The sequence below is a fragment of the Campylobacter sp. P091 genome, assembly GCF_002138935.1.
Classification (GTDB): Bacteria; Campylobacterota; Campylobacteria; order Campylobacterales; family Campylobacteraceae; genus Campylobacter; species Campylobacter devanensis.
In genome coordinates this window covers 57,123-106,418 of sequence record NZ_MJKZ01000006.1, presented here as the reverse complement: position 1 = coordinate 106,418, position 49,296 = coordinate 57,123, and the positions used below count along the sequence as shown (strand labels likewise).

The following is a 49,296-nucleotide window of genomic DNA, read 5'->3' as shown; positions in this document are numbered from 1 at the left end:
GGCGCTCAAGCTATGGTTGATGTAGCTGAAGCAGCTAGAAAAACTCTAGACAGGCTAAGAGCCGACCTAGGTTCAGTACAAAACCAATTAGTAGCTACTATAAATAATATTACAGTTACTCAAGTAAATGTAAAATCAGCTGAATCTCAAATAAGAGATGTAGACTTTGCTAGTGAGAGTGCAAACTTCTCTAAATTTAACATACTAGCCCAAAGTGGAAGCTACGCTATGAGTCAGGCAAATGCTGTACAACAAAATATATTAAGACTACTACAGTAGCTTAAATTTAAATCTTTAATAGCTTAAATTTACTCGCAATGCTTAGTCATTGCGAGGGTTTATATACAATATATCAAGCTTTTTATATTATTAATTTCAAATATTATTTTAGGATTTTATCTAGATTTAAATAGTATAGTAATCAATCTAATTATTAGAAGTTATTTTGGATTTTAATTTATCAGTTTGGTAGGTGGACATCTATGAAATTCACCTACCTAATTAATATGCTTGTAGCGTTATTTTTTAGGCGTTACAAGCATATTTACATAACGACCCTCAAGAACTGGAGCTTTATCTCTATCTGCATATTCTTGAATCATCTCCCAAATCTTTTCAAGCATATTTACGCCAAGTTCTGGGGTAGACATCTCACGCCCCTTTAAAAATACTCTAAATTTAACATACTTGCCCTCAGATAAAAACTCTTGAGCATGTTTTATCTTATAGTTTATATCATTTTGTGCAATTTTGGCGGAAAGCTTAATCTCTTTTATCTCTATTACTTTTTGCTTTTTCTTAGCCTCTTTTTGCTTTTTCTCTTGTTGATAACGGAATTTGCCATAATCCATTATCTTACATACTGGTGGTTTAGCATCAGCTGCTATCAAAACTAGATCCAATCCCATTTTATTAGCGATATCTAACGCTTCATTTCTACTGATAACACCATACGTAGTGCCATCATCTCCTACACATCTAACCTCGCTTGCGCGAATTTCATCGTTTAGATAAACCTCTTTATCTTTGCTCAAATATTCACCTCGTTTAATTTGGTTTGGACTAAGCTATAAAAATCATCTAGACTTATATCCTTTTGTTCTCTAGCTCTACGATCACGTAGTGCTACACCTCTATTTGCCACCTCATTATCGCCAAGTACTATTATCATAGGTACTCTTTGTTTTTCTGCATTTCTAATCTTTTTATTTAGTGTCTCATTTTTGCTAAAGATTTCACTATCTATATTCATATCAAGTAATTTTGCATAGATCTCTTTAGCATACTCTTGATGAGCTTCACCAATTGGTATGATCACAACCTGAGTTGGCGCAATCCAAAATGGCAATTCACCAGCAGTATGTTCAAGTAAAATCCCAATAAATCTCTCAAAGCTTCCTAGAATTGCACGATGAAGCATAACTGGCTGTTTGCGTTCATTGTTTTCATCAATATATTCTAGATTAAATCTTGCTGGAAGGTTAAAATCTACTTGAATAGTGCCACACTGCCATTTTCTTTTAAGGGCATCTGTAATTTTAATATCTATTTTTGGCCCATAAAACGCACCGCCACCTTCATCAATACCATATTTTAATCCCTTTTCATCTAAAGCATCTTTTAAGGCTTTTGTAGCGATCTCCCATACCTCATCATCGCCAACAGCCTTAGCTGGTTTGGTAGAAATCTCCATCTCATAGCTAAATCCAAACGCATTCATAAGAGTATCAACAAAACTTAAAATCTCATAAACATTTTCTTTAATCTGGCTTGGCATACAAAATAGATGTGCATCATCTTGAGTAAATTCACGCACCCTAAATAACCCATGTAGTACTCCGCTCTTTTCGTGTCTATGCACTACGCCATACTCAAAAAATTTAAGCGGAAGATCTCTATAGCTTCTAATCTCGCTTTGATAAACTTTAATATGGCCTACGCAATTCATTGGTTTAATACCGTATTCTTGATCATCAATTACTGTAAAGTACATATTTTCTTTATAATTAGCATAGTGGCCACTTGTCTTCCAAGCATCGCTTTTTAAAATCTCTGGTCCACGCACTGGCTCATATCCACGAAGTCTATGAGTGCGATATAGTTTATGCTCTAAGCGGCTTCTAAGCCTTGATCCATTTGGTAGCCAAATAGGGAGTCCAACACCAACGCTCTCATCAAAGGTAAAGAATTTCATCTCTGTGCCAAGTTTACGATGGTCACGTTTTTTAGCCTCTTCGATAATTCTAATATGCTCATTTAGACTTTCTTTATCAGCGTAAGCTGTACCATAAATTCTAGTTAGCATCTCACGATTTTCATCACCGCCAAGATATGCCCCAGCTATTCTAGTAAGTTTAAAAAATCTAGCAAAAATGGTATTTGGAATATGTGGCCCACGACAAATATCTTCAAAACCACCTTGAGAATACAGGCTTACAGCACCATCTGGAATTCTTTTTAATACCTCTTGTTTTAGGTCATCATCGGCGTATTTTGCAGCTACTTCTGATTTAGTTGAGTTTATTTTTACAATTGGAGTTTTAGCTAAGGCTAACTCTTTCATTTTTTTCTCAATTATAGCTAAATCATCTTCGCCTAGTTTGCTACCATCGCTTTTGCTTACACGCATATCGTAGTAAAATCCATCCTCAATAGCAGGTCCAACAAAAAATTTAACATTAGGATAAAGCTCCTTAATCGCTGCAGCCATTAAGTGCGCACATGAGTGGCGTATAATCTCTAGCGCCTCTTTAGAGTTGTCAAATTTAATCTCGCTACCACCTCCGGTGTAGCTTTGAGTATCTACTATCTTTCCATCTACATTATATCCAATAATCTCGCTCATCGACTCTCTTTTTTCAAAAATAACAAAATGTTAGATTTTATCTAATTGTATTTTAACTTAAACTGAATTTTAATAAAATTTAAGCTAATACCGTTTAGCAATTTAAGCCAAAAATATATATAATTCCAAATTTAATCATAATAAAAGGTAGACAATGCTTCTTTTAAATCCTGTAGTTATTGGCGTGATTGTAATGTGTACGCTGTGTCTTTTAAGATTTAATATCTTATTAGCTATTCTTATCTCTGCATTGATAGCTGGAGTAAGCGCAAATATTGATATTATTACTACAATTAACATTTTAATCAAAGGTATGCAAGGCAATCTTGAGACTGCTCTTAGCTATATTCTTCTTGGTGCGTTAGCCGCTGCTATTGCTATGAGTAATCTAACTGCAATTTTAATTCACTATGTAAGCCAATTAATTAGCAAAAAAACATTTTGGTTTGTGCTTACAATTGCATTTGTAGCATGCTTTTCACAAAATTTAATTCCGGTGCATATTGCATTTATTCCTATTCTTATTCCGCCGCTTTTAGCACTTATGAATAAAATGCAAATTGATAGGCGAGCTGTAGCGTGTGCTTTGACTTTTGGGCTGAAGGCTCCATATGTAAGTGCTTCGGTTGGATTTGGGCTAATTTTTCATAATATCTTAGCCAAGGAGATAAGCCAAAATGGACTAGAGACTAATCTATCTGATATTAGCTCTGTTATGTGGCTTGGTGGAGTAGCGATGCTTATTGGGCTATTTTTGGCGATTATCTACTATCGCACGCCACGCAGTTATAAGCAAAGCTCTATGGAAGCTAAAGAGCTTTACGATAGTAATCTTGATATTAAAATGAGCAAGAAGGAGTGGGTTTTACTTATTGGTGTTGTGATTGCCTTTGGTGTTCAATTATGGAGCGATTCTTTGCCACTTGGTGGATTGATGGGGCTTATTTTTATGGTAGCTTTTGGTGGGATCGAATATAAAAAGATTGACAAAGTAATGGAAAATGGCCTAAGTATGATGGCATTTATTGCGTTTATTATGCTTGTTGCAGCTGGGTTTGCTTCGGTGATTAGAGAGACTGGTGGGATTGGTGAGCTGGTTGAATTTGCTACTGCAATTAGTGGCGGTAAGCTTGGCGGAACGATTATTATGCTAGCTATTGGTTTGCTTGTTACTATGGGAATTGGAACGAGCTTTGGGACGATTCCTATTATTGCGGCGTTTTATGTTCCACTTTGTATCTCGCTAGAATTTAGCCATGCTGCTACTATATTACTTATAGGTATTGCTGCGGCATTAGGAGATGCTGGGAGTCCTGCTAGTGATAGTACTCTTGGACCAACATCTGGACTAAATGCCGATGGTCAGCATAATCATATATATGATACTTGTGTGCCGACATTTGTATTTTTTAACATTCCGCTATTAATTTGCGGAGTAGTATTTGCGATGTTTTTGTAAGCTATTTAAGAAAAGTAAGTAGTATGCGACGCAACTATGCTAAGCAGAAAATAAAAGTATAGATATTTAACAGCAGCAAAATAATTTCTTGTATTAAGTGTTAGCTGTAAGAGATTATTGGCAACTGATAAATGTATAAAAATATGGTTAAAACTTAAGCAATAATAATAAAATGCTGATAAAATTTAAATTAAAAGATATAGCATAAGGTAATAAATAATTTAACTATGCTACCTTATGAAAGCTTGATTTTAATAACTACCTTGCAAGTCATACAAGAGAATTTCTTGCCCTCGACAATTTTCTCATGAATATAAGGTGGAACAAGATGGATTTTATTAGGACAACCGCAGGTATATTTATATTGTTTTGGTTCTTCTTCGATTAGCTCATTTTCTGCGTGTTCTAGGTTTGCTTGACGCCATTTTTCTATTTTGGCATCCTCTTTTAAAATATGCTCTACTAGCCACTTTTCAGCAATTAATAAAAGATTTTCTTTTAAATCATTTACATTTTTAGCAGTTTTGATTAGACCCGCCATACTAGCGATTATGTCTTTATGAATCATAGTGTGTTCGTGCAAGTGCGGGTAGCCAATTAGCTCCATATATTCCTGTTCGTCTTTGAAGTGTTCTTTCATATATTCAAAAAATTCAGCCACGATACCGCGAATCTCTTCACGAGATACATTTTTATTAGCGTAAATAAAGGATTTTTTGGCTAGATCAAATAGCTTTTGATGTTGTAAGTCTATATCTGAATTGCCAATGCTATATTTATCGTCCCAGCTAGGTACCATTTCAAAACTCTCTATGAAAAAATATAAATTTCTCTATTATATTAAATTTTATAATAATTTTAGCTGAAAATTGATTTTAAAAAAGCAAAACTTACCAATAAATTTTTATAAATTTAGTATAATATTACCAAATTTTATCTCATTATCACAAATGCTAACTTTAAATTCATCTTTAAAGTCGACAATCCTAGCAAGTGGGTGGCTGCTAAATTTATTAGCTATAAATCCATGTCTTAGAGTTAAAATCCTACTACTTAGCAACTCATCGTCAATTATTTTAGCGTCGATTATACCAAAATTTGCACTATCGACGCTATATATAAATCCATCACTATCGGCTATCTCATCACACTCTAACTTAAAATTTGCATAAGTAAACTCATCTAAAGACCCAAAGCCATACTTAAGGTTCGTCAAATTTGCATAATCTAAAATTTTAGCTAAATCACCAATATAGTATTTGCCAGCTTTAAATTTAGCATTTATCATACAGGGATTACTCTAATATTTGGACTTAGACTCTCTTGCAAGATATTTTCAATTGCATATAGTGTTCCAGTAGCACCACTAGCACACCCACTACAAGCACCTAGGTATCTAATATATATATCGATTCTGCTTTCTTCAGATTTGATATCTAATATTTCCATATTTCCACCATCCATCTCTAGCATTGGTCTTACATGCTCATCGATAATAGCCTCTACTGCTTTTAGTTGTTTTACTACTGTTAGCTCCTCAAAGCTTAGATCGCTATCTACGCCACTTCCGCTTATTTTAGCATCAGCTATAGCTTTCATTCTTTCAGCTTCCATTTCAGATCTTACTTCAGCTAAAATATCTACTAGGTAGTACTCTCTTTTTTCATGTCCGCCAGGCTTAATGCAAGATTTACAAAATGCTCCAGCTTTTGTGTATTGAGTAATTTCTTCTACTGTTGTAAGATCATTTAATCTTATCACCTCTTTTACTGTACCAAGGCTAACTCTAGCACACTCACATACTATAATCTCATCTTCAAAGTGATCTGGATCAACGCCTTTATAGCTAGCAGCCGCAGCTTTGATAACATCATATGCCATTACTGAGCAGTGCATCTTTTGTGGTGGAACTGCTGGAATATCTGGATCATCACGCATAGCTTTTTCTACATCTATATTTGTGATTTTAACTGCTTGATCTACGGTTTTGCCTTTGCATAGTTCTGCCATATAATCGCTACTTGCAATTGCTGTACCACAACCAAAGCTTTTAAATTTAGCATCTTTAATAATATCAGTAGCTTCATCAACAGCCCAATATAGTCTAACTGCATCACCACAGCTCTCAGCACCATGATCTGCAATTATTAGCTTACAGCCTAGAGCTTTAGCATCTTCTTCTGTAATTTCACCCATATTTTTTGGTGCGTTCATTGCATTTTGAACTTTTTGAGAGTACTCTTCCCATATATTTCCGCTTATTAAATTACCTTTTGCCATATTATTATTTCCTTTATAGTCCTGATTTATGCCATTTTGGGGCGTATGCGTAGCTACTTGATATGCTTCTTAGTCTATGTACGGCATGTTTAATTTTTTCTATTGTATAGTCTATCTCTTCTTCAGTATTAAAGCGAGAGAGCGATAGTCTAAGCGCTGTATGTGCTAGTTCGCTATCAGCACCGATGGCTTCCATTATAGGATTACTTTCTAAATCCTCACTTGCACAGGCTGAGCCAGTACTTGCTGCTATACCAGCTTGGTTTAGATCCCATAGCATTGCTTCACCCTCTACGCCTTTAATGCTTGCTAGGATTGTATTTGGCACACGATTGGCTCTATCACCTACTACTGTAACATCTGGTAGTGATAATAGTGCATCTTCTAGCTTATTTCTTAATCTTCCTACATGGCTTTGTTCAAAGGCTAGGAATTTATTTGCATTTTCTAATGCTTGACCCATTGCTACTATACCAGCAACATTTAATGTGCCACTTCTGCGTCCGCCCATATGTTCGCCACCATGAAGAAGGCTAGTAAGAGGCATTGAGTTTTTGATATATAGAGCGCCTACTCCTTTTGGTGCATGGAATTTATGTCCTGAAAAGCTTAAAAAATCAACATTTGCATCTTGTACATCTACGGGAATTTTACCTATTGCTTGAACTGCATCGGTGTGAAAAAGTGCGCCAAATTCATGTGCTACGCTAGATAGTTCTTTAATCGGAAAGATCATACCAGTTTCGTTGTTTGCCCACATTACACTTACAAGTGCAACATCATCACTCATCACATTGCGTAGATCGTCTGCAGTGATAACCCCTTGATTATTTACATCTACTTTAGTAATCTCTACACCAAGAGATTCTAAAAATGCACAGGTAGCACCGATAGCTGGATGTTCTACTGTAGTTGTAACTATACGCTTTTTATCACCTTTTAATATTTTATCAAAATATATACCTTTTAATACCCAGTTATTGCTCTCAGTGGCACATCCAGTTATTACTATATCATCATTATCAGCTGCATTTATACCAGTATAGAGCTGATCTAGTGCTTTGCGAAGTGCTGGATGTGTTTGGCTTCCGTAGCTGTGAAGTGAATTTGGATTGCCAAATTTCTCACCAAGGAATGGAAGCATCAACTCTAAAGCCTCAGGGTCAATCATTGTTGTTGCGTTGTTGTCTAAATAAACTTTCAAAACTATCCTTCCTCTTCCTAAAATAATTAGGATAAACTTTATCTTTTTAATGTGAAATAATATACTATTTTACATAAATTTTGCATAAAAATTAAGTAAATATTCTATAAATTTGAATTTAGATATAAATTTTTAAGTATTTTAGTATATTTTTGAAGTTTTTAAATTGGATTTTTAATTTAAATTTGGAGATTTTCGTCATTACAAATGCAATGACGAAATAGTATTTTAAAGTAAGTATATTGGTTAAACTGAAATGATAAATTTAGCCTACTTTGCATCCCAGGCTAAGACTGTATTGCCAAAAGCATCGGTTGCTACATCACCCATACCCATGATATTATATCCAGCATCGACATAATGGACTTCGCCAGTTACACCACTTGCAAGGTCGCTTAAAAGATACATTCCGCTTTTACCTACATCTTCTATGCTGACATTTCTTTTTAATGGAGCGTTACACTCATTCCAGTGTAAAATCATCTTAAAATCGCCAATTCCACTTGCTGCTAAGGTTTTAATCGGCCCTGCTGAGATAGCATTTACTCTAATATTTTTAGCTCCAAGGTCATGAGCAAGATATCTTACGCTACTTTCAAGAGCTGCTTTAGCTACGCCCATTACATTATAATGTGGGACAAATTTAGCCCCGCCAAGGTAGCTAAGAGTCAAGATAGAACCACCACTTTTTAGCACCGGAAGCACTGCACGAGTAAGAGAGATAAGAGAGTAGACGCTAGTACCCATAGCAATATCAAATGCCTCTTTTGTAGTGTTGATAAACTCACCTTCAAGAGCTTCTTTAGGAGCAAAAGCTACAGCATGAACTACAAAGTCAATCTCGCCAAAATCTTTAGCAATTTTATCTGCTAGAGTATCAAGATGTTCTTGATTATTTACATCTAGTTCATAAATTAGCGAACTATCAAGTTCAGCTGCGATTGGTTCTACTCTTTTTTTAATTGCATCATTTAAAAATGTAAAAGCAAGCTGGGCACCTTGAGCTTTACAAGCTTGAGCAATTCCATAGGCTATGCTCATTTTATTTGCTACACCGACTATTAAACCTTTTTTACCTTCTAGTATCATTATTAACCCTTTTTGATAATTTCTAAAAATTTATCAGCATCCCAACTAGCAGTACCGACAAGAACTCCATCGCATGATTTTATCGCTTTTATCTCATCTATATTTGTTATATTTACGCTACCGCCATATAGAAGTGGAGCTGAGCATTTGCTAGATATAAAATCCAAAATTTCAGTTATAAATTCAACTTTAGCACTATTTCCAGTGCCAATCGCCCAGATTGGCTCATAGGCGATTACTAGATTTTCATAGTTTAAATCAATATTTGCTAATTGATCGCTTAGAAATTCTTTGGTGCTTCCATTCATATGAGTTATATCATCTTCGCCAATACAGTAGATAATATCCCAGCCCTTGCTTACAGCATAATCAAATTTGGCTTTTAAAAATGGCTCATCTTCACCTAGAGCGCGTCTTTCGCTATGGCCGATCATTACAGTAGTAATTTCAAATTCTTCTAGCATTTGACTACCAATCTCACCAGTATATGAGCCATTTTGTGCTGGATAGAAGTTTTGCGCCCCTTGAGTGAAGTTAAATTTATCTTCACTCAAAGCAGTAAATGGAGGAAATACAATCACGCTATTGCTATTTTGACTAAGTCCATTACTAAGCTTTTTAGCATAATCTGCATAGCTTTTTTTGGTGTGATTGCATTTTAAATTCGCAGCGTAAATCATATATCATCTTCTCTTAAAAGCACTCTAACTCCAGGCAGCTCCTTGCCCTCTATAAGCTCCAAGCTAGCACCACCACCAGTAGAGATAAAGGTCATCTCATCAGTATCCCCAGCTCTCTCAACTACATCAGCAGTATCGCCACCACCAACCACAGTAGTAGCAAAGCTCTCGCCAATAGCGTGGCTCATTTTTATGCTACCTTTGCTGAATTTATCCATCTCAAAAACCCCCATAGGGCCATTCCACCAGATGGTTTGAGCATCGGCAATCGCCTCTTTAAATAGCTTCACACTAGCTGGGCCGATATCTAGCCCCATCCAACCATTTGGGATCTCTTGAACAGGAACATACTTGATCGCACTATCATTGCTAAAACTTTGAGCTGCTACGACATCAACAGGCAGATAAATTTTCACGCCTAGCTCACGGCCTTTTTTAAGAATGTTTGATGCTTCTTCTACTAACTCCTCTTCTAAAAGGGAATTTCCGATATTTTCACCAAGAGCTTTTAAAAATGTAAATGCCATACCGCCACCGATGATTAATTTATCAATGCGTGGCAAGAGATTGGTTAGGGCTTGAAGTTTGCCACTTACTTTTGATCCGCCTGTCACTGCGACGAATGGGCGACTAGGGTGGCGGATTAGATTTTGGCCAAATTCAATCTCTTTAATTAGCAAAAATCCAGCAGCCTTATGCTCACTATCGTAGCATTGAGTTATAGCATGGACGCTAGAGTGGGCTCTATGACATACGCCAAAAGCATCATTTACATAGTAATCAGCAAATTCACTAAGGGATTTAGCCAAGTTTATATCATCTTTTGTCTCGCCCTTTTCAAAGCGTAAATTTTCTAATAACAAAATCTCGCCAGATTGTAGTTTTTGAACCTTTTCTTTAGCATCGTGGCCGACTACATCGTGAGCAAATTTAATCTCTCTATCCATTAATCTACCAAGTCTTTTAGCTACTGGTAGAAGTGAGTATTTGTCTTCGTAGCCATTTTTTGGGCGACCTAAGTGGCTAGCTAAGATAACAGAGCAACCCTGATCTAAAATATATCTGATAGTTGGGATAACTGAGCGGATTCTTCTATCATCTGTGATGTTGTTAAATTCATCCATAGGTGTGTTAAAATCGCACCTTACAAGAACCTTGCTACCACTTTTAAATTCAATATCTTTTATAGAAATAATCTCACTCATATCACTTCTCGCTTATAAATTTAGCCATTTCAACTAAGCGATTGCTATAGCCCCACTCATTATCATACCACGCCATTACCTTAATCATATCACCGCAAATTACTTGAGTTAGATCAGCTGCTACTATGCTTGAGTAGTTTGAGGTGATAAAATCGCTACTCACTCTCTCATCAAAATCCACAGCCATAATGCCCTTTAAGCTACCTTTGCTAGCCTCTACAAATGCGCTATTTAATTCATCTTTTGTTACGCTTTTTTCAAGTACAGCAGTCAAATCTACAATTGATACATTTGGGACTGGAACTCTAATGCTTTGTCCGTGTAGTTTGCCATCTAGGCTAGGCATTACTAATTTCATAGCTTTGGCAGCACCTGTGCTAGTAGGGATCATATTAGCAGCAGCTGCTCTAGAACGCCTAAAATCACGGCATTTGACATCTACTAGGCTTTGGCCATTTGTGTAGGCGTGAATAGTAGTCATTAAACCCTTTTTTATACCATAAAGATCTTCTAATACTCTAGTTACAGGGCCTAAGCAGTTGGTAGTACAGCTTGCGTTGGAGATGATTGTTTGCCCTTCGTATTTATCAGTATTTACACCTAAAACAAATGTTGGAGTATCATCCTTAGCTGGTGCGCTCATTATAACCTTTTTAGCACCTTTGGCGATGTAGGTTTGGCATTGCTCTTTTGTAAGGAATTTGCCGGTACATTCTAATACTACATCGATTCCCCTTAGGTCTAAATCATTTATATCTCTTGTGCTATATACTCTGATTTTTTTGCCATTAACGGCGATATAATCATCATTTAAAACCTCTACATCTTGATTAAATTCGCCATGAACTGTATCGTATTTTAGTAGGTATCTAGTCATTTTGCGTTCAGCAGTATCATTTATAATGCTTAATTCATACTCTGCTGGGTTATTGAGTATAATCCTAGCAGCACATCTGCCGATTCTTCCAAAACCATTAATTGCTATTTTAAGTGCCATTTTCATCCTTTTTGGGTATAATTTGGCTATTTTACTAAAAAAAAGGTTAAAAAAAATTGAATATAGCTATTTTTGGTGGAAGTTTTGACCCGCCACATTTGGGTCATGATATGATCGTAAAAGAGGTTTTAAAGAGCTTAAATATTAATAAACTTATTATTATTCCAACATTTTTAAGCCCTTTTAAGAGCGAATTTGGTGCGCCACCAAATTTAAGATTGCAGTGGTGTAGGAGTTTGTGGGAAAATTTAAGCTCAAAAATTATAGTAAGTGATTATGAAACTAGCCAAAATAGAGCAGTAGCAAGTATTGATAGTGTGAGCTATTTTAAAAATAAATTTAATGCTAGTAGAATTTATTTAATTATCGGTGCTGATCAGCTGAATAGCTTGCATAAATGGCATAGATATGATGAGTTAAAAGCATTGGTAAGCTTTGTTGTAGCGTGTAGAGATGGTATTAAAATAGATGAAAATTTGCAAAAACTTGATATAAATGTTAAAATCTCATCTTCAAAAATTAAATCTGAGCTAAATTTTAAGCAGGTTCCATCTGTTATTTTGAGTAGTGTTCAGAGTTTTTATAAGGATAAAAATGCAAAATAGAATAGATAAAATTGTTAAAATTTTAGATGAAAAAAAGGCTGAAAATATCGAAGTTATAGATATGCAAGGTAGGGATTATTTAAGTAAATTTGTAATTGTAGCTACTACTTTGGCTGCTCGTCATGGCTTTGCTTTGCTTGATGATTTAAAAACAGAGTTAAAACCAGTTGGTGAGAATTTTTTAGGTGTAGAAAGTAGCGATGATTGGACTGTGATAGATCTTGGCGATATAATGATACATTTAATGAGTGAAACTTATAGAGCTAAGTATAATATAGAAGAGTTCTTAAAAGAGTTAAGCGTTAAAGGAAATTAGGTTTTAACCAAGTATATTTGGGATATTATTAAAGAGATTATTTTATTAAAATCTAATCGCTTTAATTATTGTAGCTACTAGCAGATCAAAAGCTAGTAGCAATTTTGAGTCTTAATAAATTTAATATCGCACATAGATAAGCTAGTTAGTATTATAGATATTTAGTTATCAATTTTTTCTTAATTTTCTAAACTTATTTTATATTTTAAACCATTGTAAGCCAAATTTCATTAAAATCAAAATCATTTATATAGTTGGAGTTGTTTATGTATGAATTGTCTATAAATGTAGATATGGGTGCTGCAAATAATGGCGTGTTTATCGCTATTACAAATGAAAATTCTATAATTTATAAAAATGCGTTTAATATATATTTTGATAAAAATTTAACATTTTCTAAAAGCGATAGAACAGCACGTCGCCATGCTAGGCGTAGCTATGATAGAGATAGATTTATTTTAAGATTACTTAATGAGATTTTGCCTATAAATAGCTTGAGTCAAAGTCAAATAGAGACAATTTATGGGCTTTTTAAAAATCGTGGCTTTAACTATCATAATATCGAATTTAATGAAAGCCTAGATGATGATATAGTTAATTTTTTAAATAGTTTAGATGGATATATATTTGGACTTAGTAAAAATAAAGATGAGTTTGAGCAAGTTCTAAATGAGATAGTTGTAGATCACTCAAATGATGAAATTAAAGAGATACTAGAAACTCAAAGTCAAATTCTAAGCAATATAGATAAAAAGAATAAAGAAGCTATAAAAGCTAGTAAAAATATACAAAGTCTAATTCAAAGTATATGCAATGAAATTGATAAAAATAATAAGCATAGAATTAGCTACTTAAAAGATATAAAAGAGTTAATTTATAAAGATTGTGAATTTATAATCCAAAAATCTGATAAATTTGATAATTTAGATGAATTTTATAATTTTGTTGGAAATATTTCAAATTTTCAAACTCGAATTTTAAGAAGGTATTTTAATAATAAATATCTAGATAATATAAATTTTGATGATGCAAAGCTAAAGAAAAATATAATAAGAAATATCAATTATATGGAGTATATAACTGATATACAAAATAACAATAAACTAAATATGCTAAATTCTTTAAAGACAAAATCGGCTTTAGAGTATTTAAAAAGTATCGATCCAGTAATTACTATCCCGCCATACGAAAATCGTAAAAATAAAAATCCACAAAAATGCAATACTTTGATGTTAAATATTGATAAAATTACTCCTAGTCTAGCAAATTTAACTTATAAAATTTTAAATAGCGATGATTTTACGCATATAAGAAGAGATGAAAATGGCCAGTTAATCAGCCTTAATGATATAAATGAAAATAATATCGCTAAATATTTACAAAGAGTATTAGATATCTCAAAAGAGAGTCTAATAGATGTAGCCTTATATCCAAGAGCTCTTGATAATAATAGCAAAATATTTGCTGATACTTTTAGGTTAAATAGTGATGAAATTAGGGAATTTAAGGAGTTTGCTGGGAGATACTATAACGAAGTAGATAACGCAAAAAAAGGAATAATAACTAATGATTTATTAATTCCATGTGGCAAAAATACGCCACATAAAAATAGAAATAAAAATGAACTTATTTCAGCTCTTTTTGGAAAAAATATCACTAAAGATGACGTAATTAACCTAGAAGAGTTTATGCTAAAAAATAAGATAAAAGGCAATAGGAGCTATAAAGGGTTTTTTAGAGATTTAAATGAATTAAAAAAGAGTTACCAAAATAGCTTCTATCATAATCTAAATAATGATGAAATTAACGATAAAGATATTCAAACAATCCTAGAGTTATATCCAAAAGTAGCTCAAAATATCAATAACCACAATAGCGTATTTGAGTTTAAGCATCCATTTGATAAAAATAATTTAAATACAAATATCAACTATCTTGGCCAGTTAGGAGATATAATCTATGATGAAAAAAATCGTGGATTTTTAAAAACTTGCAAATGCCATACTTTAGAAAATTTAATTCGTTCTGGCTCACAAAATGCCATTTGTACTAGATTGCCATCTAATTCGGCTAGGCTTATCAATGGCAAAATAGAGATGTATCTAAATCGTTTAGCATATGAAATTAGCACCGCTATTAAGCCAGAAATTTTAAAAGATATTTCATATATAACTATAAATGTAGAGATGAATAAATTTAGTTTTGAAAATAGTGCTAGCGACTTAAATTTAATAAGCAAACGCCAAAAATCAAAAGATATGATCTGTCCATACTCAGGCCAAAAGATAGATGAGATTAACTGCGAATATGATCATATCTTGCCTCGTTCTAAAGGCTTATATAATTCTAGGGCAAATTTAATCCCAGCTAGCTCTACTGCTAATTTACAAAAAGGCAATCAAAGCTATACTTTAGAAAATTTACACCAAAATTATTTAAATTCAATTTATAAAATTATAAAAGTACAAAATCTTGATGAATTTAAGAATTTTATAGATACACAGATGGCAAAGATAAATATTAATAAATTTACAAATTTTGATAATCTTAATAGCATAGAACAGATCGCACTTAGACATGCTCTATTTTATAAAAATTCAGATAGTTTTACTAAAGCGCTTGAAATTTTAAAACTAGATAGAATCAAAACTCACTCTAATGGCACTCAAAAGCGTTTTGTAAATCTTTTAATACAAAAGGTAAAAGATAAGCTAAATAAATCAAATCAAGATATTGAATTTAGTGTTAATTTCATCAATGCAGAACTCGTAAGCGCAATTAGAAGCGAACTAAGCATAGAAGATAAAGAGCTACAAAAAGCTAAAATTCAAGATAGTCATAGTCACTGCATTGATGCTAGTATAGTATTTTATTATGCTAATAGTAAATTAATAAAAAACTCAAAAGGTCAGCGTGAGTTTAAGTATAACTATAATCATATTAAGCCAGAGTATAGCAATAAAATGACTATGCAAAGCAAAAAATATCTAGAGTTAAACTCTAATAAAATATCTCGTAAAAAGCTATTTGATGATGGTGTATATTCTTTAGTTTATGAAAATGCTAATATATTAAAAGATAAAGAAGCTAATATCTTGCTTGATCTTGGGCTTTTGCATACTAAAGAAAATGGCAAAAAGGTTGCTATAACTAGCGATTTTAAATCAGATAAATTTTATATAAGCACACATAAAGTTTTTGATCTATTATTTAAAGCCTTCAATGAAGGCGATATTAAATTATTAAATAAACTTAAATTTCTAGACAATCATCTATGTTCTTATATACGAAAAGATATATTTGCTATTATAAAAGATGAAGATAAAAGTAGTATGTTTTTTGATAATAAAAATAAATTAAAAGTACCAGATGCAAAAATAAAAACAAAAAATATCGATAAATTCTATCATATCTTAAAAGCAAATGAAAGCAAGATTATAGAGATAAAAGATGGCAAAAATATATTACAACACCAAGAGATAAAAGAGCTGTTTAAAGAGTGTTTTTATATCAAACAAGCCAAAAGAAGTAGAAATAAATCTCGTATAATCTACTCTTTGCCTATAAAAGCAATTAAAAGTCCTAACTATATCATAAGGCAAAATGGCGGATATGCTGGACTTGTGAATTCCGATATAGCCACTAAAACATATATAGATTTAGATAGTAAAAATATAATCAAAATTCCATTTTTTAGTACAAATATATTACCTCGTAAAATAGCAGATATAATAAATATAATTGAATTAAAATCTAAAAATATAAAGCAAATTTACAAACTTCTAGTAACCAAAAATCTCCCATCAGCTATTATAAAACTTGAGTATATAATCTCTCAAGCCAATAGACACGATATAGAGGTTGAATTTGATAAAAGCCAAATTGGAGATTATAATTTACTTGACCAAACTAGCCGTGATGAGTTTATAGATAAATATTTAAATGGTGAATTTAAAGAGCTATTAGGAAAACCAAGAGATAATAAAATAACCATAATCAAAGATACAAAAGATAGCCTAATAATCACATATTGCACTCAAACATCAGCTATACATAAAAAAATAATGCTAGATAATTTAATCGATGAAACATCTAGTTATTAATAGTTTTGGGCTATTTTTAGGATTAAAGTCTCAAAGGATAGTAATATATCAAAATAAAGAGATAATAAAAGAGATAGCCCTTAAATCATTAAAAACCATATCTATAAATTCAAACGGTATAACCATTTCTAGCGATTTAATCTTTGCTTGTAGTGTGCGTGGAATAAAGATTTTCTATCAAAACTTTAACACATTTAGTGCTACGCATACACTTTATGAACATAAAGGAGTAAATGTATTAAAACAGCAATTTTCATCTAAAGATAATACCAAGGGATTGATACTAGCAAAAGAGTTAATAATCGGAAAGATTAAAAATCAACGTTCTACAATTTTATACTTTTCTAGAAATAAAAATAACGAGCAAAAAAACACTGCATTAATTGCTATGCAAAAAGCAATTGATACACTAAAAAGCTCAAAAATAATAGACACAAATGATATATTTAGTATTGAGGCTAATGCTGCTCATAGATATTTTGAATTTCTCAAATTTAACTCTCTTTTGCCATCTAGTTTTGAACACCGCACCAAAAGAGCAAGCAGTGAAATATCAAATCAAGCTTTAAATTATGGCTATGCAATACTATTAAATATAATCTATAAAAGTATTATAAATGCCGGATTAAATCCATATTTTGGAGTTTTACATACTATGCGAAGCGCCAAGCCATCTTTAGCCTTAGATATTATGGAGGAGTACAGAAGCTTTATAGTAGATAGAAATATTATTAAAATTCGCTCATCTCTCAAAGGCGAATTAAATGCAGAATTAAAAAAAGTAATAGCTTCAAATATATTAAATTCATTAAATAAAAAACTTATCTATAATCACAAAAAGCTTACTTTAGAAAGTATTATCCAACGCCAAGTATATAAAATTTCAGCATTTTTTTGTGGTGATAGCAGGTATAAATCATACATATTTAGGTGGTAAATGAGATATCTAATCTGCTACGATATAGAAAATAGTAAAAACAGGACAAAGCTATTTGAAAGATTAAAAGATTTTGGGCTTTTAGCTGTGCAAAAATCAGTATTTTATGGGGAGTTAAGTCGAGCTGATAAGCTAGCCATTAAAGAACTCTTATCTAAATATTGTGCTAAAAGCGATAAGGCGATTATCGCATCTGTAAATTTAGATTTTAATGATACTTTAGGCTATACCAAAGAGTGTTTTGAGAGTAAAATATATGAGATTATTTAGATGATTTTAGTTAGCCATATTAGACAATTTGTATTTTGTCCTAGGATTTTATATTTTTATACATTTTGCGATATTAAGCCAGTATATCCAGAGTATGTAAGCTCAGGCTCACAATATCACAATAAACAAAATGAACTATTTAAAAATAGAAAATTTATCAAATTTAAGCTGCCAATTATAAAAGCATATAGCAATCTATATTTGCAAGATTCATCTATGCAAGGAGTAGCAGATTTGGTGCTAGAGTGCCAAAATGAGATAATTGTAGCTGAGTTTAAAAATCAAAACAAGCCAATACTAAATAAAGGCACTAAAATGCAGCTTATAGCCTACTCAAAGCTAGCTAGTAAGCATTTTAATAAACCATTTTTTAAGATAATGCTAATTTGTAGTAATAATCTTAAATTTAAGATATTTGATATAAACAGTGATGATTTAGCCCAATTTGATAGCACGATAGATAAGATTAATAAAATGTTAAATCAAGAGCTATTTCCGCAAAGCTGTGCTAGTATAGCTGCTTGTATGCAGTGTGAATTTAAAAACTACTGTGATGATAGAGAATGATACCGGGGGTGCCATATGGCAGTTGCCCCGATCTGTTAACACCTTTAGGTGATTTCAAACGCTAAAGAGTTAATCTATAGTATAATTTGCGTTTGTATTATAGCTAAATTTTTCCACAAATTCGCTATTTTTAGCATTTTTTTTCAAAGTGGAAGAATTAAGACCTTTAAACTATAGCCAAACGCCCATAAAATAGGCTAAATTTAGCTCAGTTGCAAATTATACCACAAATCAACTCGGTTTGAAACCTTTTTCCCTTGCTCGGCTTTTGGCTATGTAGCCGAGTTGCAAATTATACCACAAATCAACTCGGTTTGAAACCTAAACTTTGATTATAGAGATATTAAAAATATTATTAGTTGCAAATTATACCACAAATCAACTCGGTTTGAAACTTGTTCGTAAATGGCGATTATAAATCACAAAGCACAAGTTGCAAATTATACCACAAATCAACTCGGTTTGAAACCTTCGTCCAGTTTCAACCACGGCTAAATGATTAACTGTTGCAAATTATACCACAAATCAACTCGGTTTGAAACTTATATAAATAGAATAAATGAAAATCTAGCGGTTGGTTGCAAATTATACCACAAATCAACTCGGTTTGAAACCTAACCGCATAATAAAAGCCTTGCTCTTGAACTTGGTTGCAAATTATACCACAAATCAACTCAGCTTAAATAGGTGTCTAGTTTATAAATTAGACACCATCGAATTTATCATAAATAAATTTAGCTTGGAATTAAAATTAAATTAATGCTTTGCCAAATAGTTTGTATCATATAAATTATTGATAAAATCATCATTATTCATCATATTTATATGGAAATCTTTAGTTGTTTTAATCCCTTGTATGATTAGCTCATCAAGTGCGACTTTCATCTTAGCAATAGCTCTATTTCTATCTATATCATGGACGATTAATTTGCCTATCATGCTATCATAATACGGCGGAACGCTATAACCCTCATAGACATGGCTATCCATTCTGACATTTCTACCGCCTGGGGCGACATATTTTGTGATTTTACCTGGATTTGGGGTGAAGCTTTTTGGGTCTTCGGCTGTGATTCTACACTCTATTGAGTGGCCACTTAATTTGATATCTTTTTGCTCTGGCAATCTCTCGCCTTGTGAGATTCGTATCATCCACTCTATCAAGTCTAATCCGCTACACATTTCGCTCACACAATGCTCGACTTGAAGTCTTGTATTCATCTCAATAAAATAAAATTTATTATCTCTTTGATCGTATAAAAACTCAAAAGTCCCCGCACCCGTATATCCTATAGCTTTAGCAGCATTTACGGCTGTTTGGTGTAATTCATCTCTAGTTTTATCATCCAAAATTACTGCTGGGCTTTCTTCTATTAATTTTTGATGGCGGCGCTGCATTGAGCAATCTCTCTCACCCACATGTATTACATTGCCATACTCATCGCCTAGGACTTGGACCTCTATGTGGCGTGGATTTGAGATATATTTTTCCATATACATTGTTCCATCACCAAAGGCACTCATAGCCTCGCTCTCAGCTGACCAAAAGCTCTTTTCTAAATCCTCTTCTTTCTCTACCACTCTCATACCACGGCCACCGCCACCTGCGGCTGCTTTTATAATCACTGGATAGCCTATTTGAGCTGCTAATTTCTTAGCTGCTTCTATATCTTTGATAGAGCCATCACTACCTGGTACAACTGGAATTCCCGCTCTCATCATCATCTGTTTGGCTTTGCTTTTATCACTCATTAAAGCCATAGCCTCTACACTTGGGCCTATAAATTTGATATTGTGCTTTTCGCAAATTTCTACGAAATTTTGATTTTCACTCAAAAATCCATAACCTGGAAATATCGCATCAGCTTCGCTAATCTCGCAAGCTGTGATAATAGCTGGGATATGTAGATAGCTCTCGCTACTTCTAGCACCGCCTATACAGATACTAGCATCAGCGTATTTAACATAAAGAGCATCTTTATCAGCTGTAGAATGCACTACAACTGCTTCTTTGCCCATCTCTTGGATAGTTCTAAGCGCTCTAAGGGCTATTTCACCACGATTTGCTATTAGGATTCTTTTAATCTCTCTCATAGTTTTTCAACCTCAAATAACGCCATACCAAATTCCACCGGCTGGCCATCTGCGATTAGGGCTTTTGTAATTCTACAATCAAACTCAGCTTCAATCTCATTCATAATTTTCATCGCTTCTATAATGCCTATAGTGTCGCCTTTTTTTACTGTTTGACCTACCTTAACAAAGCTTGGAGCGCCTGGACTTGGAGCTATATAAAATGTCCCTACCATCGGTGCGTTTAATGTATCAGTTGCTGTTGAAGTAGTTACTGTTTTTTCATTTACTACTACATTTATTGGGGCTGGAGCTGGGATTGTAGGGCAAGCTGGGGCTGGGGCTATTTGCTCGCATGGCTCGTGTTTTTCTAGCTCGATTACGAAATCACCATCTTTTATCTTAATTTTATTAATGTTTGTCTCATCAAAAAAGCTCATAAGCTCTTTAATCTCATCTCTTGTCATAAATTCTCCTTAAATTTAATTAACTTTACATTTTATCAAATTTGAGTAAAAGATTTGGTTTAAATTTAAAAAAAATATCTAAAATTTGGATTTATACACTAAATTTAAGCGTAAGATAATCAAAATAATCCAAATTTATCAAACTTCAAAAGTTCGCGTATGTTTTAGTCTATCTATCATCCAAAACATAAATGAGCTAAGAATGAGAGCTTTTTCGTTTTGGCCATTATAAACCGCATTAAATATCGCCAATGATGTTTGGAAAAATAATAAAAACAGCTATCTCAAACCTATTTTTTCCAATACTCAAGCCAACTTCAATAAGATCTTTGGGAAATTCTCAAATGCAGCTTAAATCGGCTTTACAAACAGCGGTAGACTTGCTAAAAATGAAGCTATAACTAAAGCTTTGAAACTAAAAACTATCTCTAAATTTAAAAAACTAGCTATTTCTACCAAATACGTAAAGCAGTAAAAATCCAGTAGCAATAGGTGGAAAAATCATTATAACTAGTTCAAAAAATGTTTTAAATTTACCCTTGTAAAATACCAAAAAATATGCCAGTAAAATAACTATAGTTATAAACAACACCAAAGAAAAACATAGAGTTTTAGTACTCAAAATAAGAGGAGCTAAAAGCCACTCTAAGTTATTTAAGTCCAAATTCTGCAAAAATAACCTTTGAGCGTTCGTTTTGTTTTATCGCACCCATTTGTAGGGCTGCTTCCTTGTCTATATTTTCATTTTGAAGTAAATTTAGCGTGTTTTGATTCTCACTAGCCCAGCCCAGCTCCCAGATCTCTATCATAGCGTCATTTATACCGCGATTATATAGATAGTTTAGTGCCTCCTGATTTTTGTAAAGTAGGCTTTTGTAGTGTAAATTTAGATTTTCAAGTACTTTTTTATCTATTTTATGGCTATTTTGTTCTTTCGTATAAGTCAGGGTAAAGTTATACATATTTGCAAGTTTTTCAACCGCTTCTATATAGCTAAGTTTTTCATATTTCATTATAAATTTGATAGCATCACCACCTGCTTTACAAGCAAAACAGTGAAATATTCCTTTACTAGGGCTTATGCTCATTGATGGGTTTTTATCGTTGTGAAATGGACATACGCACACAAAGTTCCACCTGATTTTTTAGCGGTATGTAGCTACTTATGACATCGCTTATATCTATTATGGCTTTTAAATTTTCTATACTACTTGGTTCTATCATAAAGGGGATTATACCAACTATTTACTTTAATTTAACTCATATTTATAACTCATATCTTTTTAAGTCCGAAAATAATAGATAAAAATATCACTATAAATCTAAAAGAAATCAAATTTAGCACTTTCCAATCACCATTTGCTAGCACAAATCCTACGCTAGAACTTGCTAACAAATTTGCTCCAAAAATGCTAATAGCATTTAGACCTTGTAAGCGTAGTTTATACTCTGAGTTTATGGCATTTAGCATAAATGTTCCGCCATTAAAACTAAAAGCCCAGCCGATACCAACAAGCACTAAACTCCCCAAAATCCTCAAAAACTCACGCTAAAAAGTGCTACCAAAACAGCAATTAAATAAAACAAAATCCCAAGTAAAATAAGCCTAAACGGACTTAAATTTTCCATAAAAAACGCTAAAAATAAGCTTGGTGCATAATAGCTATGAAGTGCCACACAAGCACACTTTTAGCTTCGTCATAGCTAAATTTATATTCACTCATCGCAAGCGGTGCTGCGTTCATATATCAAAGTGCCGATGTTTGCCAAATTTGGTCCTAAAATACCACCCATTATCCCACCTGCTACGACAAAGGCTGTAGCTCTGTTTTTGTCATTTTGCGTAGCTAAATTTAGAGCTTCATTAGCTAAAAATCTATAAAATTGATTGAGCGCAGTAAAAAATCCGAGCAAAAAAGTCGCAAAACAAAATAGATAAAATAGCCCAGACACTAGTGAAAACATAGCAAAACCAGCGCCCAAACAACCAATCAAAGAAGCATATAAAAATACCTTTTTTCTACCAAATTTTTGCATTAAATTTGATGAAAAAATACAGCTATAAAAGCCCCGCAAAGCGTAGCAGAGATAGGAAGCGAGGCAAAACTTACTATTATAACAATGCAGACAAGCCTTAGCATACAAAATATCATCAAGCAGCCACTTTCCAGCTAATCCACTACTAAAAGTTAGCAAAGAGACAACAGCTCCACTAAAACCTTGGCCTAAAAGCAATAAAATGGTATTTTTGTTTAGGAACATAAAAATCTCCTTATTGATTTAAATTTATGAATTTAATTGATTTGATTAAATATTACAATCAGTATTTTTTATAAAAAATAATGCGTTATTGTCGCACCAATTAAAAAGACAAGAGTTGTTGGTCACTACTTAAAAATGTAACTTATTTATTTTATTAATTTCTTAATATATTTTTAAAAAAAGATGATATTCTATACTACTTGATTTTATCATAAGCGAGATTATACCTTGAATTTACTATAATGGTCTTTAAATTTGATTATTAGGTTTAGCATTTGGATTTCTTTTTTATAGAATATCGTGATCCTATTTTTGGGCTAATTGTTCTTTTTGCTGCAGCTCTTTTAGTCGCTATCTCAAGCTATGCTTTGGGAATTTGGGGCGTAAAAGATGAAAATCGCAGTATAGAAAAATTTGTCAAAAAATTTGAAAACTCTAGCGGTCTTAGCCAAAACCATTACAAAAAACGCGAAAGTCAAAACATACGAAACATACTTCATCAATCCCCCCCCCAATTTTATTTTATAGTAAAAAACAATATTTAACATAGCAAAAGTATGAAAAACGCATACTTTTGCCATAAATTTAATAAAATCCTAAAACTTTCCACCAAACCAAACCGGCCAAAATCATCACGACCATATTTACGACCGACATAACAAAACCAATGCCCCACCATTTTTTTAGACTAACATAGTTAGTACCAAAGATGACCGGTGCAGTTCCTGTAGCATAATGTGTTATACCCATCATCACATTTCCAGCTGTAATCATAATAAATGCATACAAAAGCGGTGGTGCACCAAGTGCAAGACCTGCGCTATAAAATACAAAAAACATTGCCGAAATATGTGCAGTTGTCGAAGCAAAAAAGTAGTGTGAATACAAAAACGCAACCGATAAAAATAGCATAATCGAAATCTCGCCAAGACCTAAATTTAGTGCTAATTGTTGTAAATTTGAAGCCAAAAATGTCGTTACTTCAAGTTTGCCAAGCATAGTTGCCATCATAACAAGTGCAGAGAACCAAACAAGCGTATTCCATGCGGCTTTTTGGGCTAAAATTTCATCAAAACTCAAAACACCAGTCACCAACACGACACTAAGACCTAAAAATGCGATAGTTGTGGCATTTAGCGTGATTCCAAACAAAAATCCAAATGCACCAGCCCAAAGTATAAGTAAAAATAAAAATACGCCAAACATAATCTTTTCATCGCATCTCATAGCACCTAGTTTTGCAAGTTTTTCTTTGGCAAAAGCTCTAGCATTTGGGGTGGATTTGATCTCTGGTGGCGATAAAAAATAAATCACCAAAGGCATAATCATCATCGCTAAAATTCCCGGCACAAACATACCCAAAGCCCACTGAATCCAGCTGATCGAAATATCTAAATTTGTAGCTTTTGCGACAAGATCTACGACCAAAGGATTTGGCGCAGTTGCGGTAATAAACATTGCTGAGCTGATCGGATTTGCTTGAAAATTTACAAGTGACAAATATGTTCCGATTTTGTTTTGTGTGCCATCTTCTGGCGTACTTTTGAAGCTTTTTGAGATCGCTTGAACAATCGGATTTATGATAGCTCCAGCCCTAGCTGTATTTGACGGCGTGACTGGTGCTAAAATCGTCTCGCTAAGTGCGATTGAATAGGCAATTCCAAGCGTTTTTTTACCAAAAATAGAGATAAAATAATATGCAAGTCTTTCGCCAAGCCCTGTTTTTATGATGCCTTTAGCTACGATGATTGAAATAACAATGAGCCAAATTAACGCATTTGAAAAGCCACTTAAAGCATCGTTTATACCGGTTTTGGCTTTGAGTTTCCACTCAGCAGCTTTGACTTTTTTGTCTATCTCTTTTTGACTAAATTTATTCAACGCAATACTATTTAAAACAGAAATCTCACTACCATCTAAAAGCTTTGAATTTGCCGTTTTTGTCGTGTTTTTAAGATACAAAGCTGATAATTCTTTTAGCAAATTTTCACCTTCATTTTGTGAGTTTATCTCGATTTTTAGATCGTTTAGTGCATTTTTAAGAGCTAAAATTTTAGCGTTTAAAATCTGTTTTTTTAACTCCATTTTATCAATATCAACTTTGTCTGCTAATGCAGTAAGTGTCTTGATCTGAGTTTGTCTAAGAGTGCTTTGTGGCGTCGTGATTCCAGTAATAGCGACGATTGCGATCGCTATCAAACAGATCGCACCAAGTGGCATAATGGCAAAAATGATAGCCAAAATGACAGCTATAAATAAACCCAAAAAATGCCACGCATTGTCTTCTAGACCATGTGGTGTAGGTAAAACAAAAAACACCGCAGCGATTAAAACACAAATCACAAGAGATAGAATTTTGCGTCCGCTCATTTATTCTCCTTTTTAAGCATTTCAAAATTAACTAGATTGTATAATACTTAGCTTTAACTTAAAATTGTATATAAAATATAATTAAATAAATTTGCATAAAGGGAAATTTATGGGTTTAAAAAGCGATAAATGGATACGCCAAATGAGCTTAGAACACAAGATGATAACTCCATTTTGCGAAGAAAATATCGGTCGTGGTGTTGTCAGCTATGGGCTTTCTAGTTATGGATATGATATTAGGGTTGGAAATGAATTTAAAATCTTTACAAATGTAGGTGGTACAGTTGTAGACCCTAAAAATTTTGATGAGAAAAATGTAGTAGATTTCATCGGTGATATCTGTATTGTGCCGCCAAATTCATTTGCCTTAGCTAGGACGGTGGAGTATTTTATAATGCCTAGAGATACCCTAGCTATATGCCTTGGCAAAAGCACATACGCAAGGTGCGGGATAATAGTCAATGTAACGCCATTTGAGCCTGGATTTGAAGGACATATCACAATTGAAATTTCAAATACTACCCCACTTCCGGCTAAAATTTACGCAAATGAGGGGATAGCTCAGGTGCTATTTTTACAAGGGGATGAGATTTGTGAGACTAGCTATGCTGATAAAAATGGCAAATATCAATCCCAAACTGGCATAACCCTACCAAGAATACTACAATAAGGGTTTAAAATGATGGTTTATAGCAGACAAAAAATAGAAGATGATGATATACAAGCCGTGATAGAAGCGCTAAAAAGCGATATGCTTACATGTGGAAATCGTGTGGTTGATTTTGAGAGTGCTTTGTGCGAGCTTACTGGAGCCAAATTTGCTGTGGCGATGAACTCAGCTACTTCAGCACTTCACGCTGCATATATTGCTCTTGGTGTGGGATTTGGCGATGAAGTTATCACCACCCCCATAACTTTCGCAGCCACCGCAAATGCGGCTATAATGTGTGGCGCTAGGATTAAATTTGCTGATGTACTTTTAAATGGTAATATAAATCCAGCCTCTATAAAAGAGTTAATAAGCGATAAAACCAAGGTTATAACCGCTGTGGATTTTGGTGGGTATCCTGTAGATATGGATGCTATCAAAGCGTTAATAAAAGAGCAAGATATTAAAATTATTGATGATGCTAGTCACGCTTTGGGTAGTAGTATTAATGGCAAGATGGTTGGCACTTTGGCTGATGCTACGATTTTTAGCTTTCATGCGATTAAGCCTATTACGACTTTTGAGGGTGGGGCTTTGCTAACTAATGATGAAAATATCGCTAAATCCGCTAGACTCACACGCTCACATGGTATGATAAAAAAAGAGGCTTGGAATATGGATATGGTAACTCTAGGCTATAATTACCGCTTAAGCGATGTGGCGTGTGCTTTGGGGCTAAGTCAGCTTAAAAAGCTTGATAAGTTTATCTCTAGGCGTTATGAGATTGCTAAGATATATGATGATGCCTTTAAAAACTCAAAATATCTAAAAACGATAGATATCCCAGATAATATAAGAAGTGCTAGACATCTATATCCGGTGCTTTTAAACTCGAATTTATGGTGCGTAAAAGAGGATATCTATAACGAACTTCACGCTATGGGCATTGGGGTACAAGTGCATTATAAGCCAACTTATCAATTTAGCTTTTATAAAAATTTATATGGCGAGATGAGATTAGATGGTGCTGAGGATTTTTATAGAGCTGAGCTTAGTCTGCCGTGCCATCAGATGATGAGTGATGATGAAGCAAGAGTGGTTATATCAAGCTTAAATCAAATGTTAGAAAAATATAGCATTGGGTGCGGGATTTGATAGATTTAGGATTTTAATACTCAAATTCCTACTCCCTAGCATCGGCTAAAACTAGGCCAAAAAGCACCCTAACTCCGGCTCTTTTTAAGAGCTTTTGAGCCTCTAACATACTAGAGCCGGTGGTGATTATATCATCTACTAAAATTACAGGATATTTAATCTGCTTTAAAAGCTTGAATTGCCGTGGATTTTTACGACGAAACTCCAAAGATTTTCCAGCATATTTCATGCTATTTGTAGCACGCAATGCCCTATAAAGTGGCGATAATTCTGAATTTGATAAAGCCTTAGCTAGGATAGCAGTATGAGAATATCCGCTTTTTGTATTATCATCAAGCGGAATTACTAAAACCTTGCTTCCAAAGCTAAACTCACTAGCGAATTTGGTTAGGCTCAAACGAGCCAAATTCGAAATCGCAAATGAGCCACAAAGATGATGCTTAGTAGATAAAATCTCTTTTATATCACTATATTTATAAAAATAATATACCTTAAATCCATCTACTAATCTACAACCTTGCTGATACTCACTAAGTATCTTTTGGCAATCTTTACATATCAATTTAAGCGATATTTTAGCACATTTTACACATCGCATTAATTTACCAAAATAGCCTTAGAAATGGCCTTTTATAACTTTGAAATCTCTTGAGCAACTTTATTGGCTGATTGCTTGATTAGTAGATTCATATATAGGTCAAAATCCTCTATCTTGCTTACGCTTAGATCGCTTACATTTTGAGTTGTAGTGATATAGAGTGTTCTATTTTTATTGATATTTTTAATTTTTAGCGTACCAAAGAGTTTTGAATTTAAATAATTTGCACCTGGACTATAAATGCTTTTGATATTATCAAATTCAAACTGAACCCTATATGTATAAGGCGAATCACCATCACTTGCAACATAAATTCCACGAGCTTCTAGTTCAGCAGCTAATGTTTCGTAAAATACTTTAGCAAAATTTTTATCAAATTTAATATATTTACCATTAATTTTTATTAACTTTTGTGTTTCTATTAAATCGATAACTTTATGGATATATACCTTTTTTAGTGCTGCTGATGTATCGATTGTGCGGATATTTTCACAACAATTTATTGCTACATCGCTTCTGTATAATTTACCATCAATTAGCGTCTCATAGCCTCTTTGTGAGCAAGGCTCACACTTTGCATCTATGCGAAATAGTGTTTGTTTAGGTTTTTGCTCCTGGTTAGTTTGTGTGTTATTGCTTACAGCACATCCACCTAAAATCATTGTTAAAACTAAAACCAAAAATACTCTCATTTTCTCTCCCTTATAGATTTTATACTCTCTCCTGCTAGGCCATAATTTTGCATATCTATCTCATCGATGATTACAACGGTACTAGATTTATTCCTACCTAAGACCCGACTTACTAACTCTGTTGCACCCTCTATAAGCTGTGCTTTTTGCTCAGCTGTAGGCTCTCCATTCTCTTTAGTTACTCTAATGTTGATATATGGCATTACTTTCCTTTTAAGTTATATTAGCAAATTTTGTGCCATTGTTAATTTTATATACTATTTTACTATTTGCCACTCTCCGTTATTATCTCTTTTGAGTTTGATCTTATCTCCATCTATGTGGGCATTAGCAGATCTGATTTTGATAGTTATATAGGCGTTATTTTCACTGATATCTTGGCTTAATATCTCTATATTTTTTATTATCTCATTTTGATTTTTATCCATAGCATTTTGTATATACTCCATTGCTGGGTTGGATTTGATCTCTTCTGGCAAGGCAACCTTGATAATCTCTTGGATATTGGCATCTTTAACGCTATTTAATATATCTGTCGCCTTAGAGCTATCAGAGTTACATCCAGCTATAATCAATGCTGGTATAATCCATAATCCCCTTTTCATCATCTCCCCTTAATCTATCTTAAGCACGCTTAAAAACGCCTCACTAGGCAAGGTAACCTTGCCTATGGCTTTCATACGCTTTTTACCCTCTTTTTGCTTTTCTAGGAGTTTTCTTTTGCGTGTTATATCGCCACCATAGCATTTAGCAGTTACATTTTTACCCATTGATTTGACCGTCTCTCTAGCGATAATTTTGCTTCCTATACTAGCTTGGATCGCTACTTCAAATAGCTGTCTTGGGACTATCTCTTTCATCGCTTTGACAAAATCCCTACCCTTACTCATAGCCTTTTCTTCAGGTACTATGATAGATAGAGCATCTACGGTCTCGCCTGCTACTTTAATATCTAGCTTAACTAACTTGCCAATCCTATACTCACTTGGCTCATAATCAAAACTCGCATAGCCTTTTGTGGCGCTTTTGAGCTTATCATAAAAATCCATAACTATCTCATTCATCGGTATATCATACTCCAAAAGAACCCTTGAAGTGGTGATATAATCCATCTTAGTTTGAATAGCACGGCGTGAGCTTAAAAGAGTTATGATATTGCCTAAAAACTCGCTTGGCGTGATAATAGTAGCCTTGACATATGGCTCTTTTATATGCTCTATTTTATTTACTGGCGGTAATTCGCTTGGGTTTTGGATATTTATAGTAGCTCCATCGGTGCATACTACTTGATAGGTAACTGTCGGTGCGGTAGCTATCAAATCTAGATTAAACTCACGCTCTAATCTCTCTTTGACCACTTCCATATGTAATAAACCCAAAAATCCAACCCTAAATCCAAAACCAAGAGCCGCTGAAGTTTCAGGCTCATAACTTATAGAGCTATCATTTAATTTTAATTTATCTAAAGCATCTCTTAAATCTTCGAATTTATCCGTATCAATAGGATATAATCCAGCAAAGACAAATGGCTTGGCCTTTTCAAATCCACCTATTGGCTCTGCGGCCCTATTTTTGGCTAGGGTTATGGTATCGCCTACGCTGACACTGGCTACATCTTTTAGCCCTAAAACCACTATGCCTACCTCACCAGCTTTTAGCTCATTAGTCTTGATAGGCGAAACAGGATTTGGATACATCAGATCTAATACAATATGCCTTTTATCAGTTCCCATTACATAGACTTCATCACCCTTTTTAAGGCTACCATCATATAATCTCACAAGAGCCAAAGCACCTAGATAGTTATCAAACCAACTATCATAAATAAGCGCTTTAAGTGGCAAATTTAAATCCGCTTTTGGCGGTGGAATCTTGCGAATTATCGTCTCTATTAGCTCTTTTATCCCAACTCCACTTTTAGCACTCACCTCTAAAGCCTCAGAGCAATCAAGCCCAATAACATGCTCTATCTCATTTTTAACTCTATCAGGATCGGCTGCTGGGAGATCTATTTTGTTTATTACTGGAATTATCTCAAGATTATTTTCAAGTGCGATATATACATTTGCTATTGTCTGGGCCTCGACTCCTTGAGAGGCATCTACTACTAGCAAAGCCCCTTCACAACTTGCCAAACTCCTACTAACTTCATAGCTAAAATCCACATGTCCCGGGGTATCAATCAAATTTAATATATAATTCTGCCCATCAAGTGTATAGCCAAGCCTTACAGATTGCGCTTTTATAGTGATTCCGCGCTCTTTTTCTATATCCATTGTATCCATGACTTGAGAGCTCATAGATCTCTCATCGACAGCGCCACACTCTGTTATAATGCGATCTGCTAGCGTGCTTTTACCATGATCTATATGGGCTATGATGCTGAAATTTCTTATATTTTCCATAATTTTCCTAACTATTTGATAAAATCTGCGGCTCTCCAAACAGCCGTTTTAACTCTTTTAAATTCATATCCTCTTGGCTCATTGATGATTTTAGTGCCTCTAATCCTTTTGGCTCATCGGTTGGTTTTGAATTTGGATTTTGCTTATTTAGCGTAGTCTGCCCTATTATTGGTGGCATTGGAGCACGGCTAAGCGGGCTTTGCTTTTTTGGTTCACTTTTTTGTACATTTAGCTTGCTATTATCTCCATAAATACTACGAACAGATGGTAAAATTACATCATTATAAAATTTCCTAGCCAAAATTAGCTGATCATCACTCATAGCAAACTCAAGATTTAAAGTGTTATCTTTAAATCCTTTAAAACTCACACACTCATCAAAAATTACACCTAGTTCATAGCTTTTATCATAAATGGCATCAACAAATAGTTGATAGTTATTTTTTGATTTTGGCTTAACTGATGTTAAATTAGAATGGTTTTGCTCTGTTGGCTGCGAGGTTAAATTTGACACTGAATTTAGCGATAAATTTGAATTGGGTGATTGAGATTTTAGTGATGATATCGCATCATCAATATTTGTAAGATTAAATGCCTCAAGCATCATAAATAATGTGATAAATAAAACAAATTCTGGATCGGCTGAGTTATTTAGCATAGCTTTAGCTTCGCTTAATATCCTAAAAAATCTCTCAAAAATCAAAAGTGAAAAGTCGCCATTTTGGTGTATAAATTTATACTTTAAATGCTCGATTAATTCATCAATTATTGAGCTAGAATCATAATTTTGAAGCTCATTTAAAAGCTGTAAAAGATTATTTTTATCCCTTGAATTTATTATTGCAAATATCTCATCTACCTTAGCTGGATCAAGTAGTCCTAGCATATCTACAATAACCTTATGCGTGAGCTTTTCGTGTGAGTAGATTATAGCTTGATCAAGCAAGGTAAGAGTATCTCTAAGGCTACCACCACCACTTCTGGCTAAGACCTCTAAGGCTCTTGGCTCAAATTCAATCCCTTCTTTATTTAATATAAACTCCAAATGCTTTACCACACTAGCCTTGGCAATAGAGTGAAATCTAAAATGTTGAGTCCGTGATAAAACAGTAGCTGGAAGTTTCAGAGGATCAGTAGTCGCTAAAATAAATTTAACATAATCAGGTGGCTCTTCAAGTGTCTTTAAAAGCGCATTAAAGGCCTCTTTGGTTAGCATATGAACCTCATCAATGATAAATATCTTAAATCTCGCACTACTTGGTGAGTATTTTGTCTGCTCAATTAACTCTCTGATATCATCGATTTTACGATGGCTTGCTGCGTCCATCTCTATGATATCCATATGTCGATTTTCATTAGCCATTATACAATTTGGGCAAACTTCGCACGGATGAGCGCTTATACCCTTTTGACACAATAAAGCCTTAGCAAAAATCCTAGCGCTACTAGTTTTGCCACTCCCTCTAAGCCCCGAAAATAGATACGCATGGCCTAATCTATTAGAATCTAAGGCGTGAGATAGCGTATTTGCCACCACATCTTGACCTATTAATTCATCAAAGCTCTTTGGGCGATATTTGAGTGCTAAAGCTTTCAAATTTAGTCCTTATTCATTCATTATGCTTAAAAGCTCTTTATTGTTTTTGGTTTTTAACATTTTAGAGTATAGGAATTTAAGAGCCTCTATGTCATCCATAGTAGCTATAATATTTCGTATAGCCCAAATTTTGCCTAAATCATCGCTACCTTGTAGCAATTCATCTTTTCTAGTGCCGGATTTGAGTATATTTACAGCTGGATAAATTCTGCGATCTGAAATGGTGCGATCTAAGATAATTTCGCTATTACCCGTACCTTTAAACTCTTCAAATATCACATCATCCATTCTAGAACCTGTATCGATCAAAGCAGTCGCTACTATCGTTAGACTTCCGCCATTTTCTATATTTCTAGCTGCACCAAAAAATCTCTTTGGTTTATGAAGGGCATTGGCATCCACACCACCGCTTAAAACCTTACCGCTACTTGGGGTTACTGTGTTATACGCTCTAGCAAGGCGAGTAATGCTATCAAGCAATATCACAACATCTTTTCCCATCTCTACTAGCCTTTTAGCCTTTTCTATCACCAACTCGGCTACCCTTACATGATTTGACGCTGGTAAGTCAAATGTAGAGCTAAATACCTCACCACGCACACTGCGTTGCATATCTGTAACCTCTTCTGGCCTCTCATCTATTAAAAGCACTATTAGCTCAACTTCTGGATGATTTCTTGTAATGCCGTGAGCTAGCTCTTTCATAAGCTCAGTTTTACCTGTTCTAGGTGGGGCAACTATAAGTCCCCTTTGCCCCTTGCCTATCGGGGTGAAAAGATCAAGCACACGACCTGTAAGCTTCATTGGATCATATTCTAATTGAATTTTTTGATTTGGAAATAGCGGAGTTAGATTATCAAATAATGGGCGCTCTTTGGCTTCGGCTATGGATTTATAATTTATCGCTTCTATCTTTAAAAGAGCGTAATATTTCTCTTGTTCTCTTGGCTCTCTTACTTGTCCGGTTATGATATCACCGACTCTTAGGGCGAATTTTTTAATCTGGCTTAGGCTAACATATGTATCATTAGCAGAATCACTCAAATTCGCATCAGTAGAGCGTAAAAAGCCATATCCGCCCTCAACTATCTCTAAAATTCCAGTAAATAAGATAAATCCGCCTTGTTTGGTTTGGGCTTTTAGAATTTCAAATACTAGCTCTTGGCGGCGAAATTCTCTAGGGTTTTGGACGCCTACTTCTTCGGCGATTGCTACTAGGCTATCTAAGTCTTGGAGTCTTAACTCTTCTATTTTATAGCCATCAACTGGCGTATGTGTGCGTGTGTGTTGTTTTTTGGTTGGTTGGTTTGATTGTTGAGCAGTTTCCTTATTTTCCATTAGACCTCTTTAATATAGTGAATAAATAGCAGTACAACGAATAAAATTGTAGTTTGAAAGAACCAATTTTATACAAATTTTTTTAAATTGTCAATAAAAGAGATAAATTTAGCTATCTATTAAAAATTATATTTAAGCTAAATTTTATTTATTAACTTCAAATAGTATTGAATATTTTGTATAACAATGTTCTGTTCTATCATATGCTTCGTTGCTTATTAATCTAGCATTATATTTGCTACGAAAATACTCATAAAATATGTCTATTCTATTATTTGCAATTTTGCCAATATATGGGCTAACGCATATAAATAAATTTGATTTTCCCATAGCGTTTTCTATGGAATTATATAATTTCTGATTTAATACTACGGCTTCCATATCTAAAATATTTGAAAAAATATGAATTACCGGAATTTCTTTATTTTTAAATTTGAGCTCGCTCTCTTCTATATCATTTAAATATTTACATATTGGATTAATTTTTGAGTCAACACAAAATGCGTTAGAATGAAGTATAGCCCTAGATAAAGCAAGTTTGGAAGGCTCAATTAATATTATTTCATCTATTTTACAATCTAATTTATTATTGTTAATAAAATCACATAAATTCATAATCCCCATCGCTTGGCCACACCCATAATCTACTACATTTAATTTATCTAGCTTATAAAATTCATCAAGTAGTAATTTTAAAGATTTTTGCAATTTAGATGAATGCATTTTACCAAAAGAGTATATATACTGGATCAAATCTTCTTTGTCTTTTAATACAGCTTTGCCTCTATCTAAATTATAATGCCTAGAATTTGTATCGGTTATATGTGTTGAATAATATTCTTTAGCATGGTTTTGTATATCTGTAAATTTGATATTTTTAATTGAATTTATAAAATCAGCATAATCGCCATTTTCTATCTTAATAGCTATATCTTCGATGCTCTCATAGTGGAAAATATTATGAATTTGCGCATCCCATTGATTTAAAAATTCATCTTTATCTCTTGCTTGATATAAAAAATCTTGCAAAGATTTGGTATCTAAAAAATCATTTTGAACATCTAATAAAAATTTTTGCTCAAAAATATCTAATATACTATTATAAATATATAGATTTTTTCGGTTTAATTTTAGTGAATTAAAGATATATTGTTTTATTATAAAATTAATGATATCTCTGTCTTCATTGGATTCATATCCTTTTTTGAGAGTAAATATTATATCATTTATATTAGATTTAATTCTATCTAAATTTAAATTTTTTCTCATTAAATACATAACTTGGACTGTGTAGCCTAAATCAATTTTATTTTGTATTAATCTATCATAAAGATAGAAAAAAGAAGTATCTAGCATATATCTATTATATAGCTTCATAAGCAAGATAATAAAAGAAAAATGTCTAGTATTTGATATATCAAGTTTATTATATATTATCTCTTGGTGAATATTTATTTTATCTAGCTCATCTTTAATATTTTGGCTATAAATATTATAGCCATCATTCATATATTCATAGATATTTTGAAAATTATCATCTAGAGAGTGTGGCAAATTTTTAATTGTGTTAATTAGTAGATTCATAGTCAAGAAGCCCTTTGTCTTTGCTTATAATTTTTCGTATATCATTACAAGCATTTTCATAATCTATTTTTCGTTTAGATTTAGATGGTTTAGAATCTAGTTTACTAAGTATTTCATTTATTTCATTTATTAAATTATCTTTTTTATCTTGAATTGTTTCAATATGATTATTATCCATAATGTAGTTTCTATCTAAATTGTCGCTATTTGTCAAAATATCATTTTGATTGATATTTGCAAACTTTTGTCTTAATATAATATTTTCTTTTTTTAGTTGATTTATTTTTTGTTCATACTCTGCACATCGTTTTATAATTTCTTCTATGCCATTAGAAATTTTTTCTAGATTTTGATTTTTTATGTTATCTAATTCATTTAAGTTTTTAGATAAATTCTTATCTTCTTCTATATATTTTGCCAAGTAAGTATCATTTTGATAAAAATTCATCTTATATTCATCTATAAAATCATATATACTAAATGGTCTTGATGAATCAAATAGATAATAATCTTTATCATTTTCCATTCTGCTTGTCGAATTTTGCTTATATTTATCTAAAAACAATATATCTATATTATCTTTATCTTTTATGGCGTATTGATATATTATCTCTATTATCACTCTACCTATAAAGCTATTTATATCAAATTTAACTTTTTTTTTCTCATAAAATGTCCTTAGACCATCATATCCTTTATTGTATCCATAAAGAAAAAGAGTATCATTATTCATATTTTTAATCTTTTCGCTTGATATCGGATCGCTTGCTTTAAATAGATCATATAAAATTTTTAATCCAGTATCTGTATCATGTAATTTAAATTTATCCATTGGTATTTCAAATTTATCTTTTATACCAGCACTTATATTCTTTGCATCAAGTTTATTTTTGCAATCTTTAAAATTTAATATTTCATAATTTGATAAATCTAATTTTTTAATAGGTATTATTTCTAAATTTGGTTTAAAATTTGTAATTTTTTTATACTCTGTAGCGATATCTTTATTTAATATAGACAAAATATCAAACAAAGTTTTATTCAGGTTATTATTTTCTTTATGACTGATAAAAGCCATAGCTCCCATTATTCTATTAAATTTATCTAGCTTTATAGCTAAATTTTCATCTTTTGAATTAGGTAAATGAATTGGTATTGTTAAATTAATTTGTTCTATATTCAGCTTTTCAAATATCTCTTTATGAATAATAGCTCCTCCACCTACAGTATTTGTTGCCATATTTGCATTGGATATTAACCTATCAATATTATCAATATCTTTGATATAAATTTTATTTATTCTTGAAATAGGGATAGCTTCTTTTATAATAATTATATTTTCACTATCTTGAACAAACTCATCTTCAACTAACACGGCAATTAAGCAATCAGAATTTTGAGGTAACTCTTTATTTTTTAAAGCTATGATATTATTAGGACATAAATTTTGAATATCACATATATGATCTGTTTTAAAATATGCCCTTGCTTTAATAATTCCAGTTCCAAAATAGTGAACTATGTTATCTTTTTTTATAGGTATAAAAATCTCTTTCATATTATTCTTTCTTAATTTTTCATTTCATTATAATCTTTTTTTATATAACAATCAGTTTTACCCATATCATTAAAATACTGTATTTTATTTAACGAAACATTATTTAATAAAATTAAATTAGTTTTAGCTCTTGTTAATCCTACATAATAATCTTTCTTAGTTATTATATTTTGATTTATTGTCTTATTTTCCGTAATAAGTCTTATAAGATGTAATTTTGGTATAATAACAGTATCAAATTCTAAACCCTTAGCGGATTTAAAAGTGCATATATGAACTCTTCCTATTTTAACCTCATTTTCATTGCTAACATAATAAGTGCAATCGACACGACTTTTTAACTCATCATAATAATACTCTACAGAACACTCTTTAATATGCTTATTATTGAATTTATTACAACCATCCTCTTGAGCAAATGGCAACAATATAGCGATATTTGTATCAGAATATGATTTTATAAGCTCAACAATAAAAGATATCTCTTCATCATTTGGGATATTTTCATAAACTACTGGTAAAGTATATCTATCATTTGAAAAATTATCTAATGCTTCTACGCTCTGCCCCAAGCCTATAAAGGCTGTTACAAACTCATATATCCCTTGATCATAGCGATATATTCGATTCAAAGAGTATTTTTTTAATGGTTCAAATTCGCAATCTTTTAGTATATTTTCCAATCTCTCTTCTGTATCTGGTCTATTTTGGTTGCTATATAGTTGTTGATTCATATCTGCATTAATGCAAATCCTCTTAGTAGCAGATGCAATTGCCTTAAATGCCTCTATCTCTATATCTTGGGCTTCATCTATTATAACCACATCATATTTTATATCAGGTTCTATTATCCAGCTATTATTATATTTAAAAGTTTCATATAATGATTTAACTTCATTAATGTTATTGCCACTTTGTTCTATGCAACAATTTAAATATTTTCGCAAACTTTTTGTATAAGCTATCATTATAATATTATTATCTTTAGCATCATTTATATATCTCCATAGAGATACTATGCTTTTGCCACATCCTGCTGGCCCAGTAACCCAAAATGGATCTTTTGAATTTAAAACCATTTGCTGATTTGCTGATAAATCTGTTATTAGTGGAAATGATACTGCATATTCCCTTGCTGGTTCTTCGCTGACTTTATTGGAATTAGATATCGCCATTTTACACCCCTATAATGCTTTCTGAATTTGGATTTATAAGATATTTTTTATAGTTACTTATCGCTGTTTTGGCTGAAGTATTAGCATAACAATATATACATTGATGAACGCATGTATTATACTGACCGATATCCTTAGCAACTATACAGCCGCAATCTTCCCTTTGTCCTTTATCCTTATTTTCCTTAGTTTTTTTAATCTCTATACCAAAAAGCCCCCGGTTTACTTCTACCCCTAGAAATTTCATTAGTTTTTGATCATTATAAAACTGTTCTATCATTAAATCATCATCTACGCATTTATTATGCTTTATATTAAATTTATCCAAATCAATCTTTTCGCTACAAGTCGCTACTTTAATCCCCCAACGCCTAGCCATCTGCGATATATGTTTTGCCATATATTCCATTTTTTGGGAATCAAACTCAATATAAGGGACATTTTTTAAATTATTTTGAACCTTTTTATAGGACGATATATCAGCAAAACTAAATACAAGCTTATTAGTATATTTATAAAGCTCATCACCAATTTTTTCTACTCTTTCTAATAAAGCGTCCATAGGTAAATTTTTAGTTATTAAAAGTGGGTCGTATCTCCATATAACTCTAGATTTTCCTAATCTATCAGATAATCTTTTAAAAGTTTCAATACGTTTTTTCTTGCTTGGCACACCAGCCTCTAGCCCCTCAATCTCATAATCATTTAAGCTATATTGAAAATAATAATTGACTCCAATGCTATCAAAATAATCTAAATGCTTTATCACTGGTTCAGGATTTTTGCTCCAAAAAACTATAAGTCTAGTATTATCAAAATTCACATATAAAGGCTTACCATTAAAAGGATTAATCCACTTTATATAGCCTATTTCAAATCTATTTCTAAACCAATCAGCAAAGAACGCTGGTATATCAGTCGCTCTACTTGCAGAGATAATCACAGGAGCTTGCGCCTTTACAGTTTCACCACTATCTAAAACAATATCCTTGTTCTCCCAAATAGCCATATTTTCACCTAAAAAATTATTTAAATTTCACTATAATATCAAAATATACTTATATTGAAGTAAATATGATAAGAAGAAATTTAAATTTAAATAAATATCTCAAATTTCAAAATTAAATCTACCATTAAGCCAAATCTAGATAAAATATCGTATTAAAAAAAGGGGCAAAAATGGCATACTCCAAAAAGGATCTCATCTCTACAAAAGATCTTACCACCGAGGATATATATCAAATTTTAAACCTAGCTAAAGATTATAAAAATCTAAATTTACAAAATGAGAAAAAGTCTCCACTTCTAAAAGGCGTAACGGTTGTAAATTCATTTTTCGAAAACTCCACTAGAACTCGCACAAGCTTTGAAATTGCAGCCAAAAGGCTATCTAGCGATGCTATAAATTTCACTGCTAGTAACTCAAGCACCAATAAAGGCGAAACCCTAATAGATACAATCAAAAATATAGAATCTATGCAAACAGATATCTTTATAATGCGTCATAGTAGTTCAGGTGCAGCACAATTTGTCGCTTCTCGCACTCCTAGCTGTGTGATAAATGCAGGAGATGGTTGCAATGAGCATCCTACTCAAGCGTTATTAGATCTCTTTACAATATATGAAAAATTTGGCTCATTTAATAATCTTACAGTTTCAATCATTGGTGATATAGCTCACTCTAGGGTAGCTAGATCAAATATCTATGCTATGCAAACCCTAGGTATAAAAGTTAAACTATTTGGCCCACCCCAAATGATGCAATATGCTAAGGTTTTTGGTTGTGAAATTTGCAAAGATATGGATGAGGCAGTAAGTGGAAGCGATGCTATTATAATGCTTAGAATTCAGCTAGAAAGAAGCGATGATGAGACTCCATTTCCAAGCATTAGAGAGTATTGCAGATATTTTGGACTAAGCAAAACTAGAATGCAAAAAGCAAAAGAAAATGTAATAATCCTCCATCCAGGACCAATCAATCGTGGCGTAGAGTTAAATAGTGATGTAGCCGATGATCCACGCATATCTACAATCTTATCACAAGTAGAAAATGGCGTAGCTGTGCGTATGGCTATATTAGATATAGTTTATAAAAATCTAAAAGGGCTATAATGAAAACTTTAATAAAAAATGGAACAATAATCAATGCCAACGAGAGTAAAAAAGCAAATATATTAATACAAGATGATAAAATTATCGCCATTACCACAGATGAGCCATCTGCTGATATGGTAATAGATGCTAATGGCAAACTAGTTATGCCGGGATTAATTGATATCCATGTGCATTTTAGAGATCCAGGGTTTGAGTATAAAGATGATATTATCACTGGATCGCAAACTGCAGTAGCTGGCGGTGTAACTGCTTGTTGTCCAATGGCAAATACAAACCCAGTAAATGATAATGCTACAATAACTAGAGATATGATAGAAAAGGCTAAAAAACGAGGCCTAATAGATTTAATGCCAATTGGCGCTATAACCAAAGGAATGAAAGGCGGTGGAATTACCGAGATGGGCGAGATGAGCGAGGCTGGATGTGTAGCATTTAGCGATGATGGATTGCCTGTTAGCTCTAGCGATGTTATGAGAGCTGCGCTTGAGTATTCAGCATTTCACGGCTCATTTATCATAAATCACTCTCAAGACTGCTCACTATGTAGAAATGGCCACATGAATGAAGGTCTAATGTCTATGAAGCTAGGTATCAAAGGTATGCCAAGAGAACAAGAAGAGATAATGATAAGTCGTGATATGCTATTAGCTAAACTCACAGGCGGCCATATCCATATAGCTCATGTTAGTAGTGCATGGAGTTTAAAACTAATAGAAACAGCTAAAAAAGAGGGAATAAATATCACTTGTGAAGTCTGCCCGCACCACTTCACCTTCGATGATAGCTATCTTGAAAACTATGATACAAACTACAAAATGTCTCCACCACTTCGCACCAAAGCTGATGTAGAGGCCATGAGAGATGGATTAAAAAATGGAATTATAGATATCATCTGTACTGACCACGCTCCGCATCATAATGATGAAAAACAAAGAGAATTTGATAAGGCTCCATTTGGAATTTTAGGCCTTCAAACGCTCATTCCACTTACTTTAAATTTAGTTCGTGATGGGGTGATAAGCTTAAATAAAATGGTAGAGCTAACTAGTCTAAATCCAGCCAAACTACTAAAACTAAACGATAGAGGAGTTATCGCTGAGGGTTATTTGGCTGATATTACAATTGTCGATCCTGAATTTGAATATCTCTATGATGAGAAGCTAAACAAATCTAAATCACAAAACTCACCACTTCTAGGTAAAAAACTAAAAGGTGCTGCAATTAAAACTATAAAATCTGGAAGATTAGTATATGATTTTCCAAATGTGGTGGCGTGATGAGAAATGCATTTACTATGATTGAGCTAGTCTTTGTTATTGTGGTGCTTGGCATTTTAGCTAGTATCGCAGTGCCTAGGCTAGTTGCTACTAAGGACGATGCAAGTGCTGTAACATCAGCTACTTTACTAAAAGATACCATCGTCCAGCTTACTGCATATTACACTATAAATGGCAAACTACCAGCTGGTGAATTAAAATCTCAAAGCAATCTAGAAAATCTCGCTCCAACATATAAAAAATCACTAGATAAAAACGAAGCTTGGACAAGTTGCCTAAATATCACGCTCGCAAGCGATACTATTAGTGTTGATGATGCTAGTAATTCAAGCGAGCCATTATGCAAAACTTTAGTTAAAATCCCAGCTGTTAAAGAGTGGATAGATAATGATATCACCCTAAGCAGTAGCGGAATATTTAATTAATTTTCACTATTAAAAGGTAAATTTGCTTATTATCTGGATCGACTGGAGCGTTAGCTAACTGGATATTAAAAAACCGCCCTGAATTTGGCCGTACAGCTTACCCGATTTATTCATTAATGGGTTTGGGGCAAGGATGCTAAAATGCTTGCTAATCTTAATAATATCGATGCCTTTGAGAGTTATTCGCCATTTGGTTATATGTATAAATTTGATGCGAAAATGGTCTTTTTTAATGTAGTAATCAATATGGGAATTACATTTACACACTATGTAGAGGAGGCCTTGCAAGTGCCATATCGCTATTTTAAGCCTTTTACGGCTGGATATATTGATGCTAATGGCGTAGAGACTAAGAGAACTTATGTGATGTATGTTCGTGCTGATGAGATAAATTCGAAAAAAAAATATGCCAAATAGCTTTTATGAAAGTATTTTAAAGGAAGTTAAATTTGATAATTATTATATCAAGCTGCTTGGTTCTTGTGATACTTTTAGAATTACAGCTAATGATTTATTAAATAATGGCGGTAAAAATCTTTATACATTTATTGATTATGAACTTGATTGGAATAAAGGGGTATTTGTTAGTGATAAATAAGATATTTTGGCGTGGCTAGAAGTGGAAATTTTTATAGTATTATAGATGAGAAAATGCCATTTGAGCGAGTGCAAAAAATTATAAATATTTTAAAACCTGCACTTATTATTACAGCAAGGGATTTAGGCAGTAGTGCTAATGAATATGGTGCCGATGTAATTTATAGTGATGAATTTGATAGCTTTGAGTTAAATTTATCACTGCTTAGTAGAGTTGAGATTATTGATACTGACTTGCTTTATGTGCTATTTACTAGCGGAAGCACAGGTGAGCCAAAAGGTGTGAGTATCAGCCATAAAAGTGTGATTGATTATACATTTTGGATTAGTAAAACATTTGATGTTGGAAGTGATGAAATATTGGTAAATCAAGCACCATTTTATTTTGATAACTCAATTTGGCAAAGCGTGTAAAAATACACAAATTTTACTTTTTGATGAAGATAATAACCTTATTACTCAGCCATTTATCAAAGGTGAATTATGCGTGCGTGGTAGTAGTCTTAGTCTTGGTTATTATGGCGATAGGTCTAAGAGTGCGCAGGTATTTATCCAAAATCCACTTCATAATAACTTCTACGACCCGATTTATAAAACTGGCGATATTGCAGCTTATAATGAGTATAATGAGTTAATCTGTTATGGCAGGCTAGATTCTCAAATCAAGCTAAATGGTCATAGGATTGAACTAGGTGAGATAGAAGCGGCATTAAATTCACATCCGCAAATCAAGCGTTCAGCGTGCAAATTTACTGGTGAGAAAATTGTAGCGTTTTATGAAGCTAGTAGAGATATAGATAAGATTAGAGAGTTTTTAAGTAAAAAAATTCAAGAGTATATGATCCCAAAAATATTTATAAGATTGGATAAATTTGCTCTAAATGCTAATGGCAAAATCGATAGAAAGGCGCTTGATGATAAGCTTTGAGAGTATTATAGTAATTGGTAAAGGATAAGGCGATTTAATAAAAATATCTATTTATTAAATCGCTTCATTTATGATTATTCTTGCAATGACTAAAAGCTTAGCCATTGCAGCAAATACTATTAACCAAGCTATTAAAACTTAAATTCGCTAATTTTATCCCTTAAATCCTCAGCTTTATGCTCTAGTGTATCAGAAACTGAGCTAATTTTATCCATTGAATTTGAGATATTTTGTAGCCTATCATTTAATGTTTTATTATTACTTAGTAGGTTATTGGTTTTATCATTTAACTCTTTTGAACTAGCCATTGCTTGGGTAGCTAGGGCGATGACATGATCAATGTTATCATTTGCTGTTTGGATTGTATTTTGAATATTTTGCGCTTCATCGACAAATGTTGTAAAATCTCTTGAGGTTTGTGTGATTTTTGAGCTTACATCATTAATTGACTTAGTAATAGCATTGATAGTTATATCAATCTCATCTAAAGATTTGCCAGTTCTTTCAGCTAGCTGTCTAACCTCATCAGCAACAACTGCAAATCCTCTACCATGTTCGCCTGCTCTTGCTGCTTCGATGGCGGCATTAAGTGCAAGAAGGTTGGTTTGATCAGCAATATCTGATATAGTTGTTAGAATATTCTTAACATTTTGAGCATCATTATTTAGCATTGAGATATTAGTTAATAGCTCTTGTTGGCGACTTGCATCAAGTGTTACTAGCTCAGAGAATTCAGATATAACGCTAGAGGTTGAGCTTAGTTCATTTTTAGCTGTGATGATATTGTTCATTGTATCATTGCTTTTTAAAGCATTATCGCTTAGGCTATCTTCTACGCTATGACCGATTATTTGTGAATCTTTTGATAGTTTAAAGCCCTCTTGAGTATCATTTTGAATTACTTTTGACTCGCTTAGTAAGTCATTTGCAATTTGTAGATTTTGCTGAATTTGTCCATCAAGCTGACCAAATAGCTGTCTAATAACTTTTAAAAATCCTTCTATTTGTTCATAGATTAGCCCAATCTCATCTTTGCCTTTGTTTAGAACATTGTTTGGTCTAATATCTTTTGTTTTTTGGACATATACTAGATAGTTTAGGATTTTAGCAATTCTACTATTAATATTATGGATTATAATGTAGCTAAATCCAAATGTAGCAATAAACGCAAAGGCTAAAATTCCAATTGAGAAAACAAGCACATTAATATTGCTTTGTCTTATCTGGTCTATGTCTTGAATCAATCTAGCTGCTAGTCTATCTTCTATCTGTTTTAAGATATCAATCTTTTTGGTAATAGTAGCAAACCAGTATGTACCACTAGTCTCAAATCCGCCAGTAAATGCATTTTTCATCGCCACAGCTCTCATACGCTCAACTTCTTGAAAATCTTTGTTTCCACTAGTTATATTGTTGTAATTGATTAGCTCCTCAGGGTCTACATATTTTTTAAACTCTTCTGTATATAGATTTTGAGCTACAACTAATGCGATAAATTTGTTATAAATTCCATCGCCGAATTTATCAGCTGAGAATGTATTTGATAAGACTGCTCTTTCTTGACCGGCATTCTCTTTAGCATTTATAAAGCTTACAAATGCAGTTAAAGAGCGGATTATTTTGTAGTTGTTTGAGATATTAGAGATTACTACTATATTATTGATTAGTTTTGAGATAGTATTTGTATAGTATCCTAAAACATCTCCTACTTTAACGCTAAAATTATCTACACCTCTTCTTATAGATTGGATATTATTTAGCGCATTTATTGTATCTTTTATAGAGTCCCTAAGCTCAACTGGATATGCATCTATTTCAAATTTAGATAGATTTTCATTAAGCTTATTTATCTCTTTATCGCTTAGTTGGCGTTGATTTAGTAGAATTTTTTTAAAATCCTCACTTTTACTACCTAGATATCCTGATGATGAACCTCTTTCTTTTTGTAGTTCATGTATTACAAGTGAAATTTGAGATGAGAGCAAGATTCCATCTTCAAGTAATTGAGTGCGTTTATAGGTATCATACTCTTTATTGATGAGATTGCCAGCTATGATCATAGCGACGATGAGCGGAATGACGATGAGAATAAGCATCTTATTCTTAATCTTGAAATTGTCAAATATCGACATATTTTATCCTTTCAAAATATGAATTAATTCGTCTGATATTTTACTAATAATAAATTATTTTTAGATTAAAAGTTGGGATTTGAGATTAAAAAATTTATTTTTATGAGAGAATTTGGAGTTTGATTGTATTATTATATAATTATTATTGATAGTTAGTATCACTTGGCTTTGATGCTGCTTAGATTTTGGCATAGATTACTACGCCAAAATTTTTACTCTACTAAGATTATAAGCAAAATCCATCATCTACGATTATATTTTGTCCATTAATAAACTGGCTATAATCGCTAAGTAAAAATATTAAAGCCCCGCAGATATCATCTGGGTCTAACATACCTTTATTTAGACAGACATCTTTGTATTGACTTAGAAATATCTCATTTTGGTTATCTAGTATTCCACCTGGACTTATGCAATTGACTCTAATATTATCCCCTTTTAGATATTTAGCTAGGTAGCGACTTAGATGAATAACTCCAGATTTAATAGCGCTATAGGCTACCGGAGAACTCATCTGTGTATTTTTATAGGTTTGAAATTTAGGTGCTACTACACCTTGAATAGATGAGAGTGTGATTATATTGCCATATCCTTGTGATTTAAAAAATTTAGCAAATCTTTGCATAACCAAAAACGCTCCACCAAGTTGAAGATTGGTATTAGTGCAAAAATCCTCATACTCTACATCAAAAAAGTGGTTAGAAAAGCTTTTTGTTCTTGGATAGGCTGAATTTACCACAGCGTCTATTTTGCCATATTTTTGACTGGTTAATTCTATTAGATTATCAAGTGAGCTTTTATTAGTTATATCAGTATGGATAAACTCACAATCTAGTTTTGTGTTTGGCTGATTTATATCTGCGTTGATTACTGTAGCGTGATTTTGTATAGCTGATTTTACAAAGGCTTTGCCGATTAATCCTGAACCGCCAATTATTATAACTACTTTATCTTTAAGCATTTTTACTCCTTAAAATATGCTCTACTATCATAAAATCAAGCTCATCATCTATATCAATGCTGCGATTTGCAGGCATTACATATAGTCCAGTTTTAGGTAAAAACAAGGTATCGTTATTTAATAAAACTAAAGATTTCCATATATAAATTGAAGCGTTCATATCATATGTAGCCGGAGCATCTTGACGGCGTAAAATTTGATTTGGTAGAGTTTTGCTAAGATTTATCTTGCCATCTATTTTTTCTATTAGATTAAAGTATGGACTTCTACGACTTGGCGTAGCAGTAATAAGAATATCATTATCATCTTGTATAAACTGCTCAAAAGCCATATTAATATCGCTAGATAGACGCAAAGGAGATGTAGCATCAAGGTCTATAATATAATCAAATTTATGTTTATAATACTCTTGACTTTTTAGTAAGGCATCACGGATTACAGCTAGTTTGCCAGCAGTATCACTAGCTAAAGCGCTATCTCGTTTAAAAAAGACCTCCGCTCCATATTTTTGTGCTGTAGAGGCTATCTCATCGCTATCAGTACTAATTACAATATGTTTAAATAAACCGCACTCTTTGGCTTGATTTATAGTGTGAGCAATGAGCGGAAGACCAGCAATTGGGCGGATATTTTTATTTTTTACACCTTTGCTACCGCCTCTAGCGCAAATGGTACATAGTATATTGCTCATATATTTTCCTTTTGAATTTGATCTATTAGTCGCATTGTATCCATAGCTTGAGAAAATGTACATATATGATTTTGCATATTTAAAGCATCTATATGCATCGCTTTGAAAGTATCGTTTCTTTGTAAATTTGGTTTTTGTATTTGAGTGATTTTTCCATCTTGATCTACTATTTTAAGTATATTTGCGATGAGGTCAAGATGATAGGTATTATTATTTGTCTCAATTAAAATTTGACGATATGGTGTTTTGCTTAGATAATTTAGGCTGATATTTATTAAAGTCTTATTGCATTTAGCTAAAATCATACAAATATCATCGCTAGTGATATTTAAATTTGATACTTTGGCTTGATAAGATTTAATCAATTCTAATTTAGAATCGCATAAAAAGCTAAGATAATCAATCTCATGACTAAGATCTAACAAAACGCCTCCGCCAAGCTCCTTTTTAGCGCTATAAGAGCTAGTATATTTTCGTTTTCGCCATGATGGCAAATATTGACCGCAGCGAGCTTCAATAGTTAAAATATCGCTTGGGTTTAGCATATTTTTTAGCTCTAAAATTAGTGGATGAAAACGCAGATTATACCCAATAAAAATCTTATTGTTTGGATTAAAATCTCTAAATTTATCAAATAATGGCTTTTCGCAAAGTATTATTTTATTACAGACATTTAAATCAATATAGCTTAAATGTTTAAAATGCAAATATGTAGGCGAGGCAATGATAAAGTAATCAAACTGATTTATATCTACTGTTTCAAGCTCTTTATAACATTTTATATCAATAATTTTTTGTGATGAAATGGCACTAATATCAAATCCTAATGAGCGCAAAACATCAGCGTGGCGGCGGCCAATTGACCCCATAGAAAGTATAAGCGCTCTCATGAGAAAATCTCACTATAAAGCTCATTTGCCAGGTTATACTCTTCGATTCTGCCTATATCTAGCCACTCTTCATTAATTAGATAAGCTTTTGGATTTTGATTCTTAGTAGCTAAAGAGTTAAAAAGATCTGGCATATCTAGATACTCATTTTTTGGAATAAAATTTAGAATTTGTGGGTTTAACATATAGATTCCAGCACTTACATAGAATTTTTGGCGTGGCTTTTCAGTGATAGATTTGATAGTATTATCATCTAAATTTACCACTCCATATGGCACTTGCATCTCATATTCTCGCACACACATTGTAGCAACAGATTTGTGAGCTGTATGATAGTCGTGAAGTTTAGTAAAATCAGTATTTGTTAGCAGGTCGCCATTCATTACAAAAAAATCATCTTTTGGTGGATTTATCAAGCTTAGCGCCCCAGCTGTACCAAGGCGTTTATCTTCAAAAACATAGTTTATGTTTACACCAAATTTCTTTCCATCGCCAAAGTAGTTTGTAATAATCTCAGCCTTGTAATTGACACAAATAGTAAAATCGCTATACCCATTTGCAAGAAAGCTTTCTATGATTGTTTGTAGAATTGGTTTTGGACCTACATGAAGCATTGGCTTTGGAATTTGATTAGTTAGTGGGCGAAGCCTTGTGCCTAATCCGCCAGCCATTAATATAACCTGGTTTGATTTTTTAAAGTTTGGTTCATAAATATTAACAATAGCAGTTGCGATATCATTTTCATCGATAATTGGAATGTAGCGTATATTTTTAGCTTTGGCTTTAGCAATGATATCTGG

Annotated in this window: 48 protein-coding genes, 3 pseudogenes and 1 CRISPR repeat array (1 of these 52 cut by a window edge); of the genes and pseudogenes, 17 read left to right on the top strand and 34 right to left on the bottom strand. The window is 32.9% G+C overall.

Annotated elements, in window-relative coordinates:
* A partial coding sequence (locus CIGNP91_RS07090; RefSeq protein WP_272889789.1) for a flagellin occupies nucleotides 1-279 on the top strand: 279 nt, incomplete at its 5' end.
* Between the two features lie 239 nt (nucleotides 280-518).
* Here the strand turns inward: CIGNP91_RS07090 and infC are convergent.
* Together infC and thrS are read right to left on the bottom strand one after the other, a co-directional pair.
* Entirely contained in the window at nucleotides 519-1,034 is a 516-nt protein-coding gene (infC, locus tag CIGNP91_RS07085; protein ID WP_086253760.1) for a translation initiation factor IF-3, read from the bottom strand.
* Nucleotides 1,031-2,845 (bottom strand): threonine--tRNA ligase, encoded by a 1,815-nt coding sequence (gene thrS / locus CIGNP91_RS07080; protein ID WP_086253759.1) that lies wholly within the window; start codon nucleotides 2,843-2,845, stop codon nucleotides 1,031-1,033. The genes infC and thrS overlap by 4 nt, the downstream gene beginning before the upstream one ends.
* Before the next feature lie 154 nt (nucleotides 2,846-2,999).
* On the opposite strand from thrS, the gene CIGNP91_RS07075 reads away from it, so the two are divergent.
* Nucleotides 3,000-4,304 carry a Na+/H+ antiporter family protein gene (locus CIGNP91_RS07075; RefSeq protein WP_086225690.1) on the top strand — a complete coding sequence of 435 codons (1,305 nt, stop codon included), beginning with the start codon at nucleotides 3,000-3,002 and terminating at the stop codon, nucleotides 4,302-4,304.
* 235 nt (nucleotides 4,305-4,539) lie between these two features.
* On the opposite strand, the gene CIGNP91_RS07070 is transcribed toward CIGNP91_RS07075, so the two are convergent.
* The 8 genes from CIGNP91_RS07070 to gap form a co-directional block, all read right to left on the bottom strand.
* Nucleotides 4,540-5,103 (bottom strand): hemerythrin family protein, encoded by a 564-nt coding sequence (locus CIGNP91_RS07070; protein WP_086253758.1) that lies wholly within the window; start codon nucleotides 5,101-5,103, stop codon nucleotides 4,540-4,542.
* A gap of 105 nt (nucleotides 5,104-5,208) precedes the next feature.
* Nucleotides 5,209-5,592, bottom strand: coding sequence for a hypothetical protein (locus CIGNP91_RS07065; protein WP_086230018.1), 384 nt, complete (start codon nucleotides 5,590-5,592; stop codon nucleotides 5,209-5,211).
* On the bottom strand, nucleotides 5,589-6,584 hold the full coding sequence (locus CIGNP91_RS07060) for an iron-sulfur cluster assembly scaffold protein (protein ID WP_086225686.1): 996 nt from the start codon (nucleotides 6,582-6,584) through the stop codon (nucleotides 5,589-5,591). The genes CIGNP91_RS07065 and CIGNP91_RS07060 overlap by 4 nt, the downstream gene beginning before the upstream one ends.
* 13 nt (nucleotides 6,585-6,597) lie before the next feature.
* Nucleotides 6,598-7,788: a NifS family cysteine desulfurase gene (locus CIGNP91_RS07055; protein ID WP_086225685.1), complete on the bottom strand. Its 1,191-nt coding sequence runs from the start codon at nucleotides 7,786-7,788 to the stop codon at nucleotides 6,598-6,600.
* A 270-nt stretch (nucleotides 7,789-8,058) separates the two neighbouring features.
* The gene (fabI, locus tag CIGNP91_RS07050) at nucleotides 8,059-8,877 is read right to left on the bottom strand and encodes an enoyl-ACP reductase FabI (protein WP_086238900.1); all 819 of its coding nucleotides are present in this window, start codon (nucleotides 8,875-8,877) and stop codon (nucleotides 8,059-8,061) included.
* Between the two features lie 2 nt (nucleotides 8,878-8,879).
* On the bottom strand, nucleotides 8,880-9,557 hold the full coding sequence (locus tag CIGNP91_RS07045; RefSeq protein WP_086225683.1) for a triose-phosphate isomerase: 678 nt from the start codon (nucleotides 9,555-9,557) through the stop codon (nucleotides 8,880-8,882).
* Complete coding sequence (locus tag CIGNP91_RS07040; protein ID WP_086232976.1) at nucleotides 9,554-10,762, bottom strand: phosphoglycerate kinase; 1,209 nt, start codon at nucleotides 10,760-10,762, stop codon at nucleotides 9,554-9,556. Before CIGNP91_RS07040 ends, CIGNP91_RS07045 begins: the two co-directional genes overlap by 4 nt.
* A gap of 1 nt (nucleotide 10,763) precedes the next feature.
* Entirely contained in the window at nucleotides 10,764-11,759 is a 996-nt protein-coding gene (gene gap, locus CIGNP91_RS07035; protein ID WP_086253757.1) for a type I glyceraldehyde-3-phosphate dehydrogenase, read from the bottom strand.
* A 56-nt stretch (nucleotides 11,760-11,815) separates the two neighbouring features.
* Between gap and nadD the strand changes: the two genes are divergently transcribed.
* The 6 genes from nadD to cas4 all read left to right on the top strand — a co-directional run bounded on the left by nadD (nucleotide 11,816) and on the right by cas4 (nucleotide 18,557).
* Nucleotides 11,816-12,364 (top strand): nicotinate (nicotinamide) nucleotide adenylyltransferase, encoded by a 549-nt coding sequence (nadD, locus tag CIGNP91_RS07030; RefSeq protein WP_086253756.1) that lies wholly within the window; start codon nucleotides 11,816-11,818, stop codon nucleotides 12,362-12,364.
* Nucleotides 12,354-12,680 carry a ribosome silencing factor gene (gene rsfS / locus CIGNP91_RS07025; protein ID WP_086253755.1) on the top strand — a complete coding sequence of 109 codons (327 nt, stop codon included), beginning with the start codon at nucleotides 12,354-12,356 and terminating at the stop codon, nucleotides 12,678-12,680. The genes nadD and rsfS overlap by 11 nt, the downstream gene beginning before the upstream one ends.
* Nucleotides 12,681-12,946: 266 nt before the next feature.
* Nucleotides 12,947-16,783: an HNH endonuclease domain-containing protein gene (locus tag CIGNP91_RS07020; RefSeq protein ID WP_086253754.1), complete on the top strand. Its 3,837-nt coding sequence runs from the start codon at nucleotides 12,947-12,949 to the stop codon at nucleotides 16,781-16,783.
* Nucleotides 16,764-17,720, top strand: coding sequence for a CRISPR-associated endonuclease Cas1 (cas1, locus tag CIGNP91_RS07015; RefSeq protein WP_086253753.1), 957 nt, complete (start codon nucleotides 16,764-16,766; stop codon nucleotides 17,718-17,720). The genes CIGNP91_RS07020 and cas1 overlap by 20 nt, the downstream gene beginning before the upstream one ends.
* Nucleotides 17,721-17,990 (top strand): CRISPR-associated endonuclease Cas2, encoded by a 270-nt coding sequence (cas2, locus tag CIGNP91_RS07010; protein WP_086225671.1) that lies wholly within the window; start codon nucleotides 17,721-17,723, stop codon nucleotides 17,988-17,990.
* Entirely contained in the window at nucleotides 17,991-18,557 is a 567-nt protein-coding gene (cas4, locus tag CIGNP91_RS07005; protein WP_086230008.1) for a CRISPR-associated protein Cas4, read from the top strand.
* A 211-nt stretch (nucleotides 18,558-18,768) separates the two neighbouring features.
* Nucleotides 18,769-19,243: a CRISPR direct-repeat array (repeat unit 37 nt; unit sequence GTTGCAAATTATACCACAAATCAACTCGGTTTGAAAC).
* Between the two features lie 70 nt (nucleotides 19,244-19,313).
* Here cas4 and CIGNP91_RS07000 read toward each other — a convergent pair.
* The 6 genes from CIGNP91_RS07000 to CIGNP91_RS06975 form a co-directional block, all read right to left on the bottom strand.
* Nucleotides 19,314-20,651 (bottom strand): acetyl-CoA carboxylase biotin carboxylase subunit, encoded by a 1,338-nt coding sequence (locus CIGNP91_RS07000; RefSeq protein WP_086253752.1) that lies wholly within the window; start codon nucleotides 20,649-20,651, stop codon nucleotides 19,314-19,316.
* On the bottom strand, nucleotides 20,648-21,097 hold the full coding sequence (gene accB / locus CIGNP91_RS06995) for an acetyl-CoA carboxylase biotin carboxyl carrier protein (RefSeq protein ID WP_086253751.1): 450 nt from the start codon (nucleotides 21,095-21,097) through the stop codon (nucleotides 20,648-20,650). Before accB ends, CIGNP91_RS07000 begins: the two co-directional genes overlap by 4 nt.
* Before the next feature lie 650 nt (nucleotides 21,098-21,747).
* Nucleotides 21,748-22,224, bottom strand: a complete 477-nt coding sequence (locus CIGNP91_RS06985; protein ID WP_236848384.1) for a CHC2 zinc finger domain-containing protein — start codon at nucleotides 22,222-22,224, stop codon at nucleotides 21,748-21,750.
* Nucleotides 22,196-22,321, bottom strand: a complete 126-nt coding sequence (locus tag CIGNP91_RS08855) for a hypothetical protein (protein ID WP_272887711.1) — start codon at nucleotides 22,319-22,321, stop codon at nucleotides 22,196-22,198. The genes CIGNP91_RS06985 and CIGNP91_RS08855 overlap by 29 nt, the downstream gene beginning before the upstream one ends.
* 49 nt (nucleotides 22,322-22,370) lie before the next feature.
* Complete coding sequence (locus CIGNP91_RS06980) at nucleotides 22,371-22,616, bottom strand: hypothetical protein (protein WP_086253749.1); 246 nt, start codon at nucleotides 22,614-22,616, stop codon at nucleotides 22,371-22,373.
* Nucleotides 22,617-22,813: 197 nt separating this feature from the next.
* Nucleotides 22,814-23,359 carry a hypothetical protein gene (locus CIGNP91_RS06975; RefSeq protein ID WP_086253748.1) on the bottom strand — a complete coding sequence of 182 codons (546 nt, stop codon included), beginning with the start codon at nucleotides 23,357-23,359 and terminating at the stop codon, nucleotides 22,814-22,816.
* A gap of 275 nt (nucleotides 23,360-23,634) precedes the next feature.
* Between CIGNP91_RS06975 and CIGNP91_RS06970 the strand changes: the two genes are divergently transcribed.
* Nucleotides 23,635-23,904, top strand: coding sequence for a hypothetical protein (locus CIGNP91_RS06970; protein ID WP_180383226.1), 270 nt, complete (start codon nucleotides 23,635-23,637; stop codon nucleotides 23,902-23,904).
* Between the two features lie 40 nt (nucleotides 23,905-23,944).
* Here CIGNP91_RS06970 and CIGNP91_RS06965 read toward each other — a convergent pair whose 3' ends face one another.
* Entirely contained in the window at nucleotides 23,945-25,729 is a 1,785-nt protein-coding gene (locus CIGNP91_RS06965; protein ID WP_086253747.1) for a DASS family sodium-coupled anion symporter, read from the bottom strand.
* Between the two features lie 109 nt (nucleotides 25,730-25,838).
* On the opposite strand from CIGNP91_RS06965, the gene dcd reads away from it, so the two are divergent.
* On the top strand, nucleotides 25,839-26,399 hold the full coding sequence (dcd, locus tag CIGNP91_RS06960; protein WP_086239172.1) for a dCTP deaminase: 561 nt from the start codon (nucleotides 25,839-25,841) through the stop codon (nucleotides 26,397-26,399).
* A gap of 9 nt (nucleotides 26,400-26,408) precedes the next feature.
* Entirely contained in the window at nucleotides 26,409-27,533 is a 1,125-nt protein-coding gene (gene pseC / locus CIGNP91_RS06955; RefSeq protein WP_086253746.1) for a UDP-4-amino-4,6-dideoxy-N-acetyl-beta-L-altrosamine transaminase, read from the top strand.
* 28 nt (nucleotides 27,534-27,561) lie between these two features.
* On the opposite strand, the gene CIGNP91_RS06950 is transcribed toward pseC, so the two are convergent.
* The 11 genes from CIGNP91_RS06950 to CIGNP91_RS06900 form a co-directional block, all read right to left on the bottom strand.
* Nucleotides 27,562-28,131: a ComF family protein gene (locus tag CIGNP91_RS06950; protein WP_086229684.1), complete on the bottom strand. Its 570-nt coding sequence runs from the start codon at nucleotides 28,129-28,131 to the stop codon at nucleotides 27,562-27,564.
* 32 nt (nucleotides 28,132-28,163) lie between these two features.
* On the bottom strand, nucleotides 28,164-28,823 hold the full coding sequence (locus CIGNP91_RS06945) for a hypothetical protein (RefSeq protein WP_086229685.1): 660 nt from the start codon (nucleotides 28,821-28,823) through the stop codon (nucleotides 28,164-28,166).
* Nucleotides 28,820-29,026 carry a 2-hydroxymuconate tautomerase family protein gene (locus CIGNP91_RS06940; RefSeq protein WP_086226820.1) on the bottom strand — a complete coding sequence of 69 codons (207 nt, stop codon included), beginning with the start codon at nucleotides 29,024-29,026 and terminating at the stop codon, nucleotides 28,820-28,822. Before CIGNP91_RS06940 ends, CIGNP91_RS06945 begins: the two co-directional genes overlap by 4 nt.
* A 54-nt stretch (nucleotides 29,027-29,080) precedes the next feature.
* Nucleotides 29,081-29,428, bottom strand: a complete 348-nt coding sequence (locus CIGNP91_RS06935) for a hypothetical protein (protein WP_086253745.1) — start codon at nucleotides 29,426-29,428, stop codon at nucleotides 29,081-29,083.
* A 9-nt stretch (nucleotides 29,429-29,437) separates the two neighbouring features.
* On the bottom strand, nucleotides 29,438-31,228 hold the full coding sequence (gene lepA / locus CIGNP91_RS06930; RefSeq protein ID WP_086228426.1) for a translation elongation factor 4: 1,791 nt from the start codon (nucleotides 31,226-31,228) through the stop codon (nucleotides 29,438-29,440).
* A 7-nt stretch (nucleotides 31,229-31,235) separates the two neighbouring features.
* Nucleotides 31,236-32,825, bottom strand: a complete 1,590-nt coding sequence (locus CIGNP91_RS06925; RefSeq protein ID WP_086253744.1) for a DNA polymerase III subunit gamma/tau — start codon at nucleotides 32,823-32,825, stop codon at nucleotides 31,236-31,238.
* 9 nt (nucleotides 32,826-32,834) lie between these two features.
* On the bottom strand, nucleotides 32,835-34,163 hold the full coding sequence (gene rho, locus CIGNP91_RS06920; RefSeq protein ID WP_086225018.1) for a transcription termination factor Rho: 1,329 nt from the start codon (nucleotides 34,161-34,163) through the stop codon (nucleotides 32,835-32,837).
* 144 nt (nucleotides 34,164-34,307) lie between these two features.
* On the bottom strand, nucleotides 34,308-35,747 hold the full coding sequence (locus CIGNP91_RS06915; RefSeq protein ID WP_086253743.1) for a hypothetical protein: 1,440 nt from the start codon (nucleotides 35,745-35,747) through the stop codon (nucleotides 34,308-34,310).
* On the bottom strand, nucleotides 35,731-37,305 hold the full coding sequence (locus CIGNP91_RS06910) for a hypothetical protein (protein ID WP_086253742.1): 1,575 nt from the start codon (nucleotides 37,303-37,305) through the stop codon (nucleotides 35,731-35,733). The genes CIGNP91_RS06915 and CIGNP91_RS06910 overlap by 17 nt, the downstream gene beginning before the upstream one ends.
* Before the next feature lie 11 nt (nucleotides 37,306-37,316).
* Nucleotides 37,317-38,480: a 3'-5' exonuclease gene (locus CIGNP91_RS06905; protein ID WP_086241699.1), complete on the bottom strand. Its 1,164-nt coding sequence runs from the start codon at nucleotides 38,478-38,480 to the stop codon at nucleotides 37,317-37,319.
* 1 nt (nucleotide 38,481) lies between these two features.
* Nucleotides 38,482-39,489 carry a DUF1848 domain-containing protein gene (locus CIGNP91_RS06900; protein WP_086253741.1) on the bottom strand — a complete coding sequence of 336 codons (1,008 nt, stop codon included), beginning with the start codon at nucleotides 39,487-39,489 and terminating at the stop codon, nucleotides 38,482-38,484.
* 170 nt (nucleotides 39,490-39,659) lie between these two features.
* Here CIGNP91_RS06900 and CIGNP91_RS06895 point away from each other — a divergent pair, with 170 nt between their 5' ends.
* The 6 genes and pseudogenes from CIGNP91_RS06895 to CIGNP91_RS08875 all read left to right on the top strand — a co-directional run bounded on the left by CIGNP91_RS06895 (nucleotide 39,660) and on the right by CIGNP91_RS08875 (nucleotide 43,822).
* Nucleotides 39,660-40,592, top strand: a complete 933-nt coding sequence (locus tag CIGNP91_RS06895; RefSeq protein WP_086225023.1) for an aspartate carbamoyltransferase catalytic subunit — start codon at nucleotides 39,660-39,662, stop codon at nucleotides 40,590-40,592.
* The gene (locus CIGNP91_RS06890) at nucleotides 40,592-41,872 is read left to right on the top strand and encodes a dihydroorotase (RefSeq protein ID WP_086253740.1); all 1,281 of its coding nucleotides are present in this window, start codon (nucleotides 40,592-40,594) and stop codon (nucleotides 41,870-41,872) included. Before CIGNP91_RS06895 ends, CIGNP91_RS06890 begins: the two co-directional genes overlap by 1 nt.
* The gene (locus CIGNP91_RS08850; RefSeq protein WP_086244302.1) at nucleotides 41,872-42,297 is read left to right on the top strand and encodes a type II secretion system protein; all 426 of its coding nucleotides are present in this window, start codon (nucleotides 41,872-41,874) and stop codon (nucleotides 42,295-42,297) included. Before CIGNP91_RS06890 ends, CIGNP91_RS08850 begins: the two co-directional genes overlap by 1 nt.
* 132 nt (nucleotides 42,298-42,429) lie before the next feature.
* Nucleotides 42,430-42,714, top strand: a pseudogene (locus tag CIGNP91_RS06880) (AAC(3) family N-acetyltransferase); the annotation flags it as partial.
* The gene (locus CIGNP91_RS08935) at nucleotides 42,704-42,895 is read left to right on the top strand and encodes a hypothetical protein (protein WP_236848383.1); all 192 of its coding nucleotides are present in this window, start codon (nucleotides 42,704-42,706) and stop codon (nucleotides 42,893-42,895) included. The pseudogene CIGNP91_RS06880 and the gene CIGNP91_RS08935, both read left to right, overlap by 11 nt.
* Nucleotides 42,892-43,822: pseudogene (locus tag CIGNP91_RS08875) on the top strand (AMP-binding protein). The gene CIGNP91_RS08935 and the pseudogene CIGNP91_RS08875 overlap by 4 nt, the downstream one beginning before the upstream one ends.
* A 131-nt stretch (nucleotides 43,823-43,953) precedes the next feature.
* Here CIGNP91_RS08875 and CIGNP91_RS08930 read toward each other — a convergent pair.
* The 6 genes and pseudogenes from CIGNP91_RS08930 to CIGNP91_RS06850 all read right to left on the bottom strand — a co-directional run.
* Nucleotides 43,954-44,613, bottom strand: a complete 660-nt coding sequence (locus CIGNP91_RS08930) for a methyl-accepting chemotaxis protein (protein ID WP_236845135.1) — start codon at nucleotides 44,611-44,613, stop codon at nucleotides 43,954-43,956.
* A 462-nt stretch (nucleotides 44,614-45,075) separates the two neighbouring features.
* Nucleotides 45,076-45,882: pseudogene (locus tag CIGNP91_RS08925) on the bottom strand (nitrate- and nitrite sensing domain-containing protein); the annotation flags it as partial.
* A gap of 298 nt (nucleotides 45,883-46,180) precedes the next feature.
* The gene (locus tag CIGNP91_RS06865; RefSeq protein WP_086253738.1) at nucleotides 46,181-46,915 is read right to left on the bottom strand and encodes an oxidoreductase; all 735 of its coding nucleotides are present in this window, start codon (nucleotides 46,913-46,915) and stop codon (nucleotides 46,181-46,183) included.
* Nucleotides 46,908-47,606 carry an acylneuraminate cytidylyltransferase family protein gene (locus CIGNP91_RS06860; RefSeq protein WP_086225031.1) on the bottom strand — a complete coding sequence of 233 codons (699 nt, stop codon included), beginning with the start codon at nucleotides 47,604-47,606 and terminating at the stop codon, nucleotides 46,908-46,910. Before CIGNP91_RS06860 ends, CIGNP91_RS06865 begins: the two co-directional genes overlap by 8 nt.
* Nucleotides 47,603-48,496, bottom strand: coding sequence for a Gfo/Idh/MocA family protein (locus CIGNP91_RS06855; RefSeq protein ID WP_086236039.1), 894 nt, complete (start codon nucleotides 48,494-48,496; stop codon nucleotides 47,603-47,605). Before CIGNP91_RS06855 ends, CIGNP91_RS06860 begins: the two co-directional genes overlap by 4 nt.
* Nucleotides 48,493-49,296, bottom strand: partial view of a nucleotidyltransferase family protein gene (locus CIGNP91_RS06850; RefSeq protein ID WP_086253737.1) — the 3' portion only. 234 nt of this gene lie beyond the right edge of the window; only the last 804 of its 1,038 coding nucleotides appear in the window; the start codon falls outside the window, past its right edge — the gene reads right to left on this strand; it ends in the stop codon at nucleotides 48,493-48,495. The genes CIGNP91_RS06855 and CIGNP91_RS06850 overlap by 4 nt, the downstream gene beginning before the upstream one ends.

Coding starts and splice junctions, on each gene's coding strand:
- thrS (WP_086253759.1), bottom strand. CDS start 2,845: ATGAGCGAGATTATTGGATATAATGTAGATGGAAAGATAGTAGATACT.
- CIGNP91_RS07075 (WP_086225690.1), top strand. CDS start 3,000: ATGCTTCTTTTAAATCCTGTAGTTATTGGCGTGATTGTAATGTGTACG.
- CIGNP91_RS07070 (WP_086253758.1), bottom strand. CDS start 5,103: ATGGTACCTAGCTGGGACGATAAATATAGCATTGGCAATTCAGATATA.
- CIGNP91_RS07065 (WP_086230018.1), bottom strand. CDS start 5,592: ATGATAAATGCTAAATTTAAAGCTGGCAAATACTATATTGGTGATTTA.
- CIGNP91_RS07060 (WP_086225686.1), bottom strand. CDS start 6,584: ATGGCAAAAGGTAATTTAATAAGCGGAAATATATGGGAAGAGTACTCT.
- fabI (WP_086238900.1), bottom strand. CDS start 8,877: ATGATACTAGAAGGTAAAAAAGGTTTAATAGTCGGTGTAGCAAATAAA.
- CIGNP91_RS07045 (WP_086225683.1), bottom strand. CDS start 9,557: ATGATTTACGCTGCGAATTTAAAATGCAATCACACCAAAAAAAGCTAT.
- CIGNP91_RS07040 (WP_086232976.1), bottom strand. CDS start 10,762: ATGAGTGAGATTATTTCTATAAAAGATATTGAATTTAAAAGTGGTAGC.
- gap (WP_086253757.1), bottom strand. CDS start 11,759: ATGGCACTTAAAATAGCAATTAATGGTTTTGGAAGAATCGGCAGATGT.
- rsfS (WP_086253755.1), top strand. CDS start 12,354: ATGCAAAATAGAATAGATAAAATTGTTAAAATTTTAGATGAAAAAAAG.
- CIGNP91_RS07020 (WP_086253754.1), top strand. CDS start 12,947: ATGTATGAATTGTCTATAAATGTAGATATGGGTGCTGCAAATAATGGC.
- cas1 (WP_086253753.1), top strand. CDS start 16,764: ATGAAACATCTAGTTATTAATAGTTTTGGGCTATTTTTAGGATTAAAG.
- cas2 (WP_086225671.1), top strand. CDS start 17,721: ATGAGATATCTAATCTGCTACGATATAGAAAATAGTAAAAACAGGACA.
- cas4 (WP_086230008.1), top strand. CDS start 17,991: ATGATTTTAGTTAGCCATATTAGACAATTTGTATTTTGTCCTAGGATT.
- CIGNP91_RS07000 (WP_086253752.1), bottom strand. CDS start 20,651: ATGAGAGAGATTAAAAGAATCCTAATAGCAAATCGTGGTGAAATAGCC.
- accB (WP_086253751.1), bottom strand. CDS start 21,097: ATGACAAGAGATGAGATTAAAGAGCTTATGAGCTTTTTTGATGAGACA.
- CIGNP91_RS08855 (WP_272887711.1), bottom strand. CDS start 22,321: ATGATAGAACCAAGTAGTATAGAAAATTTAAAAGCCATAATAGATATA.
- CIGNP91_RS06975 (WP_086253748.1), bottom strand. CDS start 23,359: ATGTTCCTAAACAAAAATACCATTTTATTGCTTTTAGGCCAAGGTTTT.
- CIGNP91_RS06965 (WP_086253747.1), bottom strand. CDS start 25,729: ATGAGCGGACGCAAAATTCTATCTCTTGTGATTTGTGTTTTAATCGCT.
- dcd (WP_086239172.1), top strand. CDS start 25,839: ATGGGTTTAAAAAGCGATAAATGGATACGCCAAATGAGCTTAGAACAC.
- pseC (WP_086253746.1), top strand. CDS start 26,409: ATGATGGTTTATAGCAGACAAAAAATAGAAGATGATGATATACAAGCC.
- CIGNP91_RS06950 (WP_086229684.1), bottom strand. CDS start 28,131: ATGCGATGTGTAAAATGTGCTAAAATATCGCTTAAATTGATATGTAAA.
- CIGNP91_RS06945 (WP_086229685.1), bottom strand. CDS start 28,823: ATGAGAGTATTTTTGGTTTTAGTTTTAACAATGATTTTAGGTGGATGT.
- CIGNP91_RS06940 (WP_086226820.1), bottom strand. CDS start 29,026: ATGCCATATATCAACATTAGAGTAACTAAAGAGAATGGAGAGCCTACA.
- CIGNP91_RS06935 (WP_086253745.1), bottom strand. CDS start 29,428: ATGAAAAGGGGATTATGGATTATACCAGCATTGATTATAGCTGGATGT.
- lepA (WP_086228426.1), bottom strand. CDS start 31,228: ATGGAAAATATAAGAAATTTCAGCATCATAGCCCATATAGATCATGGT.
- rho (WP_086225018.1), bottom strand. CDS start 34,163: ATGGAAAATAAGGAAACTGCTCAACAATCAAACCAACCAACCAAAAAA.
- CIGNP91_RS06915 (WP_086253743.1), bottom strand. CDS start 35,747: ATGAATCTACTAATTAACACAATTAAAAATTTGCCACACTCTCTAGAT.
- CIGNP91_RS06910 (WP_086253742.1), bottom strand. CDS start 37,305: ATGAAAGAGATTTTTATACCTATAAAAAAAGATAACATAGTTCACTAT.
- CIGNP91_RS06905 (WP_086241699.1), bottom strand. CDS start 38,480: ATGGCGATATCTAATTCCAATAAAGTCAGCGAAGAACCAGCAAGGGAA.
- CIGNP91_RS06900 (WP_086253741.1), bottom strand. CDS start 39,489: ATGGCTATTTGGGAGAACAAGGATATTGTTTTAGATAGTGGTGAAACT.
- CIGNP91_RS06895 (WP_086225023.1), top strand. CDS start 39,660: ATGGCATACTCCAAAAAGGATCTCATCTCTACAAAAGATCTTACCACC.
- CIGNP91_RS06890 (WP_086253740.1), top strand. CDS start 40,592: ATGAAAACTTTAATAAAAAATGGAACAATAATCAATGCCAACGAGAGT.
- CIGNP91_RS08850 (WP_086244302.1), top strand. CDS start 41,872: ATGAGAAATGCATTTACTATGATTGAGCTAGTCTTTGTTATTGTGGTG.
- CIGNP91_RS08935 (WP_236848383.1), top strand. CDS start 42,704: ATGCCAAATAGCTTTTATGAAAGTATTTTAAAGGAAGTTAAATTTGAT.
- CIGNP91_RS08930 (WP_236845135.1), bottom strand. CDS start 44,613: ATGAACAATATCATCACAGCTAAAAATGAACTAAGCTCAACCTCTAGC.
- CIGNP91_RS06865 (WP_086253738.1), bottom strand. CDS start 46,915: ATGCTTAAAGATAAAGTAGTTATAATAATTGGCGGTTCAGGATTAATC.
- CIGNP91_RS06860 (WP_086225031.1), bottom strand. CDS start 47,606: ATGAGCAATATACTATGTACCATTTGCGCTAGAGGCGGTAGCAAAGGT.
- CIGNP91_RS06855 (WP_086236039.1), bottom strand. CDS start 48,496: ATGAGAGCGCTTATACTTTCTATGGGGTCAATTGGCCGCCGCCACGCT.